At 70.4% G+C, this 55,330-nt stretch carries 55 protein-coding genes, 4 tRNA genes, 1 other RNA gene and 4 pseudogenes (1 of these 64 cut by a window edge); 39 read left to right on the top strand and 25 right to left on the bottom strand.

Going from position 1 to position 55,330, the window contains the following annotated elements; genetic code table 11:
* From H4N64_RS14615 to H4N64_RS14590, 6 genes are all read left to right on the top strand, one after another.
* Window positions 1-154: the 3' portion of a hypothetical protein gene (locus H4N64_RS14615; RefSeq protein ID WP_186282726.1), read on the top strand. Its footprint begins 173 nt before the window's first position; 154 of the gene's 327 nt are visible here — the last part of the coding sequence; its start codon lies beyond the left edge, outside the window; it ends in the stop codon at window positions 152-154.
* Window positions 155-332: 178 nt separating this feature from the next.
* Entirely contained in the window at window positions 333-1,226 is an 894-nt protein-coding gene (locus tag H4N64_RS14610) for an OB-fold domain-containing protein (RefSeq protein ID WP_186282725.1), read from the top strand.
* On the top strand, window positions 1,223-1,612 hold the full coding sequence (locus H4N64_RS14605) for a MaoC family dehydratase (RefSeq protein ID WP_186282724.1): 390 nt from the start codon (window positions 1,223-1,225) through the stop codon (window positions 1,610-1,612). Before H4N64_RS14610 ends, H4N64_RS14605 begins: the two co-directional genes overlap by 4 nt.
* Window positions 1,609-2,754 carry a thiolase C-terminal domain-containing protein gene (locus tag H4N64_RS14600; RefSeq protein WP_186282723.1) on the top strand — a complete coding sequence of 382 codons (1,146 nt, stop codon included), beginning with the start codon at window positions 1,609-1,611 and terminating at the stop codon, window positions 2,752-2,754. Before H4N64_RS14605 ends, H4N64_RS14600 begins: the two co-directional genes overlap by 4 nt.
* 146 nt (window positions 2,755-2,900) lie before the next feature.
* A complete protein-coding gene (locus tag H4N64_RS14595; protein WP_186282722.1) occupies window positions 2,901-3,458 on the top strand; it encodes a SigE family RNA polymerase sigma factor in 558 nt (185 codons plus the stop codon).
* A gap of 117 nt (window positions 3,459-3,575) precedes the next feature.
* Window positions 3,576-5,234 carry a long-chain-fatty-acid--CoA ligase gene (locus H4N64_RS14590; protein ID WP_186282721.1) on the top strand — a complete coding sequence of 553 codons (1,659 nt, stop codon included), beginning with the start codon at window positions 3,576-3,578 and terminating at the stop codon, window positions 5,232-5,234.
* Window positions 5,235-5,297: 63 nt separating this feature from the next.
* Here H4N64_RS14590 and H4N64_RS14585 read toward each other — a convergent pair whose 3' ends face one another.
* Together H4N64_RS14585 and H4N64_RS14580 are read right to left on the bottom strand one after the other, a co-directional pair.
* Window positions 5,298-9,224, bottom strand: a complete 3,927-nt coding sequence (locus tag H4N64_RS14585; RefSeq protein ID WP_186282720.1) for a PAS domain-containing protein — start codon at window positions 9,222-9,224, stop codon at window positions 5,298-5,300.
* Between the two features lie 238 nt (window positions 9,225-9,462).
* Complete coding sequence (locus H4N64_RS14580; RefSeq protein WP_186282719.1) at window positions 9,463-9,981, bottom strand: SSI family serine proteinase inhibitor; 519 nt, start codon at window positions 9,979-9,981, stop codon at window positions 9,463-9,465.
* A gap of 171 nt (window positions 9,982-10,152) precedes the next feature.
* Here H4N64_RS14580 and H4N64_RS14575 point away from each other — a divergent pair.
* From H4N64_RS14575 to H4N64_RS14560, 4 genes are all read left to right on the top strand, one after another.
* A tRNA-Ser gene (locus H4N64_RS14575) sits at window positions 10,153-10,243 on the top strand.
* Window positions 10,244-10,429: 186 nt separating this feature from the next.
* A tRNA-Arg gene (locus H4N64_RS14570) sits at window positions 10,430-10,502 on the top strand.
* Between the two features lie 56 nt (window positions 10,503-10,558).
* Window positions 10,559-10,873, top strand: coding sequence for a hypothetical protein (locus H4N64_RS14565; RefSeq protein ID WP_186282718.1), 315 nt, complete (start codon window positions 10,559-10,561; stop codon window positions 10,871-10,873).
* A 104-nt stretch (window positions 10,874-10,977) separates the two neighbouring features.
* Entirely contained in the window at window positions 10,978-11,631 is a 654-nt protein-coding gene (locus tag H4N64_RS14560) for a signal protein (RefSeq protein WP_186282717.1), read from the top strand.
* A 23-nt stretch (window positions 11,632-11,654) separates the two neighbouring features.
* On the opposite strand, the pseudogene H4N64_RS45080 reads toward H4N64_RS14560, so the two are convergent.
* Window positions 11,655-11,982: pseudogene (locus H4N64_RS45080) on the bottom strand (GtrA domain-containing protein); the annotation flags it as partial.
* Here H4N64_RS45080 and H4N64_RS46365 point away from each other — a divergent pair.
* Window positions 11,888-12,115 carry a hypothetical protein gene (locus tag H4N64_RS46365; protein WP_186282716.1) on the top strand — a complete coding sequence of 76 codons (228 nt, stop codon included), beginning with the start codon at window positions 11,888-11,890 and terminating at the stop codon, window positions 12,113-12,115. The pseudogene H4N64_RS45080 and the gene H4N64_RS46365 overlap by 95 nt on opposite strands.
* Before the next feature lie 99 nt (window positions 12,116-12,214).
* Here H4N64_RS46365 and H4N64_RS14550 read toward each other — a convergent pair whose 3' ends face one another.
* On the bottom strand, window positions 12,215-13,045 hold the full coding sequence (locus H4N64_RS14550; protein ID WP_186282715.1) for an NAD(P)H-binding protein: 831 nt from the start codon (window positions 13,043-13,045) through the stop codon (window positions 12,215-12,217).
* Window positions 13,046-13,138: 93 nt separating this feature from the next.
* On the opposite strand from H4N64_RS14550, the gene H4N64_RS14545 reads away from it, so the two are divergent.
* The 8 genes from H4N64_RS14545 to H4N64_RS14510 all read left to right on the top strand — a co-directional run bounded on the left by H4N64_RS14545 (window position 13,139) and on the right by H4N64_RS14510 (window position 22,850).
* The gene (locus H4N64_RS14545; RefSeq protein WP_336246705.1) at window positions 13,139-13,549 is read left to right on the top strand and encodes a winged helix-turn-helix transcriptional regulator; all 411 of its coding nucleotides are present in this window, start codon (window positions 13,139-13,141) and stop codon (window positions 13,547-13,549) included.
* A 135-nt stretch (window positions 13,550-13,684) separates the two neighbouring features.
* Window positions 13,685-14,557 carry a DUF2797 domain-containing protein gene (locus tag H4N64_RS14540; protein WP_186282713.1) on the top strand — a complete coding sequence of 291 codons (873 nt, stop codon included), beginning with the start codon at window positions 13,685-13,687 and terminating at the stop codon, window positions 14,555-14,557.
* 113 nt (window positions 14,558-14,670) lie between these two features.
* On the top strand, window positions 14,671-15,411 hold the full coding sequence (locus H4N64_RS14535; RefSeq protein ID WP_186282712.1) for a response regulator transcription factor: 741 nt from the start codon (window positions 14,671-14,673) through the stop codon (window positions 15,409-15,411).
* Window positions 15,408-17,015 (top strand): sensor histidine kinase, encoded by a 1,608-nt coding sequence (locus tag H4N64_RS14530; protein WP_186282711.1) that lies wholly within the window; start codon window positions 15,408-15,410, stop codon window positions 17,013-17,015. The genes H4N64_RS14535 and H4N64_RS14530 overlap by 4 nt, the downstream gene beginning before the upstream one ends.
* A gap of 14 nt (window positions 17,016-17,029) precedes the next feature.
* Entirely contained in the window at window positions 17,030-18,451 is a 1,422-nt protein-coding gene (locus H4N64_RS14525; RefSeq protein WP_186282710.1) for a bifunctional glycosyltransferase family 2/GtrA family protein, read from the top strand.
* A complete protein-coding gene (locus H4N64_RS14520; RefSeq protein WP_186282709.1) occupies window positions 18,448-20,535 on the top strand; it encodes an ArnT family glycosyltransferase in 2,088 nt (695 codons plus the stop codon). Before H4N64_RS14525 ends, H4N64_RS14520 begins: the two co-directional genes overlap by 4 nt.
* Window positions 20,536-20,586: 51 nt before the next feature.
* Window positions 20,587-22,107: an MFS transporter gene (locus tag H4N64_RS14515; RefSeq protein WP_186282708.1), complete on the top strand. Its 1,521-nt coding sequence runs from the start codon at window positions 20,587-20,589 to the stop codon at window positions 22,105-22,107.
* Window positions 22,101-22,850 carry a TetR/AcrR family transcriptional regulator gene (locus H4N64_RS14510; protein WP_186282707.1) on the top strand — a complete coding sequence of 250 codons (750 nt, stop codon included), beginning with the start codon at window positions 22,101-22,103 and terminating at the stop codon, window positions 22,848-22,850. The genes H4N64_RS14515 and H4N64_RS14510 overlap by 7 nt, the downstream gene beginning before the upstream one ends.
* Here H4N64_RS14510 and H4N64_RS14505 read toward each other — a convergent pair.
* The 3 genes and pseudogenes from H4N64_RS14505 to H4N64_RS14495 all read right to left on the bottom strand — a co-directional run bounded on the left by H4N64_RS14505 (window position 22,847) and on the right by H4N64_RS14495 (window position 26,354).
* Window positions 22,847-23,317: a PPOX class F420-dependent oxidoreductase gene (locus H4N64_RS14505; protein WP_186282706.1), complete on the bottom strand. Its 471-nt coding sequence runs from the start codon at window positions 23,315-23,317 to the stop codon at window positions 22,847-22,849. The two genes, H4N64_RS14510 and H4N64_RS14505, sit on opposite strands and share 4 nt — an antisense overlap.
* Before the next feature lie 129 nt (window positions 23,318-23,446).
* Window positions 23,447-25,816, bottom strand: a pseudogene (locus tag H4N64_RS14500) (MFS transporter).
* An 82-nt stretch (window positions 25,817-25,898) separates the two neighbouring features.
* On the bottom strand, window positions 25,899-26,354 hold the full coding sequence (locus H4N64_RS14495; protein WP_186282705.1) for a MarR family winged helix-turn-helix transcriptional regulator: 456 nt from the start codon (window positions 26,352-26,354) through the stop codon (window positions 25,899-25,901).
* 206 nt (window positions 26,355-26,560) lie between these two features.
* On the opposite strand from H4N64_RS14495, the gene H4N64_RS14490 reads away from it, so the two are divergent.
* Window positions 26,561-26,755 (top strand): hypothetical protein, encoded by a 195-nt coding sequence (locus H4N64_RS14490; protein WP_186282704.1) that lies wholly within the window; start codon window positions 26,561-26,563, stop codon window positions 26,753-26,755.
* A 10-nt stretch (window positions 26,756-26,765) separates the two neighbouring features.
* On the opposite strand, the gene H4N64_RS14485 is transcribed toward H4N64_RS14490, so the two are convergent.
* From H4N64_RS14485 to H4N64_RS14445, 9 genes are all read right to left on the bottom strand, one after another.
* Window positions 26,766-27,452 (bottom strand): hypothetical protein, encoded by a 687-nt coding sequence (locus tag H4N64_RS14485; protein WP_186282703.1) that lies wholly within the window; start codon window positions 27,450-27,452, stop codon window positions 26,766-26,768.
* Between the two features lie 39 nt (window positions 27,453-27,491).
* Window positions 27,492-28,379, bottom strand: a complete 888-nt coding sequence (locus H4N64_RS14480) for an RNA polymerase sigma factor SigF (protein WP_186282702.1) — start codon at window positions 28,377-28,379, stop codon at window positions 27,492-27,494.
* A gap of 292 nt (window positions 28,380-28,671) precedes the next feature.
* Window positions 28,672-29,511 (bottom strand): RNA polymerase sigma factor SigF, encoded by an 840-nt coding sequence (locus H4N64_RS14475; RefSeq protein ID WP_186282701.1) that lies wholly within the window; start codon window positions 29,509-29,511, stop codon window positions 28,672-28,674.
* Window positions 29,512-29,661: 150 nt separating this feature from the next.
* A complete protein-coding gene (locus H4N64_RS14470; RefSeq protein ID WP_186282700.1) occupies window positions 29,662-29,955 on the bottom strand; it encodes a Dabb family protein in 294 nt (97 codons plus the stop codon).
* Window positions 29,952-30,131 (bottom strand): hypothetical protein, encoded by a 180-nt coding sequence (locus H4N64_RS14465; RefSeq protein ID WP_186282699.1) that lies wholly within the window; start codon window positions 30,129-30,131, stop codon window positions 29,952-29,954. Before H4N64_RS14465 ends, H4N64_RS14470 begins: the two co-directional genes overlap by 4 nt.
* A 105-nt stretch (window positions 30,132-30,236) precedes the next feature.
* Window positions 30,237-30,321, bottom strand: a tRNA-Ser gene (locus H4N64_RS14460).
* 45 nt (window positions 30,322-30,366) lie between these two features.
* A complete protein-coding gene (tadA, locus tag H4N64_RS14455) occupies window positions 30,367-30,798 on the bottom strand; it encodes a tRNA adenosine(34) deaminase TadA (protein ID WP_186282698.1) in 432 nt (143 codons plus the stop codon).
* Window positions 30,799-30,854: 56 nt separating this feature from the next.
* The gene (locus H4N64_RS14450) at window positions 30,855-31,385 is read right to left on the bottom strand and encodes a tRNA adenosine deaminase-associated protein (protein WP_186282813.1); all 531 of its coding nucleotides are present in this window, start codon (window positions 31,383-31,385) and stop codon (window positions 30,855-30,857) included.
* Between the two features lie 230 nt (window positions 31,386-31,615).
* Window positions 31,616-31,801 carry a hypothetical protein gene (locus H4N64_RS14445; protein WP_186282697.1) on the bottom strand — a complete coding sequence of 62 codons (186 nt, stop codon included), beginning with the start codon at window positions 31,799-31,801 and terminating at the stop codon, window positions 31,616-31,618.
* A gap of 93 nt (window positions 31,802-31,894) precedes the next feature.
* On the opposite strand from H4N64_RS14445, the gene upp reads away from it, so the two are divergent.
* On the top strand, window positions 31,895-32,530 hold the full coding sequence (gene upp / locus H4N64_RS14440) for a uracil phosphoribosyltransferase (protein WP_186282696.1): 636 nt from the start codon (window positions 31,895-31,897) through the stop codon (window positions 32,528-32,530).
* Here upp and H4N64_RS14435 read toward each other — a convergent pair whose 3' ends face one another.
* The 5 genes from H4N64_RS14435 to H4N64_RS14415 form a co-directional block, all read right to left on the bottom strand.
* The gene (locus H4N64_RS14435; RefSeq protein WP_260859728.1) at window positions 32,531-33,175 is read right to left on the bottom strand and encodes a LytR C-terminal domain-containing protein; all 645 of its coding nucleotides are present in this window, start codon (window positions 33,173-33,175) and stop codon (window positions 32,531-32,533) included.
* 110 nt (window positions 33,176-33,285) lie between these two features.
* Complete coding sequence (locus H4N64_RS14430) at window positions 33,286-33,582, bottom strand: type II toxin-antitoxin system VapB family antitoxin (protein WP_003999914.1); 297 nt, start codon at window positions 33,580-33,582, stop codon at window positions 33,286-33,288.
* A 272-nt stretch (window positions 33,583-33,854) separates the two neighbouring features.
* A complete protein-coding gene (locus tag H4N64_RS14425; protein ID WP_186282695.1) occupies window positions 33,855-34,520 on the bottom strand; it encodes an HdeD family acid-resistance protein in 666 nt (221 codons plus the stop codon).
* Window positions 34,521-34,575: 55 nt separating this feature from the next.
* On the bottom strand, window positions 34,576-35,160 hold the full coding sequence (locus H4N64_RS14420) for an HhH-GPD-type base excision DNA repair protein (protein WP_186282694.1): 585 nt from the start codon (window positions 35,158-35,160) through the stop codon (window positions 34,576-34,578).
* A gap of 24 nt (window positions 35,161-35,184) precedes the next feature.
* Window positions 35,185-35,889, bottom strand: coding sequence for a siderophore-interacting protein (locus H4N64_RS14415; protein ID WP_186282693.1), 705 nt, complete (start codon window positions 35,887-35,889; stop codon window positions 35,185-35,187).
* Window positions 35,890-35,979: 90 nt separating this feature from the next.
* Here H4N64_RS14415 and H4N64_RS14410 point away from each other — a divergent pair, with 90 nt between their 5' ends.
* The 10 genes from H4N64_RS14410 to H4N64_RS14365 all read left to right on the top strand — a co-directional run bounded on the left by H4N64_RS14410 (window position 35,980) and on the right by H4N64_RS14365 (window position 48,415).
* On the top strand, window positions 35,980-38,034 hold the full coding sequence (locus H4N64_RS14410; RefSeq protein WP_186282692.1) for a penicillin acylase family protein: 2,055 nt from the start codon (window positions 35,980-35,982) through the stop codon (window positions 38,032-38,034).
* Complete coding sequence (locus tag H4N64_RS14405) at window positions 38,027-38,626, top strand: GNAT family N-acetyltransferase (protein ID WP_186282691.1); 600 nt, start codon at window positions 38,027-38,029, stop codon at window positions 38,624-38,626. Before H4N64_RS14410 ends, H4N64_RS14405 begins: the two co-directional genes overlap by 8 nt.
* The gene (locus H4N64_RS14400; protein WP_186282690.1) at window positions 38,623-39,102 is read left to right on the top strand and encodes a cupin domain-containing protein; all 480 of its coding nucleotides are present in this window, start codon (window positions 38,623-38,625) and stop codon (window positions 39,100-39,102) included. Before H4N64_RS14405 ends, H4N64_RS14400 begins: the two co-directional genes overlap by 4 nt.
* Window positions 39,099-39,848, top strand: coding sequence for an SDR family NAD(P)-dependent oxidoreductase (locus tag H4N64_RS14395; protein WP_186282689.1), 750 nt, complete (start codon window positions 39,099-39,101; stop codon window positions 39,846-39,848). Before H4N64_RS14400 ends, H4N64_RS14395 begins: the two co-directional genes overlap by 4 nt.
* A gap of 94 nt (window positions 39,849-39,942) precedes the next feature.
* Window positions 39,943-41,718, top strand: coding sequence for a copper resistance protein CopC (locus H4N64_RS14390; protein ID WP_186282811.1), 1,776 nt, complete (start codon window positions 39,943-39,945; stop codon window positions 41,716-41,718).
* 206 nt (window positions 41,719-41,924) lie between these two features.
* Entirely contained in the window at window positions 41,925-43,220 is a 1,296-nt protein-coding gene (locus H4N64_RS14385) for an ABC transporter substrate-binding protein (RefSeq protein WP_186282688.1), read from the top strand.
* On the top strand, window positions 43,217-44,194 hold the full coding sequence (locus tag H4N64_RS14380) for a carbohydrate ABC transporter permease (RefSeq protein ID WP_186282687.1): 978 nt from the start codon (window positions 43,217-43,219) through the stop codon (window positions 44,192-44,194). Before H4N64_RS14385 ends, H4N64_RS14380 begins: the two co-directional genes overlap by 4 nt.
* On the top strand, window positions 44,191-45,069 hold the full coding sequence (locus tag H4N64_RS14375) for a carbohydrate ABC transporter permease (RefSeq protein ID WP_186282686.1): 879 nt from the start codon (window positions 44,191-44,193) through the stop codon (window positions 45,067-45,069). Before H4N64_RS14380 ends, H4N64_RS14375 begins: the two co-directional genes overlap by 4 nt.
* 29 nt (window positions 45,070-45,098) lie before the next feature.
* Complete coding sequence (locus H4N64_RS14370; protein ID WP_186282685.1) at window positions 45,099-46,427, top strand: alpha-galactosidase; 1,329 nt, start codon at window positions 45,099-45,101, stop codon at window positions 46,425-46,427.
* Window positions 46,421-48,415, top strand: coding sequence for a beta-galactosidase (locus H4N64_RS14365; protein ID WP_186282684.1), 1,995 nt, complete (start codon window positions 46,421-46,423; stop codon window positions 48,413-48,415). Before H4N64_RS14370 ends, H4N64_RS14365 begins: the two co-directional genes overlap by 7 nt.
* A gap of 54 nt (window positions 48,416-48,469) precedes the next feature.
* Here H4N64_RS14365 and H4N64_RS14360 read toward each other — a convergent pair whose 3' ends face one another.
* Both H4N64_RS14360 and H4N64_RS45075 read right to left on the bottom strand, forming a co-directional pair.
* On the bottom strand, window positions 48,470-48,988 hold the full coding sequence (locus tag H4N64_RS14360; RefSeq protein WP_186282683.1) for a DUF4396 domain-containing protein: 519 nt from the start codon (window positions 48,986-48,988) through the stop codon (window positions 48,470-48,472).
* A 194-nt stretch (window positions 48,989-49,182) separates the two neighbouring features.
* A pseudogene (locus H4N64_RS45075) lies at window positions 49,183-49,350 on the bottom strand (ATP-binding protein); the annotation flags it as partial.
* A gap of 144 nt (window positions 49,351-49,494) precedes the next feature.
* Between H4N64_RS45075 and H4N64_RS14355 the strand changes: the two are divergent.
* The 5 genes from H4N64_RS14355 (at window position 49,495) to H4N64_RS14340 (ending at window position 51,885) form a co-directional block, all read left to right on the top strand.
* Window positions 49,495-49,887 carry a carboxymuconolactone decarboxylase family protein gene (locus H4N64_RS14355; protein ID WP_186282682.1) on the top strand — a complete coding sequence of 131 codons (393 nt, stop codon included), beginning with the start codon at window positions 49,495-49,497 and terminating at the stop codon, window positions 49,885-49,887.
* Between the two features lie 38 nt (window positions 49,888-49,925).
* Complete coding sequence (locus H4N64_RS14350) at window positions 49,926-50,081, top strand: hypothetical protein (protein ID WP_186282681.1); 156 nt, start codon at window positions 49,926-49,928, stop codon at window positions 50,079-50,081.
* 58 nt (window positions 50,082-50,139) lie between these two features.
* Entirely contained in the window at window positions 50,140-50,271 is a 132-nt protein-coding gene (locus tag H4N64_RS45070; protein WP_260859727.1) for a hypothetical protein, read from the top strand.
* 105 nt (window positions 50,272-50,376) lie between these two features.
* On the top strand, window positions 50,377-50,808 hold the full coding sequence (locus H4N64_RS14345) for a hypothetical protein (protein WP_186282680.1): 432 nt from the start codon (window positions 50,377-50,379) through the stop codon (window positions 50,806-50,808).
* A gap of 198 nt (window positions 50,809-51,006) precedes the next feature.
* Window positions 51,007-51,885 carry a hypothetical protein gene (locus H4N64_RS14340; RefSeq protein ID WP_186282679.1) on the top strand — a complete coding sequence of 293 codons (879 nt, stop codon included), beginning with the start codon at window positions 51,007-51,009 and terminating at the stop codon, window positions 51,883-51,885.
* Between the two features lie 579 nt (window positions 51,886-52,464).
* Here the strand turns inward: H4N64_RS14340 and H4N64_RS47125 are convergent.
* Window positions 52,465-53,094 (bottom strand): excalibur calcium-binding domain-containing protein, encoded by a 630-nt coding sequence (locus tag H4N64_RS47125; protein WP_472910305.1) that lies wholly within the window; start codon window positions 53,092-53,094, stop codon window positions 52,465-52,467.
* 57 nt (window positions 53,095-53,151) lie between these two features.
* On the opposite strand from H4N64_RS47125, the pseudogene H4N64_RS45060 reads away from it, so the two are divergent.
* Window positions 53,152-53,369: pseudogene (locus tag H4N64_RS45060) on the top strand (site-specific integrase); the annotation flags it as partial.
* A 79-nt stretch (window positions 53,370-53,448) separates the two neighbouring features.
* Here the strand turns inward: H4N64_RS45060 and H4N64_RS14330 are convergent.
* Window positions 53,449-53,536 (bottom strand) — tRNA-Ser (locus tag H4N64_RS14330).
* A 72-nt stretch (window positions 53,537-53,608) separates the two neighbouring features.
* On the opposite strand from H4N64_RS14330, the gene ffs reads away from it, so the two are divergent.
* Both ffs and H4N64_RS14320 read left to right on the top strand, forming a co-directional pair.
* Window positions 53,609-53,707, top strand: an RNA gene (gene ffs / locus H4N64_RS14325) — signal recognition particle sRNA small type.
* A gap of 43 nt (window positions 53,708-53,750) precedes the next feature.
* Window positions 53,751-55,330 (top strand): DNA polymerase III subunit gamma and tau (locus H4N64_RS14320; RefSeq protein ID WP_186282678.1); only part of this gene is annotated, 1,580 nt, incomplete at its 3' end.

The raw sequence follows: 55,330 nt of genomic DNA, 5'->3' as shown, positions 1-55,330 counted from the left end.
CAACAACGGCAACTCCTCCACCACCCAGCAGCAGGCGATCGGCTCCGGCGCCTCGAACCAGAGCAACACCGCCCAGGTGGACGGTTCCGCGTTCACGGCCATCAACCAGGGGAACGACAACGTGGCCATCAACTTCACCCCGCTGTGGTGGTGAGCTGAGGACCGGCGCCCCGGCGCCGGTCCCGGTCTCTCGTGCGGTGTGCTCAGGGGGCTGACGCGTCTGTGCGGCGGTGTTACGGCATCGCCGCGCAGACGTTTTCACATGCCCCGGACGGTCTTGACTCCCCACCGTATCTGACGGAGAGTCAGAAACCTTGAGAGGGGAGGGAGTCGTGCACACCGACGAAGACCTGACCGAGCGGCTCAAGGCCTTCGAGGGCCGGCCCGCCGCGACCGAGGGCACCGGCAAGGACCCCGTCAACCTGCCCATGATCCGGCACTGGTGCGAGGCCCTCGGCGACACCAACCCCGCGTACAGCGGCCCCGACGCCATCGCCCCGCCCACCATGCTCCAGGCCTGGACGATGGGCGGCCTCTCCGGCCACACCGGGCGTTCGGCGGCGTACGACGAACTGCTCGGCCTGCTCGACGCGGCGGGCTGCACCTCGGTCGTCGCCACCGACTGCGAGCAGGAATACGACCGCCCCCTGCGCCCCGGCGACGAGATCACCTTCGACACGGTCATCGAGTCCGTCTCGGACCGTAAGACCACCAAGCTCGGCAGCGGCCACTTCGTCACCACCCGCACCGACATCCGGGTGGGCCCCGACCTCGCCGGCACCCACCGCTTCCGCATCCTCAAGTACGCCCCCGCGGCCCGGCCCGAGAAGCCCCCGCGCCCCCGCCCGGTCGTCAACCGCGACAACGCGGGCTTCTGGGAAGGCGTCCGCGACCGCAAGCTCCTCCTCCAGCGCTGCACCGCCTGCGCCGCCCCGCGTCACCCCTGGCTGCCTGGCTGCAACGCCTGCGGCGGCCTCGACTGGGACACCGTGGAGGCGAGCGGCGAGGGCACGGTGTACTCGTACGTCGTCATGCACCACCCGCCCTTCCCGGCCTTCGACCCCCCGTACGCGGTCGCCCTGATCGAGCTGGCGGAGGGCGTGCGCATGCTCGGGAACGTGATCGGGGTGCCGTACGACAAGGTGCGGATCGGGCTGCCGGTGAGGGTCGAATTCCGGGAGCACGACGATGAGTCGACCCTTCCGGTGTGGCGGGTGACCGGATGAGGACCGGTGATGTGCTGCCCCCGCTCACGCTTGCGATCACCCGCACCCTGATCGTCGCCGGAGCCATCGCCTCGCGCGACTACCAGGACGTGCACCACGACCCGGAACTCGCCCGGCGGAAGGGCTCCCCGGACATCTTCATGAACATCCTCACCACCAACGGCCTCGTCGGCCGCTACCTCACCGACCACTTCGGTCCCACGGCGGTGCTCCGCAAGCTCTCCATCCGGCTCGGCGCCCCCAACTACCCAGGGGACACCATGGTGTTGACCGGCACGATCGAGCAGCTCGACGGCGACACCGCGACCGTACGCGTCATCGGCACGAACGGCATCGGCGCCCATGTGACCGGCACCGCTGTCCTCACCCTGGGAGGCGAGCGGTGAACGGCCGTACGGCGATCGTCGGGATCGGGGCGACCGAGTTCTCCAAGGACTCCGGGCGCAGCGAGCTGCGGCTGGCCGTGGAGGCGGTACGGGCCGCGCTGGACGACGCGGGTCTCGCGCCGGCCGACGTGGACGGGCTGGTCACCTTCACCATGGACACCAGCCCGGAGATCACCGTCGCCCAGGCGGCCGGGATGGGCGAACTGTCCTTCTTCTCCCGCGTCCACTACGGCGGCGGCGCCGCCTGCGCGACCGTGCAGCAGGCCGCGCTGGCGGTGGCGGCCGGGGTGGCCGAGGTGGTCGTCTGCTACCGCGCCTTCAACGAGCGCTCCGGCCGCCGCTTCGGCTCCGGGGTGCAGCGGAGGGAGCCGTCGGCGGAGGGCGCGGCGCTGGGCTGGGTGATGCCGTTCGGGCTGCTCACCCCGGCGTCCTGGGTGGCGATGGCGGCCCAGCGCTATTTGCACACCTACGGCCTGACCCCCGAGAGCGCCTTCGGCCCCGTCGCCGTCACGGCCCGCCGGCACGCGGCGACCAACCCGGCCGCCTACTTCCACGGCCGCCCCATCACCCTCGCCGACCACGCGTCCTCCCGCTGGATCGCCGAGCCGCTGCGGCTGCTGGACTGCTGCCAGGAGACGGACGGCGGCCAGGCGATCGTCGTCACCTCGCTGGAGCGCGCCCGCGATCTGCCCCACCCGCCGGCGGTGGTCGCGGCGGCGGCCCAGGGTTCCGGACGCGGCCAGGAGCAGATGACCGGCTTCCACACCGGCGACCTCACCGGCCTGTCCGAGTCGGCGGTCGTGGCCCGGCAGCTGTGGCGTACGACGGGGCTCGGGCCGGCCGACATCGACGTGGGCATCCTCTACGACCACTTCACCCCGTTCGTGCTGATGCAACTGGAGGAGTACGGCTTCTGCGCAAGAGGCGAGGCGGCGTATTTCGTGGCGGAGGACCGGCTGCCGCTGAACACCCACGGCGGTCAGCTCGGCGAGGCGTACCTCCATGGGATGAACGGCATCGCAGAGGGCGTTCGCCAGATCCGGGGGACCTCGGTGAACCAGGTCGCCGGGGCGGCGCGGGCGCTGGTGACGGCGGGGACGGGGGTGCCGACCTCGGGTCTGGTGCTGACGGCGGATGGATGACCCCTGGGGGTCATCCCGTAGTAGCCCCCGCCCTCTCGTCCACCCTCAGGAGGTGGAGCCGACCCCACCCCTACAACCTGAGGGGGACTCTGCTTCGGGACCTCCGGCCGATGAGTGACAGTGGTGCCCGCTCCTAGCGTGGAGCCATGACCACACCCGTCTGCACCAGAGCTTCGAACGCCGCCACACCCAGGGCGCAGACCCTTCCGTACCCGTCGTTCTCTTCGTACGTGAGGGCCCGCCAGCCGGTGCTGCTGCGTACCGCCAGGTCGCTGACCTCGAACCCGTGCGACGCGGAGGATCTGCTGCAGACCGCGCTCACCAAGACCTACGTTGCCTGGGAGCGCATCGAGGACCATCGCGCGCTCGACGGCTATGTGCGCCGGACCCTGGTGAACACGCGTACCTCACAGTGGCGTAAACGCAGGGTCGACGAATTCGCGACCGATGAACTGCCCGAGCCCGAGCCCTGCCCGAGCGGCGCCGACCCGGCCGAGCAGCAGGCGCTGCACGACGCGATGTGGCGGGCGATCATGAGGCTGCCGGCGCGGCAGCGGGCGATGGTCGTCCTCAGGTACTACGAGGACCTCAGCGAGGCCCAGACGGCCGAGGTGCTCGGTGTGTCGATCGGCACGGTGAAGTCGGCGGTGTCCAGGGCGCTCGGCAAGCTCCGTGAGGACCCGGAGCTGGTCCCCGTACGCTGACCTTGTCAACGTGATGTGATCGATCGCACTTCCCTAGTGACATACCGCGCGGTATGCGCGCAGAATCTGCGCAACCCTTGCCACCGCGTAGGCAATGTCGCCCCCGGGAGGACCACCGTGCTGAGCACCATGCAGGACGTACCGCTGCTGATCTCCAGGATCCTGACCCACGGGTCGTCGATCCACGGCACATCACAGGTGACCACCTGGACCGGCGAGTCCGAACCGCATCGCCGCTCCTTCGCCGAGGTCGGCACCCGCGCGGCCCAGCTGGCGCACGCGCTCAAGGACGACTTGGGCGTGGCGGCCGACGAGCGGGTCGCGACCCTGATGTGGAACAACGCCGAACACGTCGAGGCGTACTTCGCGATCCCCTCCATGGGCGCGGTCCTGCACACCCTCAACCTCCGCCTCCCCCCGGAGCAGCTCGCCTGGATCGTCAACCACGCCGCAGACCGGGTCGTGATCGCCAACGGCTCCCTGCTGCCGCTGCTCGCCCCGCTGCTCCCGCACCTGAAGACGGTCGAGCACGTGGTGATCTCGGGCCCCGGCGACCGCGGTCCGCTGGCGGACGCGGGCGTCCAGGTGCACGAGTACGAGGACCTGATCGCCGACAAGCCGACCTCGTACGACTGGCCCGAGCTGGACGAGCGTTCCGCGGCGGCCATGTGCTACACCTCCGGCACGACCGGCGACCCCAAGGGCGTGGTGTACAGCCACCGTTCGATCTACCTGCACTCCATGCAGGTCAACATGACCCAGTCGATGGGCCTGACCGACCAGGACACCTCCCTGGTCGTGGTCCCGCAGTTCCACGTCAACGCCTGGGGCCTGCCGCACGCCACCTTCATGACCGGCGTCAACATGCTGATGCCGGACCGCTTCCTCCAGCCCGCCCCGCTGGCGGAGATGATCGAGCGCGAGAAGCCGACGCACGCGGCGGCGGTCCCCACCATCTGGCAGGGCCTGCTCGGCGAGCTGACGGCCCGCCCGCGCAACGTCTCCTCCCTCACCCAGGTCACCATTGGCGGCTCGGCCTGCCCGCCCTCCCTCATGGAGGCGTTCGACAGCTTGGGCATGCGGGTCTGCCACGCCTGGGGCATGACGGAGACCTCCCCGCTCGGCACGATCGCCCGTCCGCCGGCCCACGCGGTGGGCACTGACGAGGAGTTCGGCTACCGCCTCACCCAGGGCCGCTTCCCCGCCTCGGTGGAGGCCCGGCTCACCGGCCCCGGCGGCGAGCGCCTGCCCTGGGACGGCGAGTCGGCGGGCGAGCTTGAGGTGCGCGGCCCGTGGATCGCGGGTGCCTACTACAACGGCCCCGACGCCGAACCCCTGTGCCCCGCGGACAAGTTCAGCGAGGACGGCTGGCTGAAGACGGGTGACGTCGGCACGATCAGCCCGGACGGCTTCCTCACCCTGACGGACCGCGCGAAGGACGTCATCAAGTCCGGCGGCGAGTGGATCTCGTCGGTGGAGCTGGAGAACGCCCTGATGTCCCACCCCGAGGTCGCCGAAGCGGCGGTCGTCGCGGTCCCCGACGACAAGTGGGGCGAGCGCCCCCTCGCCACGGTGGTCCTGAAGGAGGGCGCCACGGCCGACTTCGCCACCCTGCGCACCTTCCTCGCCGACCATGCCGGAATCGCCAAGTGGCAGCTCCCGGAGCGCTGGACGGTCATCGAGTCGGTGCCGAAGACGAGCGTCGGCAAGTTCGACAAGAAGGTCCTGCGCAAGCAGTACGCGGAGGGCACCCTGGACGTGACCCAGCTGAGCTGACCCTCGACTGAAAGAGCCCCCGGCATCGGCCGGGGGCTCTTTTCTTTCTAGTTGGTGCCGATTCTAGTTGGTGCCGATCCGCGCCAGCAGATCCACGATCCGGCTCTGCACCTCGGGGCTCGTCGAGCGCTCCGCGAGGAACAGCACCGTCTCCCCCGACGCGAGGCGCGGCAGGTCGGCCTGGTCGACGGCGGCCGTGTAGACGACCAGCGGGGTGCGGTTGAGCTGGCCGTTCGCGCGCAGCCAGTCCACGATCCCGGCCTGCCGGCGGTGCACCTGCATCAGGTCCATCACCACCAGGTTCGGCCGGAACTGCCCCGCCAGCGTCACCGCGTCCACATCACTCGCGGCCCGCGCCACCTGCATCCCGCGCCGCTCCAGCGTCGCGGTCAGCGCCAGCGCGATCTCCGCGTGCTCCTCGATGAGCAGCACCCGCGGCGGATGCTGCTCACTGTCCCGAGGCGCCAGCGCCTTCAGCAGTACGGCAGGGTCGGCGCCGTACGCCGCCTCCCGCGAGGCCTGTCCGAGCCCCGCCGTCACCATCACCGGCACCTCGGCGGCCACCGCGGCCTGCCGCAGGGACTGCAGGGCGGTACGGGTGATCGGCCCGGTCAGCGGATCCACGAACAGCGCGGCGGGGAACGCCGCGATCTGCGCGTCCACCTCCTCGCGCGAGTGCACGATGACCGGCCGGTAGCCACGGTCGCTCAGCGCCTGCTGCGTGGTGACGTCCGGTGCCGGCCACACCAGCAGCCGCCGCGGGTTGTCCAGCGGCTCCGGCGGCAGCTCGTCGTCCATCGGCTGCGGCCGCGGCGTGTCCGCCACCTCGACCGCCCCGCCCGGACCGTCCAACGGCTCGGGCCCCTCGGCGGCGTTCTCGTCCGGCGCGCCTATGGCGTACGACCGTCCCGTGCCCTCGGTGCCCTGCGCCAGCCGGGACTGCCCGGCCGGCGACGGCTGGGGCTGCTCCGCCTGCGGATGGGGCCGCGCCGACTGCTCCGGCTGCGCGGCGCTCTCCGGATCCGGCCGGGTCCCCAGCTTGCGCCGACGGCCGCCACCGTTCGTCTGATGCGGAGGAGTCTGATGCGGGGGAGTCTGATGCGGGGGCGGCGTCGCCGACGGCTGCTGCACCCGCGCCGCCTGCCGAGTGAACGGCACGCCCTGCCCCAGGGTCCGCACGCTGATCGCCCGCCCCTGCGTGGAGTTCGGATCCACGGGAGCGGCGGCCTCTGCGGGCAGCGGCTGCGCCGCCCGCGGCTTGTCGGCCTCCGGGGGAAGCGGGGTGCCTTGGGACGGGGTCCCCTGCGCGGGGGTGCCCGCGGCGGGCGTCGGCTGTGGCTGGGGGGCGGGGGTGCCCTGGGCCGGGGTGGCGGCCTCGGCGGGGAGGGGGGCCGCTGGAGCGGTGATCGGCCCGGCGGGGACCGGCTGGGCCTCGGCGGGTACGCCCGCCTCCTGACCCGGCTGCCCCACGGCCCGCCGACGGCGCCCGGTCGGCGCGTTCGTCGGATGCGGCTGCGGCGGCGTGTGGTCGTCGGCGTGGTCGTGCGGTACGGCGTCGTGCCGGCCGTCGTCCGTGGCGGGAGCGGCGGCAGCGGCGGCCGGGGCCTGTGGCGGAACCGGAACAGGAGCGGGCGCGGGCATCGAGACCGGAGTCTGCGCCTGGCCGTTGCCCTCCGCCCGGTCCGCCTCGGCCGGCGGCAGGGCGAACACCGTACGAGGCACCGCCTCCTGCGCGGCCGCACGCTCATTCGCCGCCGCCAGCGCCCGCCGCCGACGCCCGGTCGGCTGCCCGTCCTCACCGGAACCGGAACCGGAGCCGCCCTGAGCCGGAACCGGCTCGGAGGAGGCCGCGGGCAACGCCGGAGGCAGCGCGTGCTGTTCGCCGGAGTCGCGCCGGGCCCGCCGTCCGCCCGGCGCGGGCACGCCCTGAGGCGGCACTGTGCCGCCAAGCCCGGTGCCCACGGCCGCGGTTCCGGCGGCGTGCTCGGCAGCCGTGACCACGGCCCCCTCAGCCACACCCGCGTCCGCGCCGTCCGGACCGGCGATCTCGGCCGGACGCCCGCGCCGCCGCCCCGTACCGCCGGACACCTCGGCCGGTGCCTGCTCCTGGGCCGGAACCGGTGCTGCCTCCGCCGCCCGCCGCCTGCGCCGCCCGGTGGGCGCGGACTCGCTCTCGGCGCCACCCGACTGTGCGGCCACCTCGCTCTCCAGGAAGGCGTCCACGGAGGACCGCCGGGCCCGCCGCCGCCCGCCACCAGAGGTCTGCTCGGCGGCCTCGGCCTCGGCCGGAGGGGAGGCGAGGGCGATCTCGGCGGCCGGAACCGCCCCGGCCCCGCCGCCGATCGGCACCTCCAGCACGAACGCGCTGCCGCTCATCCCCGGCACCTCGTGCGTCTGGAGCACACCGCCGTGCGCCCGCACGATCCCGCGCACGATCGGCTCGTGCACCGGGTCTCCCCCGGCGTACGGCCCGCGCACCTCGATGCGGACGACCTCACCGCGCTGGGCCGCCGCCACGACGACCGTGTTGTCCATGTAGCCGCCCGCCGACACGGGCGCGTTGCCGGTCGCGTCGACGCCCGCGACATCGGCGACCAGATGCGCGAGGGCGGTCGCGAGCATCCGGGAGTCGACCTCCGCCTCGATGGGCGGCGCGTGCACGGCGAACTGCACCCGGCCGGGCCCGATGAGTTCGACGGCCCCGTCGACACCGGCGGCGACGACCGCGTCGAGCATCACCTTCGTACGGGTGATCGCCTCGCTGCCGGTGTCGAGCCGCTGGTAGCCGAGGACGTTGTCGATGAGGGTGGTGATCCGGGAGTAGCCGGCCGAGAGATGGTGCAGCACCTGGTTGGCCTCGGGCCACAACTGCCCGGCGTCGTCCGCGGCCAGCGCGGCCAGCTCACGGCGCAGTTCGTCCAGGGGCCCGCGCAGTGACGTCCCGAGCAGGGTGAGGAGCTGCTCGTGGCGCCCGGCGAGGGCCTCGAAGCGGTCCTTCTCCCGCTCGCCGAGCGCGGCGTACCGCTCCTCGTTGGCGCCGAGCTCCTCCTCGTGCCGCTCCTGGAGCTCCTCGACCTCGGTGACATGCTTCTGGCGCAGCGCGGTGAGCTCGGAGGCGTGCTCCTCGGAGAGCCGCTCCAGCTCCTCCTCGTGCCGCTTCTCGGCGGCGGCCTTCTCCTCGACGAGGGTGTCGTAGGGCCGCCGGTCGGTGAAGGTCATCACGGCGCCGACGAGCTGGTCGCCGTCGCGCACGGGCGCGGTGGTCAGGTCGACCGGCACCTGCTCGCCGCTCTTGGCGAACAGCACCTGCCCGCGCACCCGGTGCTTGCGCCCGGAGCGCAGGGTGTCGGCGAGCGGGGACTCCTCGTACGGGAAGGGCGTGCCGTCGGGACGGGAGTGCAGGGCGAGGTCGTGCAGCCCGCGGCCGCCGAGGTCGCTGGCCCGGTAGCCGAGGATCTGGGCGGCGGCCGGATTGACGAGCACGATCCGTCCGTCGGTGTCGGTGCCCACGACACCCTCGGCCGCGGCCCGCAGGATCATCTCGGTCTGCCGCTGCGAGCGGGCCAGCTCGGCCTCGGTGTCGATGGTCCCGGACAGATCGCGGACGACGAGCATCAGCAGCTCGTCGCTGGTGTAGCCGTAATTGTCGTAGGCCTGCTGGCCGTTCTCCAGGTTCGCGGAGGTGACCTCGACGGGGAACTCGCTCCCGTCGGTCCGCCGGGCCGTCATCCGGGTCGGCTTGGTCCGGCCGCGCGGGTCCATGTGGTCGGGCCGGCGCATGGAGCCCGGGATGAGCTTGGAGTCGAACTGCGGCAGCAGATCGAGCAGTCCGCGCCCCACCAGAGCCGTCCCCGGCGCCTCGAAGGCCTCCAGCGCGATGGTGTTGGCGTTGACGACGGTCCCATTGGCGTTGACCAGCACCAACGCGTCGGGCAGCGCGTCGAGTATGGCTGCGAGGCGAGCAGCGCCTCGGGATGGCCTGCTGCTCACGAGACGCTTCCCTCCTGTTACCGCACCTTGCCGACCGCTCGGGCCATCCTGCCAACCGGCCCGCGACGTGTCACGCGAGGGATTCTAAGGGCTGGGGTTGTGACGGCGACGCCGGATGAGAGGGACGTCGCACGACGAAGTGACCCAGAACGTATGACCGCGTCCGCTTGCTGTCCGCTCGCCGTCCGCTGGCTGTCCGCTCATGGTCCGCTCGCTTCGCGAGACCTTCGCGGGACCTTTACGGAGCCGTTGTCGGTCCGTGTCCGGTCACCCATGGCCGGGCGGGCCGCAGATCGGGCAGTACGGGCACCATCCGGTCCCAGCGGGCGATCTCGCAGCCGTCGCCCCGGTCGAACCACGCGTCGACGGGCCGCCCGGCCCAGGTCCCGGTGATCCGCGCGGTGGCCGCTCCGCCGTACTGCATGGTGCAGAAGCTGCCTTCCGGTACGGGAGCGAAGGCGTCCTTGCCCCAGCGGTTGCCGCGGTCGAGGGCGGCGCAGGCACCGGAGACGTCGGGGTGGTCGCCGCCGCCGGGGTGGCAGTACAGCTCGTACCGGCCGTCGACGCCGTCGCCGACGTTCTGGACGGTGACGGTGAGGTGGTCGCGGGAGTGGGCGGCGCCGGTGTGGGCGGCCGCAGGGACGGTGGAGGCGGCGACGACCGATCCGGCGGCGACGACCAGGAACCGGCCCAGACGGCCGGTGCGGGCGGGGCGGGGGGCGCGATGGGCGCCCGAGGGGCGAGAGACCTGAGGCATGACCTGACTAACGCGCCGAGCGCCGGGACGTTGCGCCCCCCCGCCCCACCAGCGGCAAGGGCTTTGCCCCGCACCCCGCCTGCCTAGTACCGTAGGGGGCGATTGGTGACACCACGCTCGACTGTGTCATCATCGGCACGCACCACTCGCGCTCGCGCGGGCGGCTGTGCTGGAGGCGTCGCCTAGTCCGGTCTATGGCGCCGCACTGCTAATGCGGTTTGGGCCTTAAAGCCCATCGAGGGTTCAAATCCCTCCGCCTCCGCCGTAGATCACCGAAGCCCCGGTCACCCGACCGGGGCTTCGGTGTTTCCCGACCGCTCTGAACACGTTTCCGCAGCTCACAAGGGGTGCGCCTAATGGATTTCACATGGCGGCGGCAGTCATGTAATGTTCTTCCTGTCGCCGCGAGCGGGCCAGAAGGACCGAGAGCGACGAGAAAACAGAACAAGCACTCGTAGCTTAACGGATAGAGCATCTGACTACGGATCAGAAGGTTGCAGGTTCGAATCCTGCCGAGTGCACACAGACGAGGGCCCCGGAGAGATCCGGGGCCTCTTGCGTTTCGGGGGGAGGGATTGTGAAGCTGTACCTGGTCGTACCGCTGGTTCTGTTGGCGTTGCTCTATGCGGCCTCCGGTGTGGCCGCGGTTGCCCGTGGCTGGGTGCTGCCCATGCACAGGAAGCGCGTCCACCGCCGTGGACTCTTCGGTTGTGGACAACTGGTGGTCGCCTTCGCCCTGTGCTGGCAGACGATCTTCGGCCTGGTCCTCGAAGACCTCGACACACGGACGTGGGGGACCCTGACGGGCAGTGTTCTTCTGGTGGCCGGCGTCATCGTGATGGCGGTGAGCCAGCGCGCAGGGGGGAACCGGCAGGGCGGCACCGCTCTGTAGGGATCGCCTGGTTCGGGGATGTCGTATTCTCGCGCCAGCTTGCCGTGTCCACGACCAGGGGGGGAATCCGGGTTCGTCGGCCGGCTCCGAACTTGTGGGGAATCATGCGTGCGGCATCGATGAGGGCGCGTTGGTCGGTCCCGGTCGCGGGGCTCGTCGTGGCCCTCGTCGGCGGGTGCGGGGGTGGATCGGGGGAGGACTCCGGGTCCGGTACGGCACAGAAGGCGTCGTCGCCCTCCACCACCACCGAGGCCGCCCGGCTCTCCTCCGGTGATCTCCAGGGCCGTTGGTGGACCTGGGCCACCTCCGAGCCGGAGGCGACGAATCCCGTGGCCGACACGGACGGGGGCGCGTGTGCGGTCAACCAGCCGGACGACGTCTGGTTCCTGGCCGGCTCCTTCGGGACTAAGGAGAAGCGCTCCTGCCCGGTCCCGGCAGGGGTGCCGGTCGCCTTTCCGCTGGTCAATATGATCGCCTCGGAGCAGGACTGCGCCGACTTCATGAGTACGGCGAAGGGGTCGGCCGTACTGGACGGCGAGGCGGTCGAGGCGGACCGGTACGCCGGGGAGACGATCACTGTCACGAGCGCCGAGGGCAATCCCGTGACGGCGGAGGCCGGGACCTTCACCGCCACCGGATGCGGGCTGTGGGTGCAGCTGCCGGCCCTGTCGCCGGGTGCCCACACGCTCAAGATCCGAGGCAGCTCGGGGGACTTCAGCACCGAGGTGGACTACTCGCTTGCCGTGGCCGCGCGGTAGGGCCGACGGACGGGTCCCCTCGCCCGCGAAGACGAACAGCCGCAGTACCAGGAAGCGGCCGATCCCGGCGAGTCCGGCTGCGGTGAGGTAGACCGTCTGTTCCCACAGCAGCGTGGGAGACGGCTCCACCAGGTGCAGGACCAGGATCGCGGCGGACGTCCCCGCGTAGGCGACCACCGCCGAACCCGCCGACTCAAGGTGCCGGCGCAGGCCGGGACGGCTGCCGGTGCCGAAGGTGAACAGGGCGTGCAGTTCCGTGCAGAGCAGGGTGGAGGCCACGGTGATCAGCGCGTTGGCCAGCGCCCACGGCATCGAGTACGCCAGCAGCGGCACCGTCGCACCGGAGACCAGCCCGACGCCGCCCCCGCACACCACGAACCGGGCGAAGGACGCGAGCGCCGACGTCATGGAACTTCCTTCCGGGCGGGGGCCGTTGAGCGTTGTACGCGGCTGTCGTGATCAGCCGCGTACAACGATCCCGTGATCCCCGGCCCCCCACGAGGAGGCGAACTCCCGAATCGGGGGTGTGGCCAGCCCTACCAAGGCGGTTGGGTCCGCTCCAGATGCCCGTCCGCAACCGGGCCTACGTGAACGCCTCAACGTGCCGTGCCGCCCACTCCGCGAAGTCGTGAGGACGGCGGCCGAGAAGACGCTCGGCGTCGGGGCTCACCCGCTTCAGCGCCTCGGGCGGATTGCCCAGCATGTCGAGTGTGGTCTCCACGACCGGCTCGGGCATGAACCCCACCATGTGCGCCCGCGCCTGCTCCCGGGTCAGCTCCACGAACCGCACCGGCTCGCCCAGGGCCGCCTGGATGGTGGTGGCCTGCTGCCGGGGCGAGACGGGCGCGGGTCCGGTGAGCTCGTAGACCTTGCCGCCGTGGCCCTCCCCACGCAGGGCCACGGCGGCGGCCGCGGCGACGTCGACGGGGTCGACGGTCGGCAGCGCCACATCGCCGAAGGGGGCGGCGACTTCACGGCGGGTGCGAATCGGCTCGGCCCACTGGAGGGCGTTGGAGTGGAAGCCGCTCGGGCGCAGCATCGTCCACTCCACACCCGAGGCCTTGACGGCGTCCTCCAGCATGGCGGGCAGGTGTCCGGTGCCCACACCCTGCGAGGACAGCAGGACCACGCGCCGCACCCCGGCGGCCCGTACGACCTCCATGACCGCGCCGAGGTCTCCGCCGGCGCCCATGAAGTCGCCGGAGGTCAGAAGGAAGAGGGTGGAGGCACCGTCGAGGGCGGGTTTCAGGGAAGCGGGATCCGCCAGGTCGGCCTGCTGATGGCGGACGTCCGCCGGTACGTCCTCCCCGGCCGGGCTCCGGCGCGAGACCGCCGTGACCCGCTCCCCCGCCTCGACCAGCGCCCGCACCAGCGGCCGCCCGACATTGCCCGTCGCTCCGGTCACCACGATCATCGTCGTACTCCGTTCCGAGTCGTCAACTCCCTGCTCATGAACGTTACTTTTATGGGGTAAGTAGGTACCTAGGGGAAAGTATTGGGAGGAGGAGTGGATGTGACCGAGAGCACAACGCGCGGCGTAGAGGTGGCGCCCGAGAACGCCTGCCCCATCGCCCCGGTCGTCGACATCGTCTTCAGCCGGTGGACCACGCCGATCCTGTGGACCCTGAACGAGTACGGCAGGCAGCGCTTCGTGGAACTGGAGCGCCGCATCGCCACGATCACCCCGAAGGTGCTCACACAGCGCCTGCGGCAACTGGAACGCGACGGCCTGGTCGTCCGCACCTACCACCCCGAGGTCCCGCCCCGAGTGGAGTACGAGATCAGCGAGTTGGGCCGCAGCCTGGCCCCGCTGTTCGCGGCCCTGTCGGAGTGGTCGGTGAACCTGGACCGGGTGGAGCGGGCGCGCGAGGCCTATGACGCGCGCGAGGAGGAGAAGGACCGTGCCCGGCGGCGCTGACCGGCGGAAGCCGCAGCATGATGCCGCAGCGCGACGCCTCAGCCGTCCGTCCCGTCCCGAAGCTGCCGGGCACCGTACCGGAACAGAGCCGCCCCCGGAGGCCGTTGTCAGTGCCTCCGCCTAGTCTCGAAGGTGATGGCACAGACATGGACGTGCTCGGGGCTTCGGTGGTCGGCGGACGGTCCCGTGCTGGTGTGGGGCGGTGGACGGCTCAGTGCGCTGAGCTGGGGCAAACAGGTGGCCTTCGGGGTCGCCGAAGGGGGTGTGCGGACGTGTGTGGGGGCCAGAGGGCATGCCTGTCCCGTGCGGGCTGTTGTGTCGGGGCGCAGTACCGGCGTGCGGTGCGAGGAGTGCGCCCGGCTGGACCGTGCGCACTCCGTGGCCGCCGATACGCTCGCCGACGATCCCCGGCCGTACCGCGTCTATCTCGCCTGGTTCGGGCCCGGCATGGTCAAGGTCGGGATCACCGCCGAAGAGCGAGGCCCAGCGCGGCTTCTTGAGCAAGGTGCCGTCTGTTTCAGCTGGCTCGGTACCGGGCCGCTCATGGCCGCCCGGCGCACCGAGGAGCTGTTGCGCGCCGCGCTCCGGGTGCCGGATCGGATTCCGTACGGCGACAAGAGAGCCGTACGGTCCGGGCTGTCGGCCTCCCCCGAGGAGCGGGCGGCCGAAGTGCGGGACCTGCACGCACAGGCGCTCGCCCTCCCCGCCTGGCCCGAGTCCCTCACCCCCGCGCCCTGTCACCCCGTCGATCACGTCGACGCCTTCGGGCTCGCCGAGCTCCCGCCCGCCGTCGGCGAAGTCACCGAGCTCATCGCCGGCGGAGCCATCCGGGGAGGGCTCCTCGCCGCCGCCGGGCCCGATCTGCATCTGGAGACGGACAGCGGGGTCGTCGTGCTCGACACCCGGCTGATGAGAGGGTGGGAGCTGGTGGCCGCCACCGACGGGGCCCCGGCCCTGCCCATCAAGGAGTTCAAGGCCGACGTCACCACCCAGGACGGGCTGTTCTGAACCGGAATGCCATCCCCCGCCCAGGCATTCCCTGAGAGCCTCCTGTGCGTTTCTCAGGAAAATCACAGGTTGTAGAAAGCGTGTTCTCAGAGGGCCCCGAAAGGGTGTCCAGCATGACCACGACCTCGCCCCAGGGGCGCACCGAACTGCTGAGGCCGGACGGGAGCCCCGTCCGAGTGCTTGTGGTGGACGACGAGCCGTCGATCACCGAGCTGCTGTCCATGGCTCTGCGATACGAAGGCTGGCAGATCCGCAGCGCGGGGGACGGCACGGGAGCCGTCCAGACCGCGCGCGAGTTCCGGCCCGACGCCGTCGTCCTCGACATGATGCTGCCCGACATGGACGGGCTGACCGTTCTCGGGCGGCTGCGGCGCGAGCTGCCCGACGTGCCCGTCCTCTTCCTCACCGCCAAGGACGCCGTCGAGGACCGTATCGCCGGGCTGACCGCCGGGGGTGACGACTACGTCACCAAGCCGTTCTCCCTCGAAGAGGTCGTCGCCCGGCTGCGCGGGCTGATCCGCCGTTCCGGTGCCGCCGACCGGCGTTCCGACTCCGTACTGGTCGTCGGCGATCTCACCCTCGACGAGGACAGCCACGAGGTCAGCCGCGCCGGCGAGGGCATCCACCTCACCGCCACCGAGTTCGAGCTGCTGCGCTTCCTGATGCGCAACCCGCGGCGCGTGCTCAGCAAGGCGCAGATCCTCGACCGGGTCTGGTCCTACGACTTCGGCGGCCAGGCCAATGTCGTCGAGCTGTACATCTCCTACCTGCGACGCAAGATCGACGCGGGCCGGGAGCCGATGATCCACACCCGGCGCGGCGCCGGGTATCTGATCAAGCCCGCGGCGTCATGAGCGGGCGACGACGGACGCGTCCGCAGAAGACGCGAGCGGGACAGCCGCGCACCCTGCGGACGCGGCTCGTCGTCGCCTCCGTGGTGCTGATCGCCGTGGTCTGCGCGGTGATCGGCACGGTCACCACACTGGCGCTGCGATCGCATCTGTACGACCAGCTCGACGAACGGCTCACCGAGGTCGCCGGACGAGCGGCCGGTTTCGGCGGGCCTCCCGGCGGCGACCCCGCCAAGGACAACGCGGTCGACAGGGCCAACGGCTTCACCCTTGACCGGCTGGTCACCAGCGGCCCCCAGCCGCAGGGCACGGTCGTCGCCGAGGTGCAGAACGGCTCCATCACGGCCGCCAAGGTCGGTGAGAAGGACGAGAACACCACCGACATCAGCGGGATGGAGGCCAAGGACCTCACCGAGGACCAGATCCAGGCGCTCAACTCCGTCGCCCAGGACCGCGAGAAGCACACGGTCGACCTCGGCAGCCTCGGCGAGTACCGGGTCCCGTACAAGACCGGCGCCAACGGCAGCTACTACGTCGCCATCCCCACCGAGGAAGTCAACAGCACCCTCAGCACGCTGATCCTCATAGAGGTCAGCGTCACCGCCGCAGGCCTGATCGCCGCCTCCCTCGCCGGCACGGTCATCGTGGGCGTTGCCACCCGACCCCTGCGCAAGGTCGCCGCCACCGCAACCCGCGTCTCCGAGCTCCCCCTCCACACCGGCGAGGTGAACCTCAAGGAGCGCGTCCCGGAGTCCGAGTGCGACCCGCACACCGAGGTCGGCCAGGTCGGCGCCGCCCTGAACCGCATGCTGGATCACGTCCACGGCGCCCTGCACGCGAGACAGCAGAGCGAGATGCGGGTACGGCAGTTCGTGGCCGACGCCAGCCATGAGCTGAGGACGCCCCTCGCGTCCATCCGCGGCTATGCGGAGCTGACCAGACGCGGCAGAGAGCAGATCGGGCCCGACACTCGGCACGCCCTCGGCCGTATCGAGTCCGAGGCGGGCCGGATGACGCTGCTCGTGGAGGATCTGCTGCTGCTCGCCCGGCTGGACGCCGGACGGCCCCTGCAGTTCGAGCAGACCGACCTCATCCCACTGGTCGTGGACACTGTCAGCGACTCCCGCGCGGCCGGCATGGATCACAACTGGCGCCTCGACCTGCCCGACGAACCGGCCCTCGTGTCGGCTGACGCGGCGCGCATTCAGCAGGTTCTGGTCAATCTGCTGGGCAACGCCCGCAAGCACACCGCGCCCGGTACGACCATCACCGCACGTGTCGAGCGGCGCGGCTCGTGGATGTGCGTGGACGTCGAGGACAACGGCCAGGGAATCCAGCCGGATTTGCTGCCGCATGTCTTCGAACGCTTCGCGCGCGGCGACTCCTCGCGCTCCCGCGCCTCCGGCTCGACCGGGCTCGGCCTCGCCATCGTGCAGGCCGTCGCGACCGCGCACGGCGGTGCCGTGACCGTCGACAGCGTGCCCGGGCGGACCGTGTTCACGGTCCATCTGCCCGCGCTCGCCCCGCAGCCGGCGCCCGAAACGAATTGGCAATCGCACTCACAGGCACAGCACAGCGCCACCACACGGGTACAACAGGGCGCTTGAGAAGAGTCGGTTCCATGCGAACCGACTCTTCTCCCGGCACCCTGCCGGCGCGGGAGCACCTCCCGGCCGGAGACGCCGGTACGCCTGTCCTGGACGTAGTGATCCCCGTCTACAACGAGGAGAAGGACCTCCAGCCGTGTGTGCTGAGACTGCACGAGCACCTCAAGCGCACCTTCCCGTACGCGTTCCGCATCACGATCGCGGACAACGCGTCGACGGACACCACCCCTCAGGTGTCCCAGCGGCTGGAGGCGAGGATTCCGGAGGTCCGGGCCTTCCGCCTGGAGCAGAAGGGCCGCGGTCGCGCCCTGCGCACCGTGTGGTCCGCCTCGGACGCCCCGGTCCTCGCCTACATGGACGTGGACCTGTCCACCGACCTCAACGCCCTGCTGCCGCTGGTGGCCCCGCTGATCTCGGGCCATTCGGACCTGGCGATCGGCTCCCGTCTCTCCCGCTCCTCCCGCGTCGTACGCGGTCCCAAGCGGGAGTTCATCAGCCGCTCGTACAACCTCATCCTGCGCGGCTCGCTCCAGGCCCGCTTCTCCGACGCCCAGTGCGGGTTCAAGGCGATCCGGCGTGAGGTGGCCCAGGTGCTTCTGCCGCTGGTGGAGGACACCGGCTGGTTCTTCGACACCGAGATGCTGGTGCTCGCCGAGCGCGCCGGGCTGCGGATCCACGAGGTGCCGGTCGACTGGGTCGACGACCCGGACTCCACCGTCCATATCGTCAGGACGGCGACCGACGACCTGAAGGGCGTGTGGCGGGTCGGCAAGGCCCTGGCCACCGGTTCGCTGCCGCTTGACCGCCTCGCCCGTCCCTTCGGCGACGACCCGCGCGACCGCGAGATCAAGGACGTACCGAAGGGCCTGGCCCGCCAGCTCGTCGGCTTCTGCGTGGTCGGCGGTCTGTCGACCCTCTTCTATCTGCTGCTCTACAGCGGCTTCCGCCAGTTCACCGGTTCGCAGGTGGCCAACGCGCTGGCCCTGCTGGTCTCGGCGGTCGCCAACACGGCCGCCAACCGGCGCCTCACCTTCGGGGTGCGCGGCCGCGGCGGCGCGATCCGGCACCAGGCGCAGGGGCTGGTGGTCTTCGGCATCGGACTCGCCCTGACCAGCGGTTCGCTGGCCGCCCTGAACGCGGCGACCGCGAACCCCGCGCGCTCCACCGAACTGGCGGTCCTGATCGCCGCCAACCTCGCGGCGACCGTGCTGCGCTTCCTGCTCTTCCGGGTGTGGGTCTTCCCGGACCGCACCGAGGAGCCGTCGACGGTCGTCGCCCAGCACATCCCGACGTACGCCACACCCCAGCCGCCGCTCCCGCAGCGCCCGGCACCCCACTTCCGCGCCGGTGACGCCGCGGACCACACCTGGAGGGACGCCACCATGCGGCTTCAGCCGGTGCGCCCCTCCGACACCGACCTGGGGGACTCCCGATGACCATCACCAGTACGGCCGTACAGGAGCCGATCACGGCCGCCCCTGACGCGGGCGAACCGAAGCAGCCGGTCCTGCGCAGACTGTGGCGCGGCCGGCCCGAGGACCCGCGCTGGGCACGCCCGGCCTTCCTCGGACTGCTCGCCGCCACCTTCGTCCTCTACCTCTACAACCTGAGCGCCTCCGGCTACGCCAACTCCTTCTACTCCGCGGCCGTCCAGGCCGGCAGCGAGTCCTGGAAGGCGTTCTTCTTCGGCTCGCTGGACGCGGCCAACGCCATCACCGTCGACAAGCCCCCGGCCGCGCTGTGGCCCATGGCCCTGTCGGTGCGGATCTTCGGCCTGAGCTCCTGGGCGATCCTCGTCCCCGAGGTGCTCATGGGCGTCGGCACGGTCGCAGTCGTCCACGCGGCCGTCCGCCGCCGGTTCAGCCCGGCCGCCGGTCTGATCTCGGGCGCGGTGCTCGCGCTCACCCCGGTCGCGGCGCTGATGTTCCGGTTCAACAACCCGGACGCGATGCTGGCGCTGCTGATGGCGGCGGCCTGCTACTTCGTTATCCGAGCCCTGGAGGACGGCCGGACCAAGTGGCTGCTGTGGGCCGGAGCCGCGATCGGCTTCGCGTTCCTCGCCAAGACCCTCCAGGCCTTCCTGATCCTGCCCGCGCTCGCCCTCGTCTACGGCGTCTGCGCCCCGGTGACGGTGAAGAAGCGGATCGGACAGCTGGCGGCGGGCCTGGCCGCGATCGTCGTCTCGGGCGGCTGGTGGGTCGCGATCGTCGAGCTGTGGCCGGCCTCCTCCCGCCCGTACGTCGGCGGCTCCCAGAACAACTCCTTCCTTGAGCTGACCTTCGGCTACAACGGCCTCGGCCGGCTCAACGGCGAGGAGACCGGCAGCGTCGGCGGCGGTGGCGGCAACGGCGGAGGCAACTGGGGCGAGACCGGCTGGGACCGGCTCTTCAGCTCCAGCATCGGCGGCCAGATCTCCTGGCTGATCCCGGCCGCGCTGATCCTGCTGATCGCGGGGCTGGTGGCGACGCGCAAGGCGAAGCGCACGTCGGTGACGCGCGGTTCGTTCCTCGTCTGGGGCGGCGCGCTGCTGATCACGATGGTGGTCTTCAGCTATATGCAGGGCATCTTCCACGAGTACTACACGGTGGCCCTCGTCCCCTACATCGCGCCCCTGATCGGCATGGGCTCGGCGCTGCTGTGGGAGAAGCGGGACAGGGCGTGGGCGTCGCTGACGCTGGCGGGCGCGATGACGGCCACCGCGGCCTGGGGTTACGTCCTGCTCAACCGGTCCTCCGACTATCTGCCCTGGCTGAAGTGGCTGGTGCTGGTGGGCGGTCTGGTGGCGGCGCTCGGGCTGATCTTCGTGAGCAGGCTCGGCCGCCGACTCGCCATGGCGGTCGTCGGGTTGGGGCTGGTGGCGGCGCTGGCCGGGCCTACGGCGTACACGCTGACCACGGTCAACGAGGGTCACACCGGTTCGATCGTGACCGCGGGTCCGTCGGTGCAGGGCGGCCGTGGCGGCGGTCCTGGCGGTGGCGGCGGTTTCCCGGGTGGCGGGGGCATGCCGGGCCAGCAGAACCAGCAGGGTCAGCAGGGCGGCGGCATGGGCCAGCCCCCGACCGGCGCTATGCCCGGCCAGCAGGGCCAGCAGGGCGGCCAGCGGAACGGCGACGGCGGTATGGCCGGTGGCGGCGGTGGCGGCATGGGCGGTCTGCTCAACGGCGCCACGGTCTCCGACGAGGCCAAGGAGCTGCTGAGGGAGAACGCCGACGACTACACCTGGGCCGCCGCGGCCATCGGCGCCCAGAACGCGGCGAGCTACCAGCTCTCCACCGGCGAAGCCGTGATGGCGATCGGCGGCTTCAACGGCACCGACCCGTCCCCGACGCCGGCCCAGTTCAAGGAGTACGTGGCGGACGGCAGGATCCACTACTTCATCTCCAGCGGCTCCGGCGGCGGCATGGGCGGCGGCGACAGCGGTACGTCCGCGCAGATCACGGAGTGGGTCGAGGCCAACTTCAAGCAGGTCACGGTCGGTTCGGCCACCTTCTACGACCTGACGCAGAAGGCCAGTGGCTAAGGGCGAAGGGCATGTTGTACACCGTATAGGAGTTGTTCTACGGTGTACAACATGCCCACGTCCACGCCCGAAACCCCCCAAGGTCATCCCCAGCGCTGGCTGATCCTCGGTGTCATCTGTCTCGCCCAGCTCACCGTGCTGCTCGACAACACGATCCTGAACGTGGCGATCCCGACGCTGACCCGGGAGATGGACGCGGCGACCTCCGACATCCAGTGGATGATCAACGCGTACTCGCTCGTGCAGTCCGGTCTGCTGCTGACCGCGGGCAGCGCCGCCGACCGCTACGGCCGTAAGAAGATGCTGATCACGGGCCTCGCGCTGTTCGGCATCGGCTCGCTGGTGGCCGGACTCGCCGACAGCACGGGCCAGTTGATCGCCGCGCGGGCCTGGATGGGCGTCGGCGGGGCGCTGTTGCTGACCACGACCCTCGCGGTGGCGATGCAGATCTTCGCACCGGAGGAGCACCCGAAGGCGATCGGCATCTGGAGCGCGGTCAACGCACTCGGGTTCGCCTGCGGTCCGCTGATCGGCGGCTTCATGCTGAACCACTTCTGGTGGGGCGCGCTCTTCCTGATCAACCTCCCCGTCGCGGCGCTGGGCCTGGTCGCCGTGGTCGCCCTGGTCCCCGAGTCCAAGAACCCCCAGGGCGACCGTCCCGACCTGCTCGGCGCGCTGCTCTCCACGATCGGCATGGCATCCCTGGTCTACGCGATCATCTCCGGCCCCGACCACGGCTGGACCTCGGGCCGCGTGCTGACCACGGGCGCGGTGGCGGTCGGGGTGCTGGCGGTGTTCGCGTACTGGGAGAGCCGGATCCCGTATCCGATGCTGGATCTGCACTTCTTCCGGAACCGCCGGTTCACGGGCGCGGTCGCCGGAGCGGTCCTGATCACCTTCGGCATGGGCGGCGCGCTGTTCCTGCTCACGCAGCACCTCCAGTTCGTCCTCGGCTACGGCGCCCTGGAGGCGGGCCTGCGGACCGCTCCGCTGGCGCTGACCGTGGTGGCGCTGAACTTCACCGGGGTGTCGGCGAAGTGGACGACGAAACTGGGGACGCCGATGTCGATCCTGATCGGGATGGTGCTGATGTCGGCGGGCCTGGTGTCCATCGCGACGCTCGCCTCCGGCGGTTACACCGGGACACTGCTCGGGCTGGTCCTCATCGGCGTCGGCTGTGCCGTTGCCAATCCGGCGATGGCGCACGCGATCATGGGCGCGATCCCCCGGGAGAAGGCGGGGGTCGGGGCCGGGATCAACGGCACGCTGGCGGAGTTCGGGAACGGTCTGGGTGTCGCGGTGCTGGGGGCTGTGCTGAACTCCCGGTTCGGGGCGCTGATTCCGGTCGCGGCGTCTTCGCTGCCTGCGGCATTGGCCTCGGCGGAGTCCTCGGAGGAGAAGCAGCAGATCACCGACGCGTTCGCCTCCGGCCTGGAGACCAGTCAATTGGTGGGGGCGTTGGCCGTGTTGCTCGGGGGGTTGGTCGCGGCGGCGTTGCTGCGCAGGGCGGAGCGGGCAGACTCGGAGAGCATGACCCGCACTCAGAACGTCCAGGAAGGTGCGCCATGGTGAAGGCAGCCACGCGGGCCAGCGTCTGGCTGGAGGACAAGACCCGCCGGGGCGGGCGTGGCGGACAGCCCTCGGGGCTCGACCGGGAGCGGATCACCGAGGTGACCGTGCGGCTGCTCGATGCCGAGGGGCTCGCCAAGTTCTCCATGCGCCGGCTGGCCGCCGAGCTGAATGTGACGGCCATGTCCGTCTACTGGTACGTCGACACCAAGGACGACCTCCTCGAACTCGCCCTCGACTCGGTCTACGGCGAACTCCGACTGCCCGACCCGGGCGCGGACGAGGACTGGCGCGACCAACTGCGCACGCTGGCCCGCGAGTACCGGGCCCTGCTGGTCCGCCACCCCTGGACGTCCCCGCTGGCCGGGACGTACCTCAACATCGGGCCGAACTCCCTGGCATTCTCCCGGGTCGTACAGCGCGTGATCCGCAGGACGGGGCTGCCGGCCCACGGGGTGACGGGCGCGATCTCGGCCGTCTTCCAGTTCGTGTACGGCTACGGCACGATCGAGGGCCACTTCTTCGCCCGCGTCCAGGACACCGGCATGACCCCCGACGCCTACTTCCAGAACGCCATGACGACGGTGAGCGAGACCCCCTCGACCGCGGAGGTCATCGAGGAGGCCAAGGACATCATGGCGGCCCGGGGCGGAGACACGGTCGAGGAGATGCTGGAACGGGACTTCGTCTTCGCGCTGGATCTGCTGGTGGCGGGCATCGAGGCGATGGTGGAGAGGTCGGGCTAGGAATCCTCGGCGAGCCGCGCCGGGAATCCTCCGGTGGCCACCGGACCCCACCTCTCCGGCGTCACCCGGATGATCGACTTCCCCTGCTTCACCATCGCCGCCCGGTACTCGTCCCAGTCCGGGTGCTCCCCGGCGATGTTCCGGTAGTACTCCACCAACGGCTCCACGGAGTCGGGGGAGTCGATGACCTCGGCCGTGCCGTCGATCTGTACCCACGGCCCGTTCCAGTCGTCGCTCAGCACGATCAGGCTCACCCGCGGATCCCGCTTGGCGTTGCGCGTCTTGGCCCGCTCGGGGTAGGTGGAGACCACGATCCGCCCGGAGTCGTCCACTCCACAGGTCAGCGGCGACCCCTGAGGGCTCCCGTCGGCCCGCCGCGTCAGCAGGATCGCGCGATGACGCGGCCGTACGAAGTCCAGCAACTCGTCGAGCGAAACGGCGGTGTTGGTCGCGATGTTCGGTGCCATGGGCCCAGCCTAGGCCTGCGGCAGCGAATCCCCCTGTACCGCCGGTCCAGGTCGAGCGCCAGGGGATTCGGGTCCCGCACCGCCCGTCAGTCCCATCTCGCACAGCTCCTCGAATGAAACCGGCCTCAACTACTCACTGACGTGCGCGAGTTCGATGTCGTGGCCGTCGACCCCGCCGCCGCTGAGGGTCAGCGTGGTCGCCACCGGCGGGTAACCGGTCGCGATGACCGTGTAGTCGTCGCCGTCCAGGTCGGTGAAGGCGTACACCCCGTCCGCACCGGTCGTCGCCGTGCCGACGACATTGCCCGCCGCGTCCACGAGCGTGACCCGCGCGTCGGACAGCGGACCGTGCGGCGCCCGTACGACGCCCTGGATCTGTGCGCCGGAGTCGAGGTCGACCTCGACCCGGGTGACGCCGGTGCCGCCGATCTCGACGGGCAGGGCGCGCGGCCGGAACCCTGCGGCGCTCACCGCGACGGTCACCGTGCCCGGCACCAGCTCGCCGAAGGCGAACTCGCCCTGCTCCCCGGTGGCGGCGTTGGCCAGCAGGTCCCCGCGCACATCGGTGACGATCACCGTCGCGTCCTTGACCGGCAGCGCGCCCTCGGCCGCCCGGACCACACCGCTCAGCCCGCTGGTGCCGCTGAGCGGGATGTCGTACGTCAAAGGCTCCTCGCCGACGACGATCGTGGACGCCTGCGGCTGGAAGCCGTCGGCGGAGGCGATGAGGACGTAACTGCCGGTGCCCGGCGCGTCGATGCCGTAGGAGCCGTCCGGCTGCGCCACCACGCGGCCGAGCTGCCGTCCCGCGAGTGAGATCAGTGTGACGGCGGCCCGCGGTACGGGGGCGCTCTCGGCGCCGTGGACAAAGCCGCGCACGGGGATTCCGGCAGCGGTCACGGGGGCCTCCGCCTCAAGGACAGGGGCGACAGGAGCCACGGGAGCCTCCGCGGCGGCCGGGGTTTCCGGCTTGGTGTTCTCCGCCGCCTGCGCCAGCGCGCCGGAAGTCCGCAGCGGGACCTCCTTGATGAACAGGGTCACCAGGAAGGCGAGGAAGGCGATCGGGGCGACGTACAGGAAGATGTCGGCGATGCCGTGTCCGTAGGCGCTCTCCAGCCAGGTGCGGATGTGCGTGGGCAGGGCGTCCATGTCGGGCAGTTCGCCGGAGCCCATCGCCTTGGCCGCGCCGGCCTGCTCCTGCGGGCTGAGCGTGCCGATGGTGTCGGTGGCGTAGTGGCTGATCCGGGTCGACATCACCGAGCCGAGCGCCGAGACGCCGATGGCGCCGCCGAGGGACCGGAAGAAGGTGACCACGGAGCTGGCGGCGCCGAGCTCGTGCGGGGCGACCTGGTTCTGCGTGGACAGGACCAGGTTCTGCATCATCATGCCGATGCCGAGGCCCATGACCGCCATGTAGACCGCGATGTGCCAGTACGCGGTGTCGTAGCGCATGGTGCCGAGCAGTCCGAGGCCCGCCGTCACCAGCACACCGCCCGAGACCAGCCAGGCCTTCCACTTGCCGGTCTTGGTGATGATCGTGCCGGAGACGGTCGAGGACACGAACAGACCGGCGATCATCGGGATGGTCATGACCCCCGACATCGTCGGGGACTTGTCGCGGGCCAGCTGGAAGTACTGGCTGAAGAAGACCGTGCCCGCGAACATCGCGACACCGACGAGCAGGGAGGCCAGCGAGGCCAGCGTGATCGTACGGTTCCTGAACAGGTGCAGCGGGATGATCGGCTCACTGGCCTTGGTCTCCACGAACAGGAAGACCAGGGCGAGCGCGAGCGCGCCGCCGACCATCGAGCAGGTCTGCCAGGAGAGCCAGTCGTACTTGTCGTCGGCGAAGGTGACCCAGATCAGCAGCAGACTGACGGCGGCGGTGATGAAGAAGGCACCGGCCCAGTCGACCTTGACCTTGCGCCTGGTCTCCGGCAGGTGCAGCGTCTTCTGGAGCACGAACAGGGCGATCAGCGCGAACGGGATACCCACGTACAGGCACCAGCGCCAGCCCAGCCAGTCGGTGTCGGTGATGACACCGCCGACCAGCGGACCGCCGACGGTCGCGACGGCGAAGGTCGCGCCGAGGTAGCCGGAGTAACGGCCGCGCTCCCGGGGGGAGATCATCGCGGCCATGATGATCTGGGCGAGCGCGGTCAGACCGCCGGCACCGAGGCCCTAGATCACCCGGGCGCCGATCAGCATCCCGGAGTTCTGGGACAGACCGGCGATGACCGATCCGATGATGTAGACGACCAGGGCTATCTGGACGAGGGCCTTCTTGCTGACCAGGTCGGCGAGCTTGCCCCACAGGGGCGTGGACGCCGTCATCGCCAGCAGCGCGGCGGTCACGACCCAGGTGTACGCGCTCTGTCCGCCGCCGAGGTCCTGGATGGTCTCGGGCAGCGCGTTGGAGACGATGGTGGAGGACAGGATCGCGGCGAACATGCCGAGCAGCAGCCCGGAGAGCGCCTCCATGATCTGCCGATGCGTCATGGGAGCCTCGCCTGAACCTCCTGAGTGCTCGGCATGAGCCCGCACACCGGCTGGTGTGGTCGTTGCCATGGACTTCCTTCTCTTACTCGGTGATCGCGGGTGTACGGGGGGACTGTTCGTCGAAGCAACGCCTCAGCCGTGCCATGAGCCCCGTGAGCCGGGCTATGTCGTCGTCGGTCCAGTCGCTCAGCCGCTCGGCGAGCAGCTGGGTGGTCCGGCGGTGCAGCTCGTCGACCTGCGCCCGGCCCGAGGGCGTGAGGTGCAGGATGCGGCTGCGCTTGTCGGCTGGGTCCGGGGAGCGGTCGATCCAGCCGCGCTCGGCGAGGTGGGCGACATGGCGGCTGGTCACCGACATGTCGACGGCGAGCAGCTCGGCGAGCCTGCTCAGGCGCATGTCGCCGTGCCGGTCCAGCAGCGTCAGTACGGCGGCGGAGCCGGCGGGGCAGCCGGACGGCAGCGTCCGCCCGATCTCCCGCTTCACGGCACCGAAGGCACTGAACTGGCGGACGAGCTCCTCGTACTGCGCCTGTTCGGCCATCACACCTCCCGGATTTCGTTGCTTAGAGCAACCATAGAAGCGGTTGGTTGCTGCAGGCAAATAAAAGGGGTGTGGATGCCATAAAAACTTGGCAAAGGCAAGTATTGCGAACGTAAATGTGCAGGTGGGGCGGGTTGTGTGTGCGGTGGTGCAGGTGCCCCTCCCGCACTTGGGCGCCACCCCTGGATTCGCTAGGGTTTCGGGCCATGGCTAACACCCAGGGCCCCCAGGGCAACTACGACCCCGCCGGCAGCACCCAGATGTTCCGCGCGTTCGTCGACGAGGCGCCGCAGGGCACTCAGCAGGCGGCCGCTTCCTCCGGTCCCCGTATCGGCCTGATCGTCGGCGTCGTCGTCGCCATCGCGGTCGTCGCGGCGGTGGCCTGGCTGGCGCTGAAGTAGTCCGCGCGGCTCACTTCCACCGGACGGACACGTCCCGCGTCTCGACATGCATCCCGAGCGGTACGCGCCACGCGTCGACGCACACCGTCCAGGTCTTCTCCTTCCGCGCGCCGGCCTCCACCGGCACCGGAAGCTCCTCGACCGACTCGACGGTCCCCCAGTCGATCCCGAGCGCCCCGATGACGTGCGTCCCGAAGGTCACGGTGCCCGAACGCACGGGGCTGCCCCCGGAGTTGTGGAAACCGAGCATCACCTTCTCGCACCAGCGCTTCTCAGCGGCCTCCCGCTTCGGCTCGGACCAGGTGAGGGCGGCCGGGGTCACCGGGCTGGGCGTGGGAGTGGGTGAACTCGCGGTGGTACGGCCGGGATCGGCGCCCTCGGGCGGCGGCGCCGGGGTCGGGGTGTTGCTCGTCCCGCGCTGAGGATCCGCCGAAGTGCTGCTTGCTGACGTGGAGTTCGCCGGGGGAGCCGAACCTCGCGCCGTCTTCGAGGCCGGAGACTCCAGCGGCACCAGCTCCACTTCGCCCGTCGGGGCCGCCGTACGGGCCGGTCCGCTCGGTGCGCCCACGGCCACGTAGCCGTCACCCTCCCCGCCGCCCGCACACGCGGCCAGCAGGCCGCCCAGACACACGACGGCCGCCGAGGCGCCGATAAGGGCGCCTTGGCGGCCATGTGTCCATGTCGTCGCCCGAAGCATCGCGCCATGGTGGCTGACGCTTCGTCAGAAGGGAACCCCTCAGTCCGAGATGAGCCCTTCCCGCAGCTGCGCCAGCGTCCGGGTCAGCAGACGAGAGACGTGCATCTGGGAGATGCCGACCTCCTCGCCGATCTGGGACTGGGTCATGTTGGCGAAGAAGCGCAGCATGATGATGCGGCGCTCGCGGGGCGGGAGCTTGGCCAGCAGGGGCTTCAGGGACTCGCGGTACTCCACGCCCTCCAGGGCGCTGTCCTCGTAGCCCAGACGGTCCGCGAGGGAGCCCTCGCCGCCGTCGTCCTCGGGGGCCGGGGAGTCCAGCGAGGACGCCGTGTAGGCGTTGCCGACCGCCAGGCCGTCGACCACGTCCTCCTCGGACACGCCCAGGACCGCGGCGAGTTCGGTGACCGTCGGGGAGCGGTCCAGCTTCTGGGAGAGCTCGTCGCTGGCCTTCGTCAGGGCCAGGCGAAGCTCCTGGAGGCGGCGCGGCACACGCACCGACCAGGAGGTGTCCCGGAAGAACCGCTTGATCTCCCCGACCACCGTCGGCATCGCGAACGTCGGGAACTCCACGCCGCGTTCGCAGTCGAACCGGTCGATCGCCTTGATCAGCCCGATCGTGCCGACCTGGACGATGTCCTCCATCGGCTCGTTGCGGGAGCGGAAACGCGCTGCCGCGTACCGGACGAGCGGGAGGTTCAGCTCGATCAGCGTGTCACGGACGTACGCACGCTCGGGGCTGTTCTCGTCCAGCGCGGCGAGCCGCAGGAACAGGGAGCGGGACAGGGTGCGGGTGTCGATGGCTCCCGAGGTGGGGAGGGCCGGAGCCGGCGCGGCCTCGACAAGGGCCGTTACGTCGTCGTCGAGCGCGGGCGCAGCCTCGCTCTTCGTGAGCGTGAGCACCTTCGAGCTGCCCTGGTCTGCGGACATGCCACCCCCTTTGGGTCGCGGGACGGTCGCGGCGAACGCTCCCACTGAGGAACGCAGCCTTCACCTGAATACCGGAGCCGAGGCCACGGCAAACGCGCTTCCGGCAGAATGTCACATGTCGGCAACACGCTGTAGTGACATGTCGACATGTAAGACGCGAATCCGCCCTGGAAACAAGGGGTCTGACGGTATTTCGGCGCGAAACTGTCGGGAACAGCCCTGGTGAGCGATTCGCTCGCCCCGGTTACGGTTCGCTCAGACTTTCGGTCAGGCTTTCGTTCGGGCCTTTCGGTCAGGCGTCGATCCGGTTCGCGGACCGCAGTCGCTGGAAGCTACGCGCGAGTAGCCGCGAGACATGCATCTGGGAGACGCCGAGTTCCGCGCTGATCTGCGACTGGGTGAGATTGCTGTAGTACCGCAGGAGCAGAATGCGCTGTTCCCGTTCCGGGAGTTGGACCAGCAGATGCCGCACCAGATCGCGGTGCTCCACACCGTCCAGCGCGGGGTCCTCGTAGCCGAGCCGGTCCAGCAGCCCGGGCAGTCCGTCGCCCTCCTGGGCCGCCTCCAGCGAGGTGGCGTGGTACGACCGCCCGGCCTCGATGCAGGACAGCACCTCCTCCTCGCTGATGCGCAGCCGCTCGGCGATCTCGGCGGTGCTCGGGGAGCGCCCGAAGGCGGTCGTCAGGTCCTCGGTCGCGCTGTTGACCTGCACCCACAGCTCGTGCAGCCGGCGCGGCACATGGACCGTGCGGACGTTGTCCCGGAAGTACCGCTTGATCTCGCCGACCACCGTCGGCATCGCGAAGGTCGGGAACTGCACCCCGCGGTCCGGGTCGAAGCGGTCGATGGCGTTGATGAGCCCGATGGTGCCGACCTGGATCACGTCCTCCATCGGCTCGTTGCGGGAGCGGAAGCGGGCGGCCGCGTAGCGCACGAGCGGGAGGTTGGCCTCGATGAGCGCCCCGCGCACCCGGTTGTGCTCCGGCGTGCCCGGCCGAAGCTCCTTGAGCTCGGCGAAGAGCACCTGGGTGAGCGCGCGGGTGTCGGCACCGCGGCTGCGCCGGGCGGCTGCCGCCGTTTCTTGGGGAGGCGCAGTACTGGCCGACACGGTCAACTCCACCTCGTGATCCATCAACTCATCCATCAAAAGCGGTCATAGCATCACAAGACATGTGCACTGTGTGCAAGCACCGCTTAACGCCGTGTTGAGGGCGAAATGTGAGCAAAGGGCGCAGAAAAGCCCCCCGCCGTTCCGGCGGGGGGCTCGGTGCGCGCGGTGGGCTCAGTACTCGTAGTCCGCGATCACCCAGGTGGCGAACTCCTTCCAGAGGGCCACGCCCGCCTGGTGCTCGGGGTGTTCCACGTACCGGCGCAGGGCATCGACGTCGTCGAAGCCGGAGTTGATCGCGAAGTCGTAGGCGATGGGGCGGTCGCTGAGGTTCCAGCCGAGCTCCCAGAAGCGGATCTCGGAGATCTTGCCCTCCAGTGACCGGAAGGCCTTCTCGCCCTCCAGGACACGCGGGTCGTCGCGCTGGACACCCTCGTTGAGCTTGAAGAGGACCAGGTGGCGGATCATGATTCTCCTCCGTTGGCGATCCACGTCATGAAGTCGCCGATGGCCTTGGCGGCGTCCGATATGCCCTCGAACCCTATCTGCACGTAATCAGCGGCTTTGGCCGGGTCCGTGATGATCACATAGAGCACGAAGACCACGAGCACATAGACGGCGACCTTCTTCGAATTCACCGCCACTGCGGCCTCCCTGCGCCTGTCGCCCCCGATGGGCCCCCTATTGCCGGCGGCGAGTGTAACCGAACACACGTAGGGCCCCGTCTTTCGACGGGGCCCTACTCGGAGCGGTAGCGGAGGGATTTGAACCCTCGGTGACTTGCGCCACACTCGCTTTCGAGGCGAGCTCCTTCGGCCGCTCGGACACGCTACCGAGGGAGACCTTACAGCACGGGGTGCCCTGCTCAGAAATCGGTATTCACCGGTTCCGGAAGAACTCCGTGAGCAGCCCGGCGCACTCCTCGGCGAGCACGCCCTCGATCACCTCGGGGCGGTGGTTGAGCCGCCGGTCGCGTACGACGTCCCACAGGGAGCCCACCGCGCCGGCCTTCTCGTCCCGGGCGCCGTAGACGACCCGGTCCACCCGCGACTGCACCAGCGCCCCCGCGCACATCGTGCACGGCTCCAGCGTGACGACGAGCGTGCAGCCGGTCAGCCGCCACTCCCCGACCACGGCGGCGGCCCTGCGGATGGCCAGGACCTCCGCGTGCGCGGTCGGGTCGCCGGTCGCCTCGCGTTCGTTGTGCCCGACGCCGAGCACGGTCGTACCGTCCGCGGACAGCACGACAGCGCCGACGGGGACGTCCCCGCCCCGGACGGCCAGTTCGGCCTCGTCCAGGGCGAGCCGCATCGCGGCCCGCCAGCGGTCGCGTACCGGGTCCGGGGGACCCGGGGGGACGGTCGGGGTCAGCGGACGGTCTCCAGGACCTCCGCGGCGCCCAGAGCCTCGGCGATGGCGCTCAGCGCGTCGTCGGCGTCCAGGGCCTTCAGCTCCTTCTCGCTGACGCCCAGGTCGTCGAGGATCTCGCTGTCGCCCACCGGGCTGTGCGGGACCGCGTCGGCGGACGTGCCGCCGTCCTCGTCGTCGGAGTCGCCGTCCGGCTCCTCCGTGCCGTCCAGGTCCAGGGCGTCCAGGTCGGCGTCGTCCTCGCCGGGCTCCCTTCCGAGCAGTTCGTCGGTGAGCAGGATCTCGCCGTAGCTGCTGCGGGCAGCGGCGGCGGCGTCCGAGACGTAGATACGAGGGTCGTCCTCGCCGTCGATCCGGACGACACCGAACCAGGCGTCCTCCTGCTCGATGAGCACGAGCACCGTGTCGTCCTCGGGCGAGGCGTCACGGGCCAGGTCGGCCAGGTCCGACAAGGTCTCCACATCGTCGAGCTCTGTGTCGCTCGCTTCCCACCCGTCTTCGGTGCGCGCGAGCAGTGCGGCGAAGTACACCGTGACTCTCCCACTGGTCATAGGCGTGCCGGTTGGGGGTTCCCCCGGCGGAGGTTGCGGGCGGGGAGAGCGGTGCTCCGAGCCCCACCCACTCGGAATCGTGGCAGAAACAGAGCGTTCAGGGGACGTCTTCGGCTCCCTGTGTCCGCCCGTTTTGATCGTCCACCAGCGGGATCGTACGCGGCCCTCGGCGTGGCGCACGCATCAGGCGGGCCAAGAAGGCCCGTGGTCTACCAGCGGAAGGTGCGCATGCGCATGGCGTGGCGCAGGCGTGCGGCCTTGGCGCGGCGGGGCTGTACGCGGTCGCGCAGCGCGCGGGCCTCGGCCAGTTCGCGCAGGAACCGGTCCCGGCGCCGGCGTCGCTGTGCGTCGGTCTCCTGCTGCGCGGGGTCCTCCCGGGACTCACTGTCAGGCATATGCGCACCCCCAGTACGTCCCTCCCACTTTCCCCCTGATGGGCGGTTTGATGCCAGCGCGAGGGGCGCGGTGGCCCGGTTACTGTTAGGGGCATGCGTCTCCACGTCGTCGACCACCCCCTGGTCGCCCACAAGCTCACCACGCTGCGCGACCAGCGCACCGACTCCGCGACCTTCCGCCGTCTCGCCGACGAGCTGGTCACCCTGCTCGCCTACGAGGCCACGCGTGATGTGCGCACCGAACAGGTCGACATCCAGACGCCGGTCGAGCGGACCACGGGCGTCAAGCTGTCCCACCCCCGCCCGCTGGTGGTGCCGATCCTGCGGGCAGGACTCGGCATGCTGGAGGGCATGGTCCGGCTGCTGCCGACCGCCGAGGTGGGCTTCATGGGCATGATCCGCAACGAGGAGACGCTCCAGGCCTCCACCTACGCCACCCGCATGCCGGAGGACCTCTCCGGGCGCCAGGTGTACGTCCTCGACCCGATGCTGGCCACGGGCGGCACGCTGGTCGCGGCGATCCAGGAGCTGATCAAGCGCGGTGCCGACGACGTGACCGCGGTGGTCCTGCTGGCCGCCCCGGAGGGCGTCGAGGTCATGGAGCGGGAGCTGGCGGGGACGCCGGTGACCGTTGTCACGGCGTCTGTTGACGAGCGGCTCAATGAGCACGGGTACATCGTGCCGGGGCTGGGGGACGCGGGAGACCGGATGTACGGCGCCGCCGAATAACTAACAGCTCTTCTTCGATGCGGCGGGCGTCGGCTTCGGCTCGGTCAATGCGGCCAGTGCCTTGTCGGCGTCCGCCTTCGGCGTGAGCTTCTTGAACGCGGTGCCGAGGATCAGGTCGACCTCGGTGCCCTTGCGGGCGGCGTCCGTGCGGCGCTCGGCGCCGGTCAGCTGGGTGGCGAGCACCGGCAGCGAGGTGTGCAGGGCGGAGGAGGGGCCGAGCAGTATCCCGGTGACCTTGACCTTCTTGTCGTACTCCTTGGTCGCGTTGCCCACGCTGCCGATCTTGAAGCCGCGCTTCTTCAGCTCCTCCGCGGTCTTCTTGGCGAGGCCGCTGACGGGCGTGGCGTTGAGCACGTTGACGGTGATCCGGCCCGGCTCGGGCAGCGCGGCGGCGCTCGCCGAGGCCGAGGGGGTCGCCCGGGTGCCGCAGTCCGCCTTGGGACCGGTCGCCGAGGCCTCCTTGCCGCCGCCGGTGAAGACGTCGATGAGCTGCAGCGTGCCCCAGCCGAGCACGCCGAGCGCGGTGACGGAGGCGACGGCCAGGAGCACGAGCCTGCCGCGCCGCCGGGGTCGGCGCATCCGCGGGTACTTGTCCCCCCTGATCCGGTACTGGCCGCCCATGCCAGGGGGAGTCAGCATGCTCATGGGCGCAGCGTAGTGCGCCGGGGCGACGATGCCTACTAGATGATCATTGGATGCCGGGGAGGAGAACCCGAAAGGGCCAACCCTTCACCGGACGGCCACTTGATCCGACGTCAATCCAGCTCCAGCACGCGCGCGTGCAGCACCTGGCGCTGTTGCAGCGCGGCGCGCACGGCCCGGTGCAGGCCGTCCTCCAGATACAGGTCGCCCTGCCACTTCACCACGTGCGCGAACAGATCGCCGTAGAAGGTGGAGTCCTCGGCGAGCAGGGTCTCCAGGTCGAGCTGGCCCTTGGTCGTCACGAGCTGATCGAGGCGGACCGGGCGCGGCGCGACGTCCGCCCACTGCCGGGTGCTTTCCCGGCCGTGGTCGGGGTACGGCCGGCCGTTTCCGATGCGCTTGAAGATCACACGGAAAGCCTACCGGTCCAGACGTTCCGGGCGCAGCCTCCAGGCTCGGCTCGCGCGAGCAAGTACATGCAGATTGTGGTCAATATTGGTCAAAGAGGGTGAGTGTGGACGCGGTTGTTTCCGCGTACCGTCCAGGCAGGATGAACGCGCCGTCAGTTCTCCTGTGGCTGAACTTCACGGGCGCGGCGTGACGGTCGCGGCCAGGCGCGGCCGCGCGGGAGGACGCGCCGTTCATCGCGCCGCGCCGAGATACGCCCGCACGGCGTACCCGCTCACAGCTCGCGGGGGACCCGGCGAGCGCGGCCGCGGATGCCCAGCGCCGTGACGATCTCGATGATTCCGACGACGACCAGCCAGATCCCGCCGACCACGGTGAGGACGGCGACCGACTCGAAGGGCGAGTCGATCAGCACGATCCCGGCGGCGAAGGTGACGATGCCGAGGAAGATCTGCCGGCCGCGCGCGGGCATCGCCGGGTCGGAGACGGCTGCCACGGTCTGGGTGATGCCGCGGATCAGCCAGCCGATGCCGATCCACAGGGCGAGCAGCAGAAGGGACTGCATGGGCCCGCGGAAGCAGAACAGGCCCAGCAGGATCGACACGGCACCGCTGATGAAGCCGAGCACGCGCAGCGAGGTCGTCCTGTGCGTGCCGAACGCGGAGACCAGCTGGAAGACACCGCTGATGACGAGGTAGAGCCCGAACAGGACGCCGGTGGCGAGCAGCGTGGAGCCCGGCCAGACCAGCACCAGCACGCCCAGGATCACCGATACGACACCGGTGAGCAGGACGACCTGCCAGGCGGCCTGGGACAGGGCGTGCAGGGGGCCCTCGAAGGGCGGCTCGGGTTCATGGCCGCCACGCGATGCGTGCCGCGCGTGAACTCTGCGGTCGTCGTACTCGGGGCCCCAGGCGGGGCCGGACGGTGCGTCTGCCATGGTCCATGCTCAGAACGAGCGGGCCCGCCCTGCCACCAAGGATGCGCCGAACGGCCTACTTCCTGGCCGCCTTCGCCGCTGCTTTCATCTCCTGCTTGTGCGCTCGCACCTTCGCCAGGGACTCGGGTCCCGTGATGTCCGCGACCGAGCGGAAGGACCTGGCCTCGCCGTACGAGCCGGCCGCCTCCCGCCAGCCATTCGGCGCCACGCCGAGCTGCTTGCCCAGCAGCGCGAGGAAGATCTGCGCCTTCTGCTTGCCGAAGCCGGGCAGTCCCTCCAGGCGCCGCAGCAGCTCCCTGCCGTCCGTGACGCCCTTCCAGACCAGCTCGGCGTTTCCGTCGTAGTGCTCGACCAGGTACTGGCACAGCTGCTGGATGCGCTTGGCCATGGACCCCGGGTAGCGGTGCACGGCCGGCTTCTCCGAGAGCAGCGCCGCGAAGGCCTCCGGGTCCTGCGCGGCGATGTCGTGCGCGTCCAGATCGTCCGCGCCGAGCCGATCCGCGATCGTCCGGGGTCCCTTGAACGCCCACTCCATCGGAACCTGCTGATCCAGCAGCATCCCGACCAGCGCGGCGAGCGGACTGCGGCCGAGCAGCTCGTCGGCCTGGGGGTCCTGGGCGAGGTGAAGGGTGACGTCCATGGCTCGATGATCCCGCGTACGGGCTCAGGCCGCGCGCCAGTACCCGAGCGCGTGCGTCCGGTCCTTGGCGACGCCGAGCTCCCTGCGGACGTACGTGGACAGGTTCCGGGTGGTCGTCGTGTCGCAGGCGATCCAGACGTACGGCTGTCCGGCGCCCTTCAACAGGTCGGGCAGGTCCGCCCGTACGGCGTCGACGAGGCCGTGGCGCGGGACCGTGCGGACGTCGGCCGTGTCCCCACGGAACGGCAGCCCGTCCAGCTTCCCTTCGAACCACACCGTCGCCGGGGCCGAACCCAGTTCCTCCAGGAGGGAGTTGAGCGCGGGCAGCGAGGCCGGGTCGGCCATCGCGAAGACGTGCGAGGGCTCGGGCCGGGGCCGCTGGAAGCCCGTGCCCTGGACCGTCGCCTCGATGGTGCTCCCGGCTTTCGCTGCCCGCGCCCAGTCACTGGCCACACCTTCGTGCAGCGCGAATTCGAGGCTGAAGGTGCCGGCCTCGGTGTCGGGGTCGACCAGCGTGTACGCCCGCTGGTGCGGCTTGCCGCCGTTGTCGAACCAGAGCCGGACCCACATCGTCGGGTGGACGCCGGTGGCCGCGAGCATGCCGCCGTCGGTGAGATGGAGCCGCCGGTAGTCGGGGGAGACGTCCTCGGCGCCGGTGACCGTGAACTCGAAGTCCTTGGCACCCATCAGTTTCAGGACCGTGCCCTGCCAACCGTGCCCCTGCCCCATATCGCCTCTTCACCCTTCGCGTACTATTCCGCCACGAATAACTTAGGCAAGGCTAACCTAAAGCACAGTACGAGCACAGGAGGGTGGCAGGTGACCGCCGAGATCTACCGCGACGCCTGGGGCATCCCACATCTGCGGGCGGACGGCGTCCGCGAACTCGCCCGCGCCCAGGGCCGCGTCACCGCCCTCGACCGGGCCTGGCAGCTGGAGGTGGAGCGGCACCGCGCACAGGGCACCTCGGCCGCCCTCCTCGGCCCGGACTCCCTGGCCTGGGACCGTTTCGTGCGGCGGGCCAGGCTCGACGACACCGCCCGCCGCTGCTGGGCCGAGCTGGAGAGCGCCGACCCCGAGACCGCCGACTGGATCCAGGCGTACGTCGACGGCGTCAACGAAGGCCTCGCCGAGGCGACCCTGCCCGTCGGCACCCCCGGCCGCTGGGAGCCCTGGACGCCGTTCGGTATCTGGCTCGGCATCCACATCCTCTTCGCGGGCTTCCCGGCCAAGCTCTGGCGCGAGCACGCCGTACGGCACCTCGGCGAGGCGGCCGTGGGCCTGTTCGCCACCGACGGGCCCGGCACCTCCGGCAGCAACGGCTGGCTGGTCGGCGGCGAGCGGACGGTCACCGGGCAGCCGATCATCGCGGGCGATCCGCACCGGTTCATCGAGGACGCCGGCGTCTACCAGCAGATCCATCTGTCCTGCCCCGAGTTCGACGTCGTCGGCCTCGCCGTCCCCGGCGTCCCCGGCATCGCCCACTTCGGGCACACCGGCTCGGTCGCCTGGGCCATCACCAACGCCATGGCCGACTACCAGGACCTGTACCGGGAGCGGCTGCGCCGCACCGGCGCGGGCGTGGAGGCCCTCGGCCCGGACGGCGTCTGGCACCGGGCCGCCCGGCACACCGAGACCATCGAGGTGGCCGGCGAGGAGGCGGTCGAGGTCGAGGTGATCGAGACCGAACGGGGCCCGGTGATCATCGGCGGACCCGAGGGGCTCTACGACGGCTCCGACGCCGAGTGCGCCGTCAGCCTCCGCTACCCGCCCCGCGTCACCGGCGACCTCGGCTTCGGCGCTCTCCTCCCGCTGCTTCGGGCCCGCCGAGTCGCCGACGTGGACCGGGCCTTCGACCGCTGGACCGAGCCGGTCAACGTCGTCCACGCCGCCGACACCGAGGGCGGCCTGCTGCACAGGGTCGCCGGGCGCGTGCCTCTGCGCGCCGACGCCAACCGCGTACACCTCGTGCCCGCCTGGGAACCCGGCCACGAATGGCGGGGCTGGCACGAGACGCCGTACGGCGAACTCACCGACTCGGTCGCGGTGATGGCCAACCAGCGCGGCCCCGCCGCACCCCTCGGCGTCGAGTTCGCCCCGCCGCACCGCGCCGACCGCATCGCCGCGCTGCTGGGGGAGAAGGAGCGGTGGGCCCCCGGCGACATGCCCGCGATCCACACCGACACCCATCTCGCCTCCGCCGCACCCCTGCTGGACCACCTGGCCACCCTCGAAGGCCTCTCCCCCGAGGCGGCCCGCCTCCGCGAGACGCTGCTCGCCTGGGACCGCCGCATGGACGCGGACAGCAGACCCGCCGCCCTCCACGCGGCGGTGCGCAGCGCGGTCGTACGCCGACTCGCCGCCCACCCCGCCTTCGCCGCGCTGACCACCCCGCCCGCCTACCCCGAGACCCTGCTCCCCTGGCTCGCCCTCGTCCCGCGCATCGGCTACGCCCTCGAACACCTGCTGCGCACCGAGGAGTTGTACGGCATCGACCGCCCGGAGGCCGTGCGCGCGGCCCTGGAAGAGGTGGCCGCCCAGCCGCCCCAGGGCGTGTGGGGCGACACCCACCGCCTCGCCCCCTGGCGGGCGCTGCCCGGCGACTACGACGAACCAGGAATCTCCGGCGACCACGACTGCGTGCTGTGCACCTCAGCCGTGCCCGGCATCACCGACCTCGCTGCCCGCGGCCCCGCCGCCCGGTACGTGTGGGACCTGGCCGACCGCGAACACAGCCTGTGGGTGGTGCCGTTCGGCGCATCCGGAGTGCCCGGTACACCCCACCACCGCGACCAACTGCCCCTGTGGACCCGGGGAGATCTCGTCCCCGTCGTCACGGACTTCGACCGACTGGAGAAGGAAACCGATGTCTGAGCTTCGCGAGACGGTGTACGAGCAGCCGGTCCACGGCTTCGGCACCGTGCGCGTCCTGCGCCTCGACCCCCAGGCCGACGCCGATGTCGTGCACTCCTGGGTGAGCGAGGAACGCGCCTCCTTCTGGGGCATGAACGGCCTCACCCGCGACCAGGTCGCCGAGATCTACGCCCACCTGGACACCCTCGACACCCACCACGCCTTCCTGATCCAGCGCGACGGCGTCCCGGCCGCGCTGCTCCAGACGTACGAGCCCGAGGCCGACCGGGTCAGCGAGTGCTACGACGTCCTGCCCGGCGACATCGGCGTCCACCTGCTGCTTGCCCCCGCCGGCCCGGAGGGCGTCCACCCCGGCTTTACGTCGGCGCTGCTCACCGCGATCACCGGCTACGTCCTCATCGGGCTGGACCGGCAGCGGGTCGTCGTCGACCCCGACGTGGCGAACGAGAAGGCCGTCGCCCGCTTCCTGAGGCAGGGCTTCGAGGCGGGACCGCTCGTCACCCTCCCCGAGATCGACATCCCGGACGTCCACCTGCCCGAGAAGAAGGCCCAACTCGCCTTCCTTCGCCGGGAGGTAGCCTTCCCCGGGTGACCCCGGAAGACCTCGTCGCCCACTACAGCCTGGAGCCGATACCACGCGAGGGCGGGCTGTTCCGCCGTACCTGGGAAGGGCCCGCGCGGCCGGACGGCAGACCCGCGGGCACCGCCATAGTCGCCCTGCTCACCGCCGAGCCGGGGGACTTCTCCGCGCTGCACCGGCTGAGCGGCGACGAGGTCTGGCACTTCTACCTCGGCGATCCCCTGGAGATGCTGCTCCTCGCCCCCGACGGCAGCTCCCGCACGGTCGCCCTGGGCCCGGACATTCTGCATGCCCAGCAACCGCAGTTGACCGTCCCCGCCGGCACCTGGATGGGCGCACGGGTCGTCGCGGGCGGCGCGTGGACCTTCTTCGGCTGCACGATGGCCCCCGGCTTCACCTACGAGGACTACGAGCACGGCGACGCGGAACACCTCCTCGCGCGCTATCCCCACGAGGCGGCCCGGATCATGGAACTGTGCCGCCCATGAAGCTGCTTGAGGGCCAGGTCGCCCTGATCACGGGAGCCGGAGGAAGCATCGTCCGGGGCATCGCCCTGCGCTTCGCCGACCAGGGCGCGGCGGTGGCTCTGCACTGCCGTACGTCTGTGGATTCGGCGCGCGAACTGGCCGCCGAGATCGGGGAGTCGGTCGTCCTGCGAGGGGATCTGACGGTCGAGGAGGAGTGCCACCGGGTCGTGCGGGAGGCCGCCGAGTGGGGTGGCGGCAAGTTGACGGCGCTGGTCAACAACGCCGGGGCGCAGCCGGTCAGGGAGCTTCCCGGGATGACCGCGGCCGAGTGGCGGGCGGTGGTGGACACCAACCTGACCAGTGTCTTCGCCTGCACGCAGGCCGCGGCCGAGGTCATGCGGGGGCGAGGCGGCGGCTCGGTGACCCACATCGCCTCGGTGGAGGCCCGCATGCCGGCCGAGGGGCACGCGCACTACGCGGCAGCGAAGGCAGCGGTACTGATGCACGCCCGCTCGGCGGCCCTGGAGTACGGCCGCGACGGCATCCGCGTGAACACGGTCTCCCCGGGCCTGATCGAACGGGAGGGCCTGGAGGAGGCCTGGCCCGAAGGCGTACGGCGCTGGCGGCGGGCGACGGCGGTGGGACGGCTGGGCCGGCCCGAGGACGTAGGGGACGCCTGCGTGTTCCTGGCGTCACCGCTGGCCACCTGGATCACAGGCCACGACCTGGTGGTGGACGGAGGAGTATCGGCCCGCCCGACGTGGTGAGCGGGGAGCGCTTGCCGTACGTATCTGTCCTCGTGGCGGAGACCGGGGAAGACGGAGAGACGACGTGGTTCGACGGCGCGGAGTTCAAGGGCTGGTGCTGCTGGGCGCCGTGCTGGTCCTGCTCTTCCTCGGCGGCGCGGGAACGGCTTCGGCACACGCGGCCCTCAGTGGCACCGACCCCGAGGACGGAACCGTCCTGCGAACGGCCCCCCGTCAGCTCACCCTGACCTTCACGGAGTCCGTAGGCCTGCTCGACGACTCGGTCCGCGTCCTGGGCCCGGACGGCAGGCGCCTGCGCCTGGGGGAGGCCGAGCACGCGGAGACCTCCAGTACGGCCCGCGTGACCTTGCCGGGCTCCCTGGACAAGGGCACCTACACGGTGGCCTGGCGAGTGGTGTCGGCGGACAGCCACCCGGTGTCGGGCGCGTTCACCTTCTCGGTGGGCAAACCGTCGCCGACGCCGGTGGCGGTGGACACGGGCCCGACGGAGGATCCGGCGACCGCGGCCCTGCACAAGATCGCCCGGTATCTGGCGTATCTGGCGGCGGCGGTGCTCATTGGTACGGCCGCGTTCATCGTCGTGTGCCGGCCACCGGAGCCGGGAGTGCTGCGCAGGCCGCTGGTGATCGGCTGGTGGACCCTGCTCGGCACGACTCTGGCGCTGCTGGTGCTGAGGGCCCCGTACGAGACCGGCGAGGGCCCGGCAGCCGCCCTGGACCCCGAGGCCTTCGTCCGCACCCTCACGGGCCGGCCCGGACTGGCCCTGCTGGCAAGGCTGGTCCTGCTCCTACTGACGGCCGCGTGTTTCCTCCGGCTCAGCAGTACCGGTAAGGGGCGCGGGGCGGTGCTCGATCTTGCGGCTCCGCCGCGCGGGCGCGACCAGCCACGACGAAGCCGCACCCGCCGAACAACCCTTCTCGGCACAGCCATAGGCCTCCCACTGACCTGGGCCGCTTCGGATCATGCCTCGGCCGGCATCCAGGTGCCGTTGGCAATGGCGTCCTCCGCCCTGCACCTCCTCGCGACAGCGGTATGGCTCGGCGGCCTCACAGCCCTGCTGATCACCCTGCACCGCTCCCACCTCACCCCCGCCACAGTCACCCGCTTCTCCCGCCTGGCCTTCGCCTCCGTCACCGTCCTGGCCGTCACCGGCGTCTACCAGTCCTGGCGCGGCCTGGGCTCCTGGGACGCGCTCACCGGTACGACGTACGGCAGGCTCCTGACCCTCAAGCTGGCCGCCGTCGCCCTGCTCCTGGGGGCCGCGGCGGTGTCCCGCCGCTGGACGGCACGGCTGGCGACGGTCGAGGCGGGGACGGTCGTACCCGAAAAGGTGCCGGAGCCGGCCGGCGGCCCCCCGCTGCCCGAGCCGCCGCCCCAACCCCCGCCCACCGACGCCCACCGCCGTGCCCTGCGCCGGTCGGTGCTGGCCGAAGTCACCGTCGGTGTGGTCGTGCTGGTGATCACGACCGTGCTCACCGGGACCCTGCCGGGAAGGGCCGCCGAGGCGGCCGAGGCCGCGCCGCCCGTCGGCGGCACCGTCGCCGTGACCGTCCCCTTCGACGTCGGCACCCCGGGCGGTACCGGCAAGGTCGAGCTCACCCTCGACCCCGGCCGGGTCGGTGACAACGCCCTTCAGGCCGTGGTGTTCGGACCGGACGGCGGTCTGTCGACCGTTCCTGAGCTGCGCGTCTCCTTCACCCTCCCCGCCCAGGACGTCGGCCCCCTCGACGCCGAGCTGACCGACCAGGGCGGTTACTGGGCCAACAGCTTCGTCGACCTCCCCCTCGCCGGCACCTGGACCATGAAGATCACCGTGCGGGTCTCGGAGATCGACCAGGTGAGCATGGAGCGGCGGATCGACGTCCGCTGAGGCGTCCACCGAGGCGTCCACCGCGCGGAGTCGAGTCGGTCACGTTTCAACAAAGGGCGCCGTCCGCTCTTGACTCATGACAGGACATCCGGCTGTTATTACGCCACCCTCTGTTCGGTCCAGTTGATTTCTGCTTGGTTTCGATCAATTTCGGGGCGGTGTGCGCGCCACCGCTCCTGGGACCGCCCCTGCCTCAGGAGCCGCACATGCTCGACAACCTCCCCTCCCCCTCCCGCCGCACCCTGCTGCGCGGCATCGGCGGCGCCGCCGTTCTCGGCGCCGGCATACCCCTGCTGAGCGCGTGTGGCGGCAGCGGTTCGGCCGCCGATCCGAAGACCGTGACCCTGGGTTCCAAGGCGTCCGACCCGGTGCCGAAGAAGGCGTTCGCGGACATCTACGCGGCCTACAAGAAGCAGTCCGGCATCACGGTCGACGTGAACACCAAGGACTCCAACACCTTCCAGGAGCAGATCAACTCCTACCTCCAGGGCACGCCGGACGACGTGTTCACCTGGTTCGCCGGCTACCGGATGCAGTTCTTCGCGGCCAAGGGTCTGGCCACCCCGATCGACGACGTGTGGAAGACCATCGGGGGCAACTTCCCCGAGGCGATGCACAAGCTCAGCAAGGGCGAGGACGGCAAGTACTACTTCGTGCCGCTGTACTCGTACCCCTGGGCGGTCTTCTACCGGAAGAGCGTGTTCCAGCAGTACGGCTACGAAGTCCCCACCACCTGGGACGACTTCGTGGCGCTGTGCAAGCAGATGCAGAAGGACAAGCTCGTCCCGATCGCCTTCGGCGACAAGGACGCCTGGCCCGCGCTCGGCACCTTCGACCAGATCAACTTCCGCCAGAACGGCTACGACTTCCATGTCGAGCTGATGGCCGGCAAGGCATCCTGGACCGACGCCAAGGTCCGCAAGACCTTCGACCTGTGGACCGAGATCCTCCCCTACCACCAGGAGGGTTCCACGGGCCGCACCTGGCAGGACGCGGCGCAGACCCTGGCGTCCAAGAAGGCGGGCATGTATCTGCTCGGCACCTTCGTGGCCCAGCAGTTCACCGACAAGTCCGCCCTGGACGACCTCGACTTCTTCGCCTTCCCGGAGATCGACCCGGCCTTCGGCCAGGACACCGTCGAGGCGCCGACCGACGGCTTCATGATGAGCAAGAGCCCGAAGAACAAGACCGAGGCCGTCAAGCTCCTTGAGTTCCTCGGCACTTCGGAGGCCGAGGACGTCTACCTCGAGTCCGACCCGAGCGTGGTGCACGCCACCACCGACGCGGACACCGCCTCGTACAGCGCCCTTCAGAAGAAGGCGTACGAGATGATCGCGGGCGCCAAGTCGCTCACCCAGTTCATGGACCGCGACAGCCGCCCCGACTTCACCTCCACGGTGATGCAGCCCGCGCTCCAGAAGTTCATCCGTGACCCCAAGGGCGTCGACAGTCTGCTGTCCTCGATCGAGCGCCAGAAGAAGACGATCTTCGCGTCCTCATGAGCACCCAGATCACCGCGGAGATCCCGGAGGCGGCCGACGTGCCGCCTCCGGGCGCCGCCCCCGCGCCCAAGGCCCGTTCCGGCCACCGCCGTCTGCTCACCCGCCGCGACCGGCTCACCCTCGGTCTGATGGCGGGCCTGCCGACGATCCTGCACATCGCCCTCGTCTGGGTCACCGCCCTCGCCTCGATCGCGCTGGCGTTCACCACCTGGGACGGCATCGGCTTCGACTCGATCCAGTGGGTGGGCCTGCAGAACTTCCGTGAACTCTTCGAGCAGAACCCGCAGTTCTGGCCCGCCGTCCAGCACAACGTCATCTGGTTCGTCGTGCTGATCGTGATCCCGACCCCGCTCGGCCTGTTCCTGGCCGTGCAGTTGGACAAGAAGATCCGCTTCAGCCGGGTGTACCAGACCGCCTTCTTCCTGCCCGTCGTGATGTCGATGGCCGTGATCGGCTTCGTCTGGCAGCTGATCTACAACCCCGACACCGGCCTGATCAACAGCTTCATCGGCGCCAACGAGCCCGGCAAGTACATCGACTGGATCGGCGACCCCGACCTCAACCTCTGGGCCATCCTCATCGCCGCGTCCTGGCGCCATGCCGGCTACATGATGATCCTCTACCTGGCGGGCCTGAAGGGCGTCGACCCGTCGCTGCGGGAAGCGTCCGCGCTGGACGGCGCGGGCGAATGGCAGACGTTCAAGAACGTCATCTTCCCGACCCTGCGCCCGACCAACACGGTCGTCCTGGTCGTCACGATCATCGAGGCCCTGCGCGCCTTCGACCTCGTCTACGTCTTCAACGGTGGCGCCGAGGGCACCGAGCTGCTCTCCATCCTGGTGACCAGCAACATCATCGGCGAGTCCAGCCGGATCGGTTACGGCTCCGCCATCGCGGTCGTGCTGCTGCTGATCTCGCTCGTCGTGATCATCCCGTACCTGGTCAGCACCTTCCGGAAGGAGCGGCGCGCATGAGCACCGTCACCGTGGCCCGTACGCCGGTCCGCCCCGCCCGGATCCTGCTGCACCTCTTCCTGGCGGGCGCCGCGCTGGCCTGGCTCGCGCCGCTGCTGTGGGCCGTCTACGCGGCGATGCGGCCGTACGGGGAGACCAGTGAGAAGGGATACGTGTCCTGGCCGGACACGCTGAACTTCGACAACTTCACCAATGCGTATCAGCAGTCGGACATGACGCATTACTTCGTGAACACGCTGATCATCGCCGTCCCGGCGGTCCTGCTGACGCTGTTCCTGTCGTCGATGGTCGCCTTCTACGTCAGCCGCTTCGACTTCCGCCTCAACCTGGCCCTGCTGCTGGTCTTCACGGCCGGCAACCTGCTCCCGCAGCAGGTCATCATCACCCCGCTGTACCGCCTCTACCTGCTGATCGACCTGCCGGGCATCACGATGAGCGGCAAGCTGTACGACTCGGCGCTCGGCCTGGTGCTGATCCATGTCGCCTTCCAGTCCGGCTTCTGCGCCTTCGTGCTCAGCAACTACATGCGCACGCTGCCGCACGAGCTGACCGAGGCCGCGCTGGTGGACGGCGCCTCGGTGTGGCGCATGTACTGGCAGATCGTGCTCCCGCTGTGCCGCCCGGCGATGGCGGCCCTTGCGACCCTGCTCTCCATCTGGATCTACAACGACTTCTTCTGGGCCCTCGTCCTGATCTCGACCGGCGAGAACATGCCGATCACCTCGGCGCTGAACAACCTCACCGGGACGTACTTCACCGACCCCAACCTGGTCGCCGCCGGCGCCCTGCTCACCGCGATCCCGACACTGATCGTGTACTTCGTGCTCCAGCGGCAGTTCGTCAGCGGTCTCACCCTCGGCGCCAACAAGGGCTGACGCTCCCCCTGTTCGGAAAGAGAACCACCGTGTCCCAAGCCTTCACCCCCGTCGCCTCCGTGCCCGTGGACCCGAGCACCGCCCGCGTCCACGAGGAGGGCTGGCAGTCCTGGAGCCCCAGTGGGGCATACGCGCTGGACGCCAGGCCGTACCGTCCGACCAACTCCAACTGGGCGACGGTGTGTTACCGGCCCGGGGTGACCGTGCCCGACGGGGTGTTCCAGGGGGAGGGGCTGCTGGCCCTGGCCCCCAAGGGCGAGGACGGGCCGGTGATCGTCTGCGCGGCGGCCGATCCGCTGAGCTCGGTGCCCTCCATCCGGCTCGAAGTGCGCGACGGCCAGGCGGAGATCAGCGCCGACGGCAAGGTGGACTTCTACTCCTACCTGGGCCCCGGCGGCATCCAGGGCGCCCTCGCCGACTGGGCCGACAGCCTCGGCCTCCAGGCCCCCCGTCCGGCGCCAACGGTCTGGTGCTCCTGGTACGAGTACTTCACCGCCGTCACCGAGGACGACATCCACGAGAACCTCCGCGCGATGGACACCCTCGACCTGCCCATCGACGTCGTCCAGATCGACGACGGCTACCAGAAGGCACTCGGCGACTGGCTCACCCTCTCCGGCCGCTTCCGCTCCCGAGCCGGCATCGCGGACGCCATCCGCGAGCGCGGCCGCAGGGCCGGCATCTGGACGGCACCCTTCCTGGTCGACCCGGCGAGCGACCTGGCCGCCGAGCACCCGGACTGGCTGGTCCGCTCCACCACGGGCGCCCCCGTGCACGCGGGCCGCAACTGGGGCCACGACCTGAACGTCCTGGACACGACCCACCCGGACGCGGCGGCCTACCTGACGGAGGTCTTCAGGACGCTGCGCGCCGAGGGCTACGACTACTTCAAGGTCGACTTCCTGTACGCCGGCGCCCTGGACGGCGTACGCCATCAAGACGCGGACGCGCTCACGGCGTACCGCTCCGGGATCGAGCTGATCCGGGAGGCGATCGGCGAGGAGGCGTACCTGCTGGGCTGCGGAGCCCCTCTTCTGGCGTCCATCGGCCTGTTCGACGCGATGCGGGTCAGCCCCGACACGGCCCCGCACCGCCGCCCCGAGGCGGACGACTACAGTCAGCCCGGCCAGGACGCCGCCGAGTTCACCGGCGTCGGACGGCAGTGGCAGCACGGCCGCCTCTGGATCAACGACCCCGACTGCCTGATGGCCCGCCCGGCGGTGGAGACCCGGGAACAGTGGGCTGCGCACGTGGAGGCGACGGGCGGCCTGATGGCCTCCAGCGACCGGCTGCTGTCACTGGACGAGTGGGGAGTGGCGACAACCCGCCGTCTTCTCGGGGGAGCCGCGGCATGCTGAAGGTTCCGGGCATCGCGTACGGCGGTGACTACAACCCCGAGCAGTGGCCCGAGGAGGTCTGGGCCGAGGACATGCGCCTGATGCGCGAGGCCGGGGTGACCATGGTCAGCGTCGGCATCTTCTCGTGGGCGCTGCTGGAGCCGAAGGAGGGGTCGTACGACTTCTCCCTCCTGGACCGCGTCCTCGGCATGCTGGAGGCGAACGGCATCGCGGCCGACCTCGCGACCCCCACGGCGGCGCCCCCGGCCTGGTTCTTCCGCGCCCATCCGGAGGCGCTCCCGATGGACAAGGACGGCCGCCGACTGTCGTACGGCAGCCGCCAGACGTTCTGCCCGTCGAGCCCCGCCTACCGGGAGGCGGCCCTGCGGATGGCGCGGGCGCTGGCCGAGCGGTACGCGGACCACCCGGCGGTGGTGATGTGGCACATCCACAACGAGTACGGCTGCCACAACGCGGAGTGCTACTGCGACGAGAGCGCGGCGGCCTTCCGGCGCTGGCTGCGCGCCCGTTACGAGGACGATCTGGCGGCGCTGAACGACGCCTGGGGCACGCGCTTTTGGAGCCAGTGGTACTACGACTGGGACGAGATCCTGCCGCCCCGCGCCACGGGCGCCGTACCGAACCCCACCCACCAGCTGGACTGGCGCCGCTTCTGCAGCGACGAACTGCTCTCGCTGTACGAGGCGGAGCGGCAGGTGCTCCTGGAGGCGGCCCCTTCGATCCCCGCCACCACCAACTTCATGGTGATGTACAACTTCGACGCGCTGGACTACTGGCGCTGGGCCCCGAAGCTGGACCTGGTCTCGAACGACCACTACCTCCAGTCCGCGGACCCCGAGTCGGAGATCGACATCGCGCTGAGCGGCGACCTGGTGCGCTCCCTGGCGGGCGGGCCCTGGCTGCTGATGGAGCACTCGACGGGCGCGGTGAACTGGCAGCCGGTGAACAGGGCGAAGGGTCCGGGGGAGCTGCGCCGCAACGCCCTCGCCCATGTCGCCCGAGGCGCGGACGGCATCGCCTACTTCCAGTGGCGTGCGGCGAAGGCGGGCGCCGAGCAGTGGCACTCGGCGATGCTGCCGCACACCGGGACGGACAGCCAGATCTGGCGGGACGTGGTCCAACTGGGCGCGGATCTCAAGGCATTGGCGGAGGTACGCGGAAGCGTGGCCCCGGCCGAGGTGGCCATCGTCTGGGACTGGAACTCCCGCTGGGCGATGGAACTCCCGTCCCAGCCGAGCGGCGAACTGCGCTTCCATGACCTGGTCCGCGCCTGGTACGAGCCGCTGTGGCGAGCGGGAGTGGCGGTGGACTTTGTACGCCCGGACGCGGATCTGTCGCGGTACCGGCTGGTGCTGGCGCCGAGCCTGTACCTGGTGGACGACGAGGGCACGGCGAACCTGACGGCCTTCACGGAGGCCGGTGGAACGCTGGCCGTCGGCTTCCACAGCGGGGCGGTGGACGAGAACTGCCATGTGCGGCTGGGCGGTTACCCGGGAGCTTTCCGGGAACTCCTGGGCGTACGCACGGACGAACTGTTCCCGCTGTTGCCGGGGGAGTCGGTGGGCCTGAGCGACGGCGGCACGGGGACCCTGTGGACGGAACGGGTGCGCCTCGAAGGGGCTGAGGCCGTGACGTCGTACACGACGGGTGCCCTGAGCGGCGTCCCGGCGGTGACGCGACGGGATCACGGCGCCGGGGCGGCCTGGTACGTGGCGACGCATCCGGACGCGGATGCGCTGACGTCCCTGCTGGAGCGGATGCGTACCGAGGCGGGCGTCACGCCGGTGCGAACCGTCCCTCCGGCCGTGGAGGCGACGCTACGACGCGGGGCGGACGCGGAGTACCTGTTCCTGATCAACCACGGTGACCGGGAGGCGGAGGTGCCGGTGGCGTCCGGGGCGCGGGAACTGCTCAGCGGGACGGCGGCGGAGGGCTCGGTGCGGGTGCCGGCGGGGGAAGTGGCGGTGGTGAGGGAGCCGCGCGGCTGAGGTGCGTGGCGGAGAAGGCGAAGCCTTCGCCTTCTCCGCATGGACTGACCGTCATCAGTGATAGGCGTGCACGACGGCATGCCCCTTGCCCCGCCCGATCATCCACTTGTTGACCGGTGTGGTGATCACGAACGCCACGGCGAATCCACCGAGCAGAGCGGACCAGAACAGCCCGTCGTCGAGATGGGCGTCCAGGGCGCCGGGGGTGAGGGCGATGATCGCGTTGTCCACGAGCTCCATGACGGCGATGGACACGGTGTCGGCGGCAAGCGCGACCTTGATCGCGGACTTGAGGTCCAGCCCGGCCCGCACCACGGCGAAGAGGGTGAACGAATACCCGAAGAGGAACGCCAGCGTGATGGCCAACACCATGGTCGGCGCGTTCCCCCACACCAGGGCGGTCCCGATCACCATCCCCAGGATCTCCCCGATGGCACACCCGGTGAGGCAGTGCAGCGTGGCCTTGATCGCCATCCCCCAGGAAGCACCGGAGGCATGCCCCTCGTGCCCGGAGTGCCCTGAGTGCCCGACATGGTCGTGCGCGGCAGCGGCGTGATGAGCACTGTGATCCATGACTACGTCCCCAATCCCCACTGACTGAGACCCGTGTCCCCGGGCCCACTGCGATCAACCATATACCCCCATGGGGTATTCCGGGGGCTGGCGGAGGATGCGAGATCGGAACTCGTGGGGGGCGGGCTCAGTCCCTGCTCACGCTCTGCGCCAAGCGCTGAGCAGTTCCTCGGGGCCGTACACCGCCTGCAGGCGAGGGGTTCGATCGCCCGCCCTCGCCGGCTCGTCCACCGCTCCTTGATGCGGTATCGGCGTTCCTTCGACGGCCTCAGTGAAAGCGGCGGTTCGGCGGCAACGACCCGCTTCTCGGTCAGGACGTCAGTGGCTCGGGTGAGAGTGGTGTGGGCGATGCCGCCGGCCGCGGGCAAGGTGCTTACCTGCGGGCAGACAGCTGGTGTCCGCAGGGGCGGCAGGCGGCGGGATCGACAGCGGTGGCAGGGGGAGCCGGCGCTCTCTAGCTTGGAAATGGAGGCAGTTATTCCGAATGGCTGAGAGGAGTGGTCGCCATGGCAGGCCGCAACCGAGGCGCCGTCGAGTCGGAGATCAAGGAGACGCTGGGTCTAGTACCTCACTTCTTCTCCCGTATCCCCGATGACCTGCTGGACCACGAGTGGGAGCTCTTCAAGAAGCTCGAGCTCGGCGAGACGCTCATACCCAACAAGTACAAGGAACTGATCGGACTCGCGGTGCACTCCGAGACGAAGTGCCGGTACTGCACGCTCTTCCACATGGAGGCCGCGAAAATGTTCGGGGCCACGGACGAGGAGATCCAGGAAGCCCTCCACTACGCGAAGAACAGCATCGGCTGGAGCGCGTACCTCAACGGCATCCGTGAGGACTACGACGGCTTCGCCCAGGAGCTCGAACAGATCAAGGACTACCTGGCGGCGAAGGGCTGATCATGCGTCTGGAGTGGACTCGGCCGGGGATTGTGCGGGTGACCGCTCACGCCTACGAGTTCGCGGCGCTCGTCGCCGCCGCCCGCTTCGTGACCGAGTCCGCGCCACCGGACATCCCGGAGCAGGCGCTGGAACAACTGAGGCAACTGCTCAGCGACTACGACATGCAGACGGCCCGCGCGGGAGATATGTGATCAGGATCTGTGGTCGGCTCTGCATGGACAAGGCGTACAGCACCTCGTCGGCCACGCCGTGACCGGCGGTCGCCGGGACTTCGCCTTCCGCAGTCAGATTGCTGCCGCCTGCTACGACGTCGCCGCCGAGGCCGAGGTCTCGGAGGACGCGAAGAACCTGCTCATCCGACTCACCTGGCGCGAGGCTTGAGGATCACTCGTCCGGATCCGGGAACCGACGCCGGCGGGCCGTGGGTACGCTGATGCCGCCAACACGAGGACGAGCACTCCGCCCAAGGCGCGGACGAGGGGCGACGTGACGAGCAGATCGAGGGCAGCCGGGCGTCTCCTGGTGCGCCTGCTGCTGCTCGGCCTGCTCCTCATCGGCCTCGGTGTCGTCCACACCCTGGCGCATGCCGACGCCCATGACGGCGTCACCGGACACTCGACCGCCCGCCACCTCGACCTCGGCCCGGCGGACCCGGCATCCTGTGCCCGGCCTCACGGACACGAGCCGGACCTGCCCGGCGAAGCCCCGCACCGCACAACGGCCCATGCCACCGCGGACTCGGACTCCTTGCCCGAGGCCGGCTGCTGGGCTTCCGTACCCGCCGGGCCCTGGCCAGTGCCGACGGCTCAGCTCGCGGCCGGGACCACGACCGCCACGCACGCGGCGCCGCCCGCCGACGGGCTGTTCAGCTTCCGCGCGTACACCTCACCCCACGCGCTGGGAGTCCTGCGGATTTAGAGAGGGGACCCGCACCGACGGCACCACACTGCCTCGGCGCGGCTCACAGTTCCGGTCCGCCGCTCCGCCGAGGGGCCTGCCCGACCGCTCTCCCCCCGTCCGTGTTCTCCGGGCCGCCACCCAGCGCCCTCTGCGCCGTACATCCGTACCGGCGTACCGCGCTGCAGCCGGCCCGTGCCGAAGGGTGTCACTGTTCCCATGTCCCAGCACCACCTCGCCGACCCCCGCCCGCTGTCGGCACCGCCATACGCGACCCGTCCCACATACCTCTCCCACCAAGCCGCGCAGTACGGCTCGCACTCAGCCGACCGAGACGGCACCGCACCCGCGCCGCGCCGCGCGGAACGCGAGCCCGCCAACAGGACCGGCGGTCGGCGCGGGCGTCGCCGGGCACCCAAGCGCACCCCGCTGCTCGGCGACTATCTGAGCTATGCCGCGACCTTCGTCGGAGCCGGGCTGATCAGCGGCGCCATCGTGCACCACCCGCTCGATCCCACCCGCTACACCCTCATCGCCGTCATAGGCGCCGCAGTCTTCCTCTGTGCCACCGTGCTCAACGAGTTCGTCCTCACCCGCAGCCGCCCCAGCCCCGCGAAGGTCTTCGGCGTGGTGGCGGCCTCCCTCGCGCTGTCGTTCGGCATCGGAATGCTCAGCGGCGGCCTGCAGCACTTCGAGGACTTTCCCGAACGGGCGGCGATGCTCATCCCCTTCGGCCTGGCACTCTCCTTCGTCGCCTACGTGCTGCGCCACCAGCCCACCCGGTGGCGCAACATCCTCGGTCCGGCCGGGGTCCTGGTGGCAGTGACGGCCGCCGTCGCCTTCGTCGGCCTGAAGGGCATCGCCCAGGAGATGGCCGCGCAGCCGGGCGGCGACGGGCACGGCCACAGCCACGGCGAAGAGCCCGCCACCGAAGAGGAGCCGCAGACGAGCGGGACAGACGGCCACCAGCACGACCCCGGTTCCTCCGAGAGCCCGGCCCGCAGTGCGACTCCGAGTGCCCGCCCGAGTGGGGAGCCGACGACGGCCACCTCCTCCCGGGCTGCCGATGACCACGGCGTACCAGGACACAGCCACTGACGAACTTTGCGCGCTCAGTGCCCTTCAGGAGGACACAGGCAGGCGCTCGGTGAACGTCCTGCCACCGTCACCGGATTCGTACACGCCGTCCTGCGTGGCGGCGAAGACGCGCTTGGCGTCCACAGCGCTCAGCGCCTGGGGCTGCCCGCCCGGAACGGTCCCGGTCTTCGTCCAGGTCGCCCCGTTGTCGGTGCTGCGGTGCAGGTCGCCGGCGAGGTCGACGCCGTACAGGGCGTCGGCCGCGGGCCAGGACAGGAAGGCCAGGACCTGCCCTGCGCCGACCGATCAGGCGCGCGTGTGCCTCGCTGCGCCCCCACCGGCCTCCGCCACGCCTCCGTCGGTGGTTGATCAACCGCCACAGCGGCTGCGCAGATCCTGGTGATCCTCGACATCAGCTCTATCGCGCCTGGCGGTTCCATCTCCGCCGGCGGACGTTCCGTCTGAGGGTCGTAGGCAGTCAGCCCGGTTTCCTTCTCGACGATGGCGAAGGGGCGAAGACCTTGCCGAGCACGACCGCGGCATCGTCCCCTGCTGCCAGCAGGCGCAGTGATACTCACCTCGTCACCGAACTGCGGCACCTCAGCCTGGGAAGCTGCGATCACACGGGACCGGGGGCTGCCTGGGAGCTGGGGGCGCCGAGATCTTGTGACTCACGGGGGATACGGTTCGCAGGCCACTCCGTCGCCGTCTCGATCGAGATGCGGCGTAGCCAGGTTCACCCTCATAGATGGGTGCGACGCCTGCGGGTCGTGCCTCGTCGCAGTTCTCGTAGTAGGGGGAGTCTTCGCTGGGGCGCGGCTCCGGCCCAGTCACCTCGTGTACGTCAGCGCCGACGACCGTGCCGTCGTGCACCGTGTAGGTGCCTTCGAAGATCCTCAGCGAGCCGTCGGTCTGCGTGGCCTCCAGCCTGACCGAGACGGTGTCGTTGTCGGCATGGAGGACGCGAAGGGTGTCGTGGGCGGTGGTGGCGAACCCGTTGACGAAGGCTGAGTAGGAGTCTGAGAGGTTCTTGCCTGCGAGGTCCCAGGCTCGTCGATAGCCCTGAGCGTTGATGGCAGCGAAATATGCGCGGACGACGGACGACGCGTCGGTGACCGTCGATGTGGGCGTCGGCCGGGGGAAAGCGGGCGCCGGCGTTGTCGGCTCGGGCACCGATGTCGTGGACTCAGGCGTTGGCGGCTTCTTCTTTCCAGACTGCGACGCCGCCATCGGGACAGCAACGCCTAGTGGACACAACGCGAGGCGAACGGATCCGCTCAGCCGACCGCGGGCGTACGGGACGGCCGTCTCCATGACGCCCGCCACACCGCCGCCACCGTCCTACTGATCCTCGGCGTCCCGGATGTTGTGATCGACGCGATCATGGGCTGGGAGCCTGGGGGAGCGGCCCGGATGCGCGCTCGCTACATGTGACGGGGACCATGCTCCGCAAGGTCGCGCAGCAAGTCGGCGATGCGCTGTGGGAGCTCCCGAAGACCAACTGAGACGGAAACTGAGACGGACAACGTCGAAGGGCCCCACCGCGAACGGTGGGGCCCTTCGACATCGTGCCCGGTGAGGCACTGGCGGAGGATACGAGATTCGAACTCGTGAGGGGTTGCCCCCAACACGCTTTCCAAGCGTGCGCCCTAGGCCTCTAGGCGAATCCTCCGCCGGAAACATTACATGACCGAGAGGAGTGCTCGCGAACTCGTTCCCACCTGCTGACGTCGGGTACTCTGTGCGGAGCCCCTCACGCGGCGCTATCTGACTGAACTCCCCCAGGGCCGGAAGGCAGCAAGGGTAGGTTGGCTCTGGCGGGTGCGTGGGGGGCGCTTGCGTTCTCGTGGGCCGGGTTGTCAGTGGGCGCCTATAACCTCGTATGCGTGTCGTCTCTCGCGCTGTACCGCCGCTATCGCCCGGAGTCGTTCGCCGAGGTCATCGGGCAGGAGCATGTCACCGACCCGTTGCAGCAGGCGCTGCGGAACAACCGGGTCAATCACGCGTACCTGTTCAGCGGGCCGCGTGGGTGCGGGAAGACCACCAGCGCGCGGATTCTTGCCAGGTGTCTGAACTGCGAGCAAGGGCCTACGCCGACCCCGTGCGGGGAGTGCCAGTCCTGTCGGGATCTCGCGCGCAACGGCCCCGGTTCCATCGACGTCATCGAGATCGACGCCGCTTCGCACGGCGGTGTCGACGACGCTCGTGAGCTGCGGGAGAAGGCCTTCTTCGGGCCCGCCTCCAGCCGGTACAAGATCTACATCATCGACGAGGCCCACATGGTCACGTCGGCCGGGTTCAATGCGTTGCTCAAGGTCGTCGAGGAACCGCCCGAGCATCTGAAGTTCATCTTCGCCACCACCGAGCCCGAGAAGGTCATCGGGACGATCCGTTCGCGGACCCATCACTATCCCTTCCGGCTCGTGCCGCCGGGGACCCTGCGGGATTACCTCGCCGATGTGTGTGGGAGGGAGACCATCCCGGTCGAGGACGGCGTCCTTCCGCTCGTCGTGCGCGCGGGCGCCGGCTCCGTGCGTGACTCCATGTCCGTCATGGACCAGCTGCTCGCCGCCGCCAAGGAGGAGGGTGTGACGTATGCCATGGCCACCTCCCTCCTCGGGTACACCGACGGCTCGCTCCTCGACTCCGTCGTCGAGGCCTTCGCGACCGGTGACGGCGCCGCCGCCTTCGAGGTCGTCGACCGTGTCATCGAGGGCGGCAACGACCCCCGGCGCTTCGTCGCCGACCTGCTGGAGCGGCTGCGGGACCTCGTGATCCTCGCCGCCGTGCCGGACGCCGTCGAGAAGGGGCTCATCGACGCCCCCGCGGACGTCCTGGAGCGTATGCAGGCCCAGGCCGGCATCTTCGGCGCCGCCGAACTCAGCCGCGCCGCCGACCTTGTCAACGAGGGCCTGACCGAGATGCGGGGCGCCACCTCGCCCCGACTCCAACTCGAACTGATCTGCGCGCGCGTGATGCTCCCCGCCGCGTACGGGGACGAGCGTTCGGTCATGGCCCGGCTCGACCGTCTGGAGCGCGGCGTGAACTTCTCCGGGGGCGGCGCGGCCCCCGCGATGGGGTACGTCCCCGGGCCCGAGGCCCACGCACCGGTCCCCGGGCCTGCCCAGGCGGCCGCGGTTCCGCCGGGCGGCGGTCCGGCTGCGGCTCGTGCGGCGGTACGGGGGCCGGGGGCCCCGGCCGGCCAGCCCGCCCCGTCGGCCCCGTCGGCCCCGTCCGCACCGTCCGCACCGCCGGCACCGCCGGCACGGCCCGCCCCGCCCGCTGAGCAAGCCCCGGCTCCCCAGCCCCCCGAGCCCACCCCGGCTCCCGCCCCCGCCCCCGGCGCCTGGCCCACCGCCGCCCCCACCGGCAGCGGTCGCCGCCCCGGCGGTTGGCCCACCGCAACCCCCAGCGGCACCGGAGACCAGCCCGCGCCGCCCGCCCCGACCACTCCTCCCGCACAGGC

Source organism: Streptomyces cupreus (genome assembly GCF_014257025.1).
Taxonomy (GTDB): domain Bacteria; phylum Actinomycetota; class Actinomycetes; order Streptomycetales; family Streptomycetaceae; genus Streptomyces; species Streptomyces cupreus.
This window is presented reverse-complemented; position numbering and strand designations above follow the sequence as displayed.

What these genes read in the sequence shown, in the direction of transcription:
- H4N64_RS14605 (WP_186282724.1), top strand. Translation starts at nt 1,223, where the DNA reads ATGAGGACCGGTGATGTGCTGCCCCCGCTCACGCTTGCGATCACCCGC.
- H4N64_RS14595 (WP_186282722.1), top strand. Translation starts at nt 2,901, where the DNA reads ATGACCACACCCGTCTGCACCAGAGCTTCGAACGCCGCCACACCCAGG.
- H4N64_RS14580 (WP_186282719.1), bottom strand. Translation starts at nt 9,981, where the DNA reads ATGCCTCAGGTCTCTCGCCCCTCGGGCGCCCATCGCGCCCCCCGCCCC.
- H4N64_RS14560 (WP_186282717.1), top strand. Translation starts at nt 10,978, where the DNA reads ATGCGTGCGGCATCGATGAGGGCGCGTTGGTCGGTCCCGGTCGCGGGG.
- H4N64_RS14550 (WP_186282715.1), bottom strand. Translation starts at nt 13,045, where the DNA reads ATGATCGTGGTGACCGGAGCGACGGGCAATGTCGGGCGGCCGCTGGTG.
- H4N64_RS14540 (WP_186282713.1), top strand. Translation starts at nt 13,685, where the DNA reads ATGGCACAGACATGGACGTGCTCGGGGCTTCGGTGGTCGGCGGACGGT.
- H4N64_RS14535 (WP_186282712.1), top strand. Translation starts at nt 14,671, where the DNA reads ATGACCACGACCTCGCCCCAGGGGCGCACCGAACTGCTGAGGCCGGAC.
- H4N64_RS14530 (WP_186282711.1), top strand. Translation starts at nt 15,408, where the DNA reads ATGAGCGGGCGACGACGGACGCGTCCGCAGAAGACGCGAGCGGGACAG.
- H4N64_RS14525 (WP_186282710.1), top strand. Translation starts at nt 17,030, where the DNA reads ATGCGAACCGACTCTTCTCCCGGCACCCTGCCGGCGCGGGAGCACCTC.
- H4N64_RS14520 (WP_186282709.1), top strand. Translation starts at nt 18,448, where the DNA reads ATGACCATCACCAGTACGGCCGTACAGGAGCCGATCACGGCCGCCCCT.
- H4N64_RS14515 (WP_186282708.1), top strand. Translation starts at nt 20,587, where the DNA reads ATGCCCACGTCCACGCCCGAAACCCCCCAAGGTCATCCCCAGCGCTGG.
- H4N64_RS14510 (WP_186282707.1), top strand. Translation starts at nt 22,101, where the DNA reads ATGGTGAAGGCAGCCACGCGGGCCAGCGTCTGGCTGGAGGACAAGACC.
- H4N64_RS14505 (WP_186282706.1), bottom strand. Translation starts at nt 23,317, where the DNA reads ATGGCACCGAACATCGCGACCAACACCGCCGTTTCGCTCGACGAGTTG.
- H4N64_RS14495 (WP_186282705.1), bottom strand. Translation starts at nt 26,354, where the DNA reads ATGGCCGAACAGGCGCAGTACGAGGAGCTCGTCCGCCAGTTCAGTGCC.
- H4N64_RS14490 (WP_186282704.1), top strand. Translation starts at nt 26,561, where the DNA reads ATGGCTAACACCCAGGGCCCCCAGGGCAACTACGACCCCGCCGGCAGC.
- H4N64_RS14485 (WP_186282703.1), bottom strand. Translation starts at nt 27,452, where the DNA reads ATGCTTCGGGCGACGACATGGACACATGGCCGCCAAGGCGCCCTTATC.
- H4N64_RS14480 (WP_186282702.1), bottom strand. Translation starts at nt 28,379, where the DNA reads ATGTCCGCAGACCAGGGCAGCTCGAAGGTGCTCACGCTCACGAAGAGC.
- H4N64_RS14475 (WP_186282701.1), bottom strand. Translation starts at nt 29,511, where the DNA reads ATGGATCACGAGGTGGAGTTGACCGTGTCGGCCAGTACTGCGCCTCCC.
- H4N64_RS14470 (WP_186282700.1), bottom strand. Translation starts at nt 29,955, where the DNA reads ATGATCCGCCACCTGGTCCTCTTCAAGCTCAACGAGGGTGTCCAGCGC.
- tadA (WP_186282698.1), bottom strand. Translation starts at nt 30,798, where the DNA reads ATGCGGCTCGCCCTGGACGAGGCCGAACTGGCCGTCCGGGGCGGGGAC.
- H4N64_RS14445 (WP_186282697.1), bottom strand. Translation starts at nt 31,801, where the DNA reads ATGCCTGACAGTGAGTCCCGGGAGGACCCCGCGCAGCAGGAGACCGAC.
- upp (WP_186282696.1), top strand. Translation starts at nt 31,895, where the DNA reads ATGCGTCTCCACGTCGTCGACCACCCCCTGGTCGCCCACAAGCTCACC.
- H4N64_RS14435 (WP_260859728.1), bottom strand. Translation starts at nt 33,175, where the DNA reads ATGAGCATGCTGACTCCCCCTGGCATGGGCGGCCAGTACCGGATCAGG.
- H4N64_RS14425 (WP_186282695.1), bottom strand. Translation starts at nt 34,520, where the DNA reads ATGGCAGACGCACCGTCCGGCCCCGCCTGGGGCCCCGAGTACGACGAC.
- H4N64_RS14420 (WP_186282694.1), bottom strand. Translation starts at nt 35,160, where the DNA reads ATGGACGTCACCCTTCACCTCGCCCAGGACCCCCAGGCCGACGAGCTG.
- H4N64_RS14415 (WP_186282693.1), bottom strand. Translation starts at nt 35,889, where the DNA reads ATGGGGCAGGGGCACGGTTGGCAGGGCACGGTCCTGAAACTGATGGGT.
- H4N64_RS14405 (WP_186282691.1), top strand. Translation starts at nt 38,027, where the DNA reads ATGTCTGAGCTTCGCGAGACGGTGTACGAGCAGCCGGTCCACGGCTTC.
- H4N64_RS14395 (WP_186282689.1), top strand. Translation starts at nt 39,099, where the DNA reads ATGAAGCTGCTTGAGGGCCAGGTCGCCCTGATCACGGGAGCCGGAGGA.
- H4N64_RS14385 (WP_186282688.1), top strand. Translation starts at nt 41,925, where the DNA reads ATGCTCGACAACCTCCCCTCCCCCTCCCGCCGCACCCTGCTGCGCGGC.
- H4N64_RS14380 (WP_186282687.1), top strand. Translation starts at nt 43,217, where the DNA reads ATGAGCACCCAGATCACCGCGGAGATCCCGGAGGCGGCCGACGTGCCG.
- H4N64_RS14375 (WP_186282686.1), top strand. Translation starts at nt 44,191, where the DNA reads ATGAGCACCGTCACCGTGGCCCGTACGCCGGTCCGCCCCGCCCGGATC.
- H4N64_RS14365 (WP_186282684.1), top strand. Translation starts at nt 46,421, where the DNA reads ATGCTGAAGGTTCCGGGCATCGCGTACGGCGGTGACTACAACCCCGAG.
- H4N64_RS14360 (WP_186282683.1), bottom strand. Translation starts at nt 48,988, where the DNA reads ATGGATCACAGTGCTCATCACGCCGCTGCCGCGCACGACCATGTCGGG.
- H4N64_RS14355 (WP_186282682.1), top strand. Translation starts at nt 49,495, where the DNA reads ATGGCAGGCCGCAACCGAGGCGCCGTCGAGTCGGAGATCAAGGAGACG.
- H4N64_RS14340 (WP_186282679.1), top strand. Translation starts at nt 51,007, where the DNA reads ATGTCCCAGCACCACCTCGCCGACCCCCGCCCGCTGTCGGCACCGCCA.
- H4N64_RS47125 (WP_472910305.1), bottom strand. Translation starts at nt 53,094, where the DNA reads ATGGCGGCGTCGCAGTCTGGAAAGAAGAAGCCGCCAACGCCTGAGTCC.